Here is a 57,671-nt window from a genome sequence, read left to right on the forward strand (position 1 = left end):
TCTAATTAGCTTCTTTCCAATCTACTATCTTTCCTAAAAAAACTATGTTTTTAACTAACCATATTATTGGTTGATGTAGACGAGTCTCTTTGTTTACCGGGCTTCACAAAAACCATCGCGATCATTCCTATTGTTACCGCAACGGATGCTGCAATAAACATTGCATTATATCCATGTTTTGCTACAAGACTTCCTGTCAGGGTCGGGGCAATAATAGTCGCTAGATTCGCAATAAAATGAGTTACTCCCCCAAAAGTTCCTGCTTTATTTGGTGCTGTATCAAGAACAACTATCCAATAGATGGAATTCGGTAAATAATTAAAGGCATTGCCTATACACATTAATGCAAGTACTGCTGCAGCACTATCGACAGTTGGGATCAACATAAAACAAACAGCTGTACAAAATAAGGATGCTACTGTGAACCAAGATCTGGCAATTCGTAAATTCCCTGTTTTTCTACGTAATATATCTGAGATTTTACCACCTAATAATCCAGTGATAATGGCTCCTATCCAGGGAATCATACCAATATATGAAAGAGAAGCAAGTGAATAATTAAATTCATCTTGCAGATATTTGGGGGTCCATGTAAGTAATAAAATATTTACATATAAAAAGGCAAAATATCCAATGGCATTAAATACTAACGTAGGGTTTTTAAAAAAATGGTACCATGGTACATTTATTTGTTCGTCTAATTTCGTCTCACCTTTAATTAAATTATCTGCACTTCGAATTTCTTCTAGTTCGGTTTTCGAGACTCTTGGATGATCTTCAGGTAAGTTTGTAAAAACTTTGTTCCAAATTGCTACCCAAATAAAGCCTAATATTCCGAGAATAACAAATGTTACTTTCCAGTTAGTGAATGTTAGAAGACCTACTACGATGGGTGCAGTAATTAATGCTCCAATTGGCGTTCCAACTAATCCAAGTGCTACAGCAAACCCTTTTTCTTTAGGGGATACCCAGTTTGCCATCGTTCGATTCATCGTTGATAAGGTAGGTCCTTCAGCTAAACCAAATAAAACACGAAATACCGCAAATCCTGCCAAGGCAGAGCCTCCAAATAATGCTGCACCTATGTGACCTGCGAATATTGTCCCAATTTCAAAAAAAGACCATGTAGTTCCGGCAATGATCCACATGAATTTAGGACCTTTCTTATCTGCTAAAGCACCACCAAATAGTGCACCGAAAATATAACCATATCCAAAATATCCTAGGATCGCTCCCCAACTTACTGGATCTAAATTGAACTCCTTGATTATTTCAGCTTGGGCATATGAAAGTGCACCTCTATCAATATAATTTATGATTGTAATAACAATAATCATAAAAATGATAAAGTAACGATAGTTATTTCTCAACATGTAATCACTCCTTGATGTTTGTTAGAGGGCAGCAATACTGACTGATTTTAAACATAAAAACAATCATCCTAAAACCCTAAATCTAATCTGCATTATGCAGCCAGTATTAAATTGCAGCCATGAACACCCTGATTCTGACTGTTTTGACCCCCATAGAGTAGCTCGGACCAAGACAGACAAAATCAATATGCATGACAATCGGATACTGGCCTATTTCTAGTAAAATATCAAAAAACCCATTAGCAGGCATTCCACCATGGGTAGAAGCATGTATACCAGTGCAACTGAAGTATCAGATACAGCACCTGCTTTGGCAACTTGGCATTCTGTTAGATCATGTTATACGTATCAAAGCCTTTTTACATTCGCCAAAATTCCAGCGGATATAAAGAGGCTCCTGATACATAGATTGAAGTTTATTAATTGGGCGTTTCATGAGAGATACGGTCAACCTAATGATGGGTCGATGGGTATAGTCTCTCTTCTTTTAGTGAATTTTATAGACCAGTCAGGCTTTTAGATTCAGTCTTCACCCTATCATTCACTACTTGCACACCATTTTTCCATACAGACTTAACGTGATTGACCCCAAATAAATATTGCAACTCCTGATAGTTTTCAACATTCCAAAGAACGACATCAGCTTGTTTTCCGACTTCAAGCGATCCGACCTTTTCTTGCCTGTTGATTGCACAAGCAGCATTGTATGTCGCCGCCGTAAGAGCTTCTGCAGGGGTAAGCCGCATCGAAATGCATGCCAGATTCATGACAAGCGGCATGGAAGTCGTCGGTGAAGATCCAGGATTGCAATCGGTCGAAATGGCAACAGCTACGCCTTCATCAACCATTCGTCTTCCAGGGGCCGCTTCTTCTCGTAAATACAAGGCGGTGGCTGGAAGCAAGCAGGCAATGGTACCTGACTTCGCCATAGCAGTAATCCCCTCATCGGAAGCTTTTAACAAATGCTCAGCTGAAATGGCTCCTATCTTCGCAGCTAATTCAGCTCCACCGTATGGCTCAATTTCATCTGCATGAATTTTAGGAATCAAGCCGTATTTTTTTCCGGCCGTTAAAATCCGCTCCGATTGTTCAGGGGTAAATACCCCCTTTTCACAAAATACATCATTGAATTCAGCCAACTTCTCTTCAGACACGATTGGAAGCATATCATTTATCAGATGATCGACAAATTCATCCTCACGGCCTTTATAATCCTTAGGAACTGCATGGGCTCCCATAAATGTAGGAACAAGGTCAATCGGATGCTCCTCCTGTAATTTCTTCATCACCCGTAACTGCTTCAATTCGGTTTCCAAGTTCATTCCGTAACCGCTTTTACCCTCTACTGTGGTCACACCATGAGCGAGAAACGAATCAAGGCGTCGGGTGGTTTGCTCCATCAATTCTTCTTCACTTGCTTCCCGGGTCATGCGGGTGGTAGCATGAATGCCCCCACCTGCGTTCATAATGTCCATATATGTTGCGCCTTCAAGACGCATTTCAAATTCACGTTCCCGGCTCCCGCCATATACAACATGCGTATGTGGATCAACTAGCCCAGGTGTCACCAAATGGCCAGTTGCATCAAAGACTTCAGCTTCATGCATTCTATCTGCATAGAGTTCTTCCAATTCTTTGGTCGTACCGATCGCTTGGATCAAACCAGATTCCATCCATATGCTTCCATCTTCAATCAACCCAAGCTCCGACATTGCCTCTTTGGAACGAGGACCTTTCCTATCAGAGGTAAGGGTAGCAAGTTGAGTGGCATGTTTTATCCAAATTGGTTTTGTCATTGTTTATCAATTCCTTTATCAAGCATCGGGATATTAATTCCTCTTTCACGAGCTGTTTCCTCTGCCAGTTCATAACCTGCATCAACATGACGCACTACCCCCATCCCAGGGTCCGTTGTCAACACTCGCTCAATTCTTGCTCCTGCTTCTTTTGTGCCGTCTGCTACAATTACAACGCCTGCATGCATGGAGTAACCCATTCCTACGCCGCCGCCATGATGTACGGAAACCCAGGTTGCACCGCCCACTGCATTCACCATTGCATTTAGGATCGGCCAGTCAGCCACTACATCCGAACCATCCTTCATGGCTTCGGTTTCACGATTCGGCGAAGCAACAGAGCCTGAATCTAAATGGTCACGCCCAATCACTATCGGAGCCTTCAATTCACCGCTTGCAACCATATCATTGAGGATTTTACCAAAACGGGCGCGCTCCCCATAACCAAGCCAACATATGCGGGAAGGCAGACCTTGGAACTGAATTTTTTCTTGAGCCATCCTGATCCAGTTACATAAATGTTCATTATCAGCGAATTCACGTAAAATCGCTTGGTCTGTTTTATAAATGTCTTCTGGATCACCAGATAAAGCCACCCAGCGGAATGGACCTTTACCTTCACAAAATTGTGGACGGATATAAGCTGGAACGAAGCCCGGGAAATCAAAAGCATTCTCTACCCCTTCATCTTTCGCAACTTGACGGATATTGTTACCATAATCAAACGTCACGGCACCTTTTTCCATCATTTCAAGCATCGCTTTTACATGTTTGGCCATTGAAGCTTTAGAAAGTTTAATATACTCTTCTGGATTTGCATTCCGTAATTCTGCAGCCTCTTCCATTGACAGGCCTGAAGGAGTATATCCATTTAGTGGATCATGGGCGGACGTCTGATCCGTCAAGACATCCGGAATAAAGTTCCTTGCGATCATTTCAGGAAGAAGATCAGAAGCATTCCCAATCAGACCAATGGATAATGCTTTCCCTTCATGTTTGGCTTCTGTTGCTAAACGAATAGCTTCATCCAAAGAATCCGTTTTCACATCGGTATAGCGCGTCTCAATTCTCCTGTCAATTCTTGTCTCATCAACATCGATCCCGATACAGACACCACCGTTCATCGTAACTGCTAGCGGCTGTGCCCCTCCCATTCCGCCTAAACCTGCCGTTAATGTAATGGTGCCTTTTAACGAGTTATTGAAATGTTGTTTGGCAAGCTCGGCAAAGGTCTCGTATGTACCCTGTACGATTCCTTGAGAACCAATATATATCCAGCTACCAGCTGTCATCTGCCCATACATCATCAATCCCTTTTTATCAAGTTCATGGAATGTTTCCCAGTTCGCGTATGCAGGGACGATATTTGAATTTGCAAGCAGGACACGTGGTGCATCCGTATGTGTTTTAAAAATAGCAACCGGTTTCCCTGATTGGACCAATAAAGTTTCATCTTCTTCAAGCTCTTTTAGTGATTTGACGATTGCATCAAAGCATTCCCAGTTACGAGCTGCTTTCCCAATCCCTCCGTATACCACCAAATCTTCTGGACGTTCAGCGACTTCAGGATCCAAATTATTCATTAACATTCTAAGTACAGCTTCTTGTTGCCATCCTTTTGTATGCAATTCTGTTCCTGTATAACGGATAACCTTGTTTGTAATCGTGTTCATTTTTGTTGCCTCCTTGTTTGTTATGTTGTTTTCTTATATTTTTATTGTATAGGAAAAATTCAGTTAATTTATTATAATTTAATGATTATTTTATAAATTATTTCAACATTTTACAGTTAACTTTAGTTTTTTATGAATTATATTATTTTTTTCAATTTAATGAAATATAATAACGATTCAGCATAAACTGAACCGTCAAGTTGAACTGCCCCGTAAATGTTAGACATCAAACTAACATTTACGGGGTGTTTTTTATGGCTAAATTTTACTGCCGAAGAGAAAATATTTATTACTACAACCACAAACGTATGAAGGAAAAATTAAAAGACCTGAGTCCGATAGAATACCGAACTCAGGTCTTAGAAGCTGCTTAAACTATATGTCTAACTTTATTGGGTCAGATCGACTCCATTATTATCGAGTTTGTCTACAGTTTTTTTTTATAATCCAGACCGATAAGCTGATGGAGTACAGGCTTCAAGCAGTTTGAATTTGGCATTAAAATAGGTTTGATGTGAATAACCTGCTAATTGTGCGATTTCTTCCAATGATAAATCCGTTTCTTTTAATAGTCGTTTAGCCTCTCTAATTCGAACTTGATGCAGTGTTTGGCGAAATGACTCGCCGGATTCAGCTGCAAAACGTCGGCTGAGAGTGCTTTTATTAATCCGCAGAATATCAGCGCATGTCGATAAATTCCACTGGGCATCCCAATAGTTGGACTCAATCAGTTCCCTTGCTTTTTCACTAAGAGTGCGTGCTCCTTCTTGTAATTGCTCATGATCCTGAAGAAGCAAATGAGTGGTAAACGAATGCAGCTCTTTAACGATATGATGAATGACTGGTTTATGCACGATTTGCTGAAAGACGTCATAGTATATTGCTTCTAATGAAGCATTTTGCAGGTCGTATGATTTCATATGCCTTCGGATCTGCGCAAGTACGCTTGTAAGACGGATACGAACTATTTCCGGGTCAGGATATGGTTGTTGAAAAGTAAGGAATTCACGTTCGATCCAGTTCCTGATGGCTTTCGCATCACGCCTTTCGAGCATTTCTATCCAAAGTCTTTGTTCAAGAGGTGTGAGGAATGGATCCATCTCTTGATGGGACGTTTGTTGGCTTTCCGCTAAAATGATATCATAACCATCGAAAAAGATTTGCCTCGTAAATTCACGAGTTTGCTGGTATATCCTTTTTAATGACTCACCTGAAGCTCCCACTTTGATAATGATGGCAAGAGGCTCATCCATTTTTTCTTTCCATTGAGCAAGGAACGCTTGGTATTCTTCTTTATATACCTCAACCTCCTTTGTTTCCTGGACGCATAAAATAAAATCCGATAAAGCGAATATTTGGTTTTTCCCAGTAAAAGAATATCGTTGCAGTTCATCATAAACCAAAGGAAGGGTCTTATTATCAGGTGTCAAAAATGCAACCATGGTTATCCGAATATCATGCCCCCGCTCGGTCAAGAAGAAATCGGGATAACCAATATCCAATGTATTCTCCTCACCTATTGTGTTTGTTGAGAGAAACCCCTGACCATTTCTCAATTGAAAACGTAATTGCTGAATATGTTTTACCAAATCCGCTGAAGAAAAAGGACGGAATAGCACATCTTCGGCACGAAAACGCAGGGCCCGATAAGCCGTTTGAAAGATTCGCTCAGATGAAATGCCTAACCATCGGATTCCCCTCCGCTTTAACGAAGCACCCATCGCTTCACTTTCATTCGTCCATATATCCATATCCAAAATGACGAATTCCGGTTGCTGATTACTCATATCCTTTTCAAATTCCTCAATCGTTTTCCACAAGATCAGTCTGACTCCCGTAAGATGGGACTCCACTATCCAACGAATTCCTTGAGCTTCTATCTCATCTTTTGCCACCAAATGAATTTCCACTTCATCACCCCATCTCTTGCTGCATTCCATTTTGAACAAATATTAGTACTGTCTTTCCTCCATTTTATTCGAAAGCGAAAGCTTTGGACAAGTCATGGCGAGAAAATCCAGCGATAGGATTTACTATTTTGGCATGTTCAAACGGTATTTTTTCTAAATACGAAGCCCCTCGTTTAAAAACCATTCCATTTTTACATTATGTACGATATAACTATATGAAAATATAAATAGAAACACCAGAGAAAAATTTATGCTTTCCAATGATGTTTCTATTTATAGTCCTTATATGGCTCCATTTAAATTGATATTATAATTGATTAATATGGGCTTCAACCTCATTGACGATGTTTTCATCTGAAGCACTCGTTAATTTTAATGATAATAGAGTGATGACACCTATCACGAGTAATCCAGATAAAATAAACATACCTTGCGTAAAAGCAACAGTACCTAGTATCATCGGTCCTACAAAACCACCTAAAGCGGCAAATGAATTAACTAGAGCTATGCCAACAGGTGCCGTGGACTCAGTGAAGAAAAATGTCATATAGGCAAAAAAGCATCCAGTAAACCCATATAACCCGAAAGATGTAATCGTTAACATTAGCACCATCATAAAGACACTATTTGAGAAGCCGCATCCGATAAACCCGATCACCGCTATCATGAGGCAAACGAGTAAATGTGATTTGTGTGCATTCGTCCGATCTGAATTCCAGCCAACAAAAATAATCGCAGGTATACCAACTAACGAAGGTATCATCGCTAACCAGCCTATTTCTAAATTGGATGTTGCATTTTCCGATAATGATTTTATGATGGTGGGCATCCAGAAAGACAATCCATAGATTGCTGTGTATCCTGCGAAATAAAATAGAGCCAGCTTCCAAATCTTCGAGTCCTTCAGCATATCAAGCTTGGAAACTTTATTTATTTTCGAGCTTACTTGTCTTTCAGCACTCAATTCAGTTTCCAGCCAATCGCTTTCTTCCTTTGTTAACCACTTTGCATTAGTTGGTCTATTAGTTAAATAAAAAACAACGACAACTCCAATCATAATCGCTGGAATTCCTTCCAAGATGAACATCCATCTCCACCCTGCCATATCGAACCAGGATATATTATCAAGAATCCAAGTCGAAACAGGAGCACCAATTAACCCACCAACCGGTAATGCTAGAAGTAAGACGGCTGTTGCACGTCCTCTTTCACGGGCTCGAAACCAATAAGTTAAATACAAAATAATCCCGGGGAAAAATCCAGCTTCAGCGACCCCTAATAAAAAACGGAGAATATATAAATGCATCGTCGTTTGCGCAAAACCGGTTAATATAACCACGATTCCCCAAGAAATCATGATTCGGGCAATCCATATCCGGGCCCCTACTTTATGCATGATCATGTTGCTTGGAACTTCAAAAAAGAAATAACCTATAAAGAAAATACCAGAAAGCAGCCCAAATACTTCAGCTGATAAGGCTAATTCTGCATTCATTTGTAAAGCTGCATAGCCCAAATTAACCCTGTCCAAGTAAGCGATAATATATAGAATCAAGATAAATGGAAGAATGCGTTTCATCGTTTTACTGATCGTGCTCTTCTCTATTTCACCAATAGATCGATTCATCATTATTTCCTCCCTTTCAAGCAAGCTACTATTTACTACATTAAACAAATACGCTTTCCTTTTCATTTCTTTTTTGCGATTCTTTACAACCTGGATTTCATAAAGTCATTTACTAAGTTTAATGGGACCATAAAAAAAGCTTAGAACCACCTCCCCTCCATTTGCATTTACTGTTCCACCAGCATTTTTATCAGTGTCGAAGATTAGGCAGCAAACGTCACAAACATTTTAAACGGCATCATATCATCAAGGCTTTGAAAAGGGATATACCTTTTCAAACATCCTATTAACCGATTAGATAGGAGCTTTAGAAAACAAACACCACGAACAGGTAAGTTTTTTGATTCATTCAGGCGTTCTTTGTGGAGAGAATAAGGAATTTTGTTTGGAAGCGTTTACAAATCTGCACATAGCGGTGGGGGCTAAGAAGGTGATTGCAGCCAAATCGTTGTCTATAGTGATAATCTAGGTTAGATTAAATAGACCATTACCTTTCTAACTAGACTGTAGTCTGATAGTAAACCATACGTGAATATTCTGTCAATTATTACCTGGAGGTTTTTTGTATGATTGAACCTAGAAAAAAGCAACTTAGGGGAGAAAAAACTCGTGAAAAAATTTTAAAAATGTCTTTAAAGCTTTTTAGTGAAAAAGGTTATGATAAAGTTACAGTAGATGAAATCGTAAAAAAAAGCGGTACATCAAAGGGATCATTTTACCAACACTTTTCTGCGAAATCAGACATCTTCTTAATGAGGTTCAAAGAAGTTGATGATTATTATCAAAAAGTCTATCAATCGTTTCCAATTGATATGGCCGCTCTTGATAAATTATCTATTTTCATTCGTAAATTGATGTGTTTTCTAGAAGAAGAAATGGGCAAAGATTTAATGAAAGTCATATACAGTTCCGCATTGGATTCAAAAGAACATACATACTTTATAAATTCAAATCGCTCACTATTTAAAATTATTCGTTTCTTAATTGAAGAAGCAAAAGAACAAAACGGGATTAGCACAGACCAATCCATTGATGAAATTTCAACACTTATCATACAAAGTCTGATGGGGATCATTTATCATTGGGGATTAAACAACTCCGAACGTACACTGGAATCATTATCCATGCCACTAACCGAAACAATCATTAATGGCTTGAAAATGAAGACCTAATACACTCCTACTTAAATGGAAAGTTCATTGAATGTTCGTCGAATCCCACTGAGCAGTGAGGGTGACTCCACTATTGTTTTTATTATTGAACTTGAGTGTCAGACAAATTAATAGAGGAGCCGAAAGCTATTTATCATGAAACGATTTTTCATTGTCATCCTATATGCTCTATTATTCGGTTTATCACTACAGGCTTTTCATTTCAAACTTGACCACCCTATTGCAGAAGATATCAGCCGGCTGATGCCGGTTAAAATGAAAGCAATACAAGCAGAAGATAATGAGGAAGCAATCAAAAGAATCATTTTAGAAGCAAACGAAAACGATGATCCAATCTCCATCGGCGGAATGCAGCACAGCCAAGGTGGACAGACATTATATCCAAATGGAATCCTGCTCGATATGAAGCGTTACGATAAAGTCCTTGATTTAGATGTAAAAGGTAAACGCATCACCGTTCAAAGCGGGGCAACCTGGGCTGATTTGCAAGAATATATCAACCCCTATGGACTTGCATTGAAAGTGAGCCAATCTCAAAATATTTTTACAATAGGCGGTTCTTTGAGCGTGAATGTCCATGGCCGCGATATCCGGCACCATGCCTTGATAGAAACCGTGGAATCATTTAGATTGCTTAACGCGAAAGGGCAAGTCCTTACAGTTAGCCGCAAAGAAAATTCGGAGCTCTTCTCTTCGGTCATCGGCGGATATGGTTTATTTGGCGTAATACTTGATGTGACTCTCCAGCTTACCGATGACGAACTTTATAAAATCAAAACTAAATCACTCCATTATGATGAATATACGTCGTATTTTAAAAAAGAGGTTTTGCAAAACGATGATGTTAAGATGCATCTAGCAAGAATATCCGTTGCTCCTGGCTCCTATTTAGACGAAATGTATGTAACGGATTATTATAGGGCAAATGACCAAGCACAATTATCAAACTATGATACTCTCAAACGTGAAACGATCATAGCCGTGCCTAAATTTTTTCTTGGTCTATCGCGTTATAATGACTGGGGTAAAGAGAGGTTTTGGGAAACTCAAGAGACCTACACCGCCAATATAAATGGCAATTTGATATCCAGGAATAATGCGATGCGGTCGGACTCTGCCTTTATGGATTACAGCAATCCCTCTAAAACGGATGTCCTTCAAGAATACTTCGTTCCGATCGATCAATTTGCTGATTATATCGATGATCTAAGAAAAACTTTATCTGACGAAAAGGATTTTAATTTATTAAACATTACCATTCGTTATGTGGAGCAAAATGATGAATCCATGATGTCTTATGCCAAGGAAGATATGTTCGCTCTTGTTATGCTCATCAATCAAGGAACTGATAATGAGAGTAAGGAAAATTCGGGCAGGGTCATCCGGAACATGATTGATGTGACGCTTAACCATAACGGCAGCTACTATTTGCCCTATTATGGTTATCCCACTAAGCGGCAATTATATGAAGCCTATCCGCGTACTGAGGACTTCTTTCAATTAAAAAAGAAATATGATCCCGATAATCGCTTCATGAATCTTTTCTTTGAGGAGTATCATCCATGAATTATAAACGTTTCATTGTTTACCAAGGCACTGTAGGAATGGCTGCCAGCATGATTTTCCCATTTTATATTTTGCTAATTAAAAATGTAGGTACCAGCTATTCGCAATTTGGCTGGGCATATGGAATATTCTCACTTACAGCAGCACTAAGTTATCCTTTAATCGGTAAATTAACGGACAGAGCAGGCGACAAAGTTTTTCTCCTTATTTATTCATGGGGAATGGCTCTAATCCTTCTTGCTTTTCCTCTCGCATATGAAACCTGGCATGTCTATCTCTTGCAGATTGTAATGGGGATTCTTGGCGCTATGCAAAAAAACACTGAAAAAACAGTTCTTGCAAGATATGTTATGAAAACGACGGCGGGAAAGGAAATTGGAAATTACCATGTTTGGACATCCATTGGTGCCGCAGCTGCCGTTATAGCAACCGGATATTTAGTGGACTTTTTAACGATTGGAAGCATTTTTTATCTTGCATCCTTCATGTTTGCCTGGAGTGGTTTTATTATGATGAAGATGGGGAAAACCACAACGCTTTCCCTCGAAGAATAAATTAGACACCTTTTTCTTTTTTGCAAAGAAGCATCTGCTTTCACCCAAAGCTGATGCTTCTTTTAATATAACAATCTTGTAGTCAAGATACACTAGAAAGAAAAAACAGCAAACTAGTTGCCAGCTTCTTTTAAAAGTCCTTCAAATCCAGCCATACCATGTAATGCATCATCCTTTTCCATATCATCAAGGGCATTATCTATCTCCTATATTCTCTACAGGCAAGGTAATGACTTCCGCCGTTTTCTTTCGTTTCATTGGAAAGTAATATAAGGCAGCCGGTAAGAAAAGTCCTACAGCCCAAGCTAAATCTGGTCTCCCTTTGTTAGTTCTGCTTGTGTTGTTATTCTAAATCGTTTTGTTCTTAGTCATGCACGTGACCCCAAAGTATCTAAAATCGTTCTTTTGCGTCGCTTCCCTCATGTCTCTTTCACTTTATTTACTTCAATTTTCAACATGATACTTCTATAGAAGTAGGGTTCACCGTCATCATTTCGGAATCTAAAGATTCAAAATCCGTTTGTAAATCGTTGGAGCTACATGAGATTCATTTGCATCCTTCGCTTATACCAGCAACCTTCTCATGTTTTCCTTTGCTAAAAACCATAGTTTTTTGTATATATATTCTAGCGTGGTGTATTCCTGGATATATATTATTTTGTTTGTCACTATAATACTTTCCCTTCTTCCGCAATACTTTCGCTGCATTCCAGTACAAGAAGTCAGTCATCTAAAATTCCATTTTCCAATCGGTACAATTCCCATAGATTCACCTCAAATTAATTCCTTTTTAGTGAGCGTTTTTAGCAGTTTGCAGCAGTCAATTTTTGAGTAACATGCAAACCAAAGGAAATATACGGCCTCTCGATGTAGTTTACGTCAATGTGGGTATCACAGCATTTTCCCTGGGACATTTCTGATGGAAATCTTCATCCCTTTTTTTAAAAAGGCTTTGTTAAGTAGTATTGTTGTTTTTCAGGTATAAAATATGGGAACGTCCGATTTGGACGTTCCCGTTCTTATTCCATTAAAGCCCCCTATAATGGAATAACTGTATAGCTAATGAAGCTTTTTTAAAAGCTGTGTTTCCCTGCCCAAGCTCCTTGCATTTTACTTAGGAATACAATTTGCCCAATATGATATGCGTCGTGCAATGCTAAACTCTTCAGTTCAAGCACTAATGATCTTTCTCCAGGGATCTGTCTATACAAATCTTCATGTTCTGATTTTGCTAGTATTTTTTCAAGTTCACGATGAACATAAAAGTATTCTTGTTTTGTTTCCTTCCAATTTTGAAACGTCTCAGTTGGTAATCGAAATGTAGATTCATTATCTTCTGCCTGGGGTTCATTCGCTGTTTCACCAAGAAATCGCATCAGAAGTCTCTTTTTATAGAAGAGTAAATGACAAACTAATTCCCAAATGGAATTCATTGCCCCCTCACCTGGTTTCCAAATTGCCTGTTCAAAAGTAATAACCTCTAGCACTTTTTCAAGTGGTGGAAACCAGTCTTCTTCATCTAAGCAGCTTGCCCATTGTTGTAACAAAAGTGTCTTTACATCCATTTTCTATTCCCTCCAATTTAATCCCTTTAATAGATAATCCCTTTGGTCAAAATTCATTTGCGGCGTTTTGTAGATAGCTCACTAATTAAGGTGTCATGCCAATTCCTTGTTCAATTAAACTGGCCCTTTAACGGAACAAGGAACGTTCCGTTATTTGGAAAATTCTGATAACCTTAGTTTATCATAAGTTATGTTAACTGAGAAAGAACAACTGTCTAAAACCATTTTGGTTATCGTAAAGTTATCTTTTATATGTTTGATGGTGTCTAAGAATTGGAACCAGCTCAAATAATGGTCTAGATATTTAGTCGCTACACCATTAAAACGTTCTCTTTTGGTGGTCTCTGGCTACAAGAACGCATACTTGGTCCTTATTTATTCCTCTAAACTCCGAACTACCACCGCGTAACCTTGGTTTTCGACCTTGGATATTCCGTTTTCCCTTCTCGGAATAGAGGAAATAGGTTTCATCCATTTCTACTATGCTTTCGAAAAGTTCAAAATCCATCTGTTTCAATGCAGTTAGAATTTTATGCCTCCAATAAAAAAGCGTCACATAATGAGCACCAATGAGTTTAGCTGATTTCCGAAGGGAATACCCTTCAATCATACATTCGATGAACTGAAGCCATTTACTAGGCATATGAGTTCTGTGAAGAGGTTCGTCATATCTGTGAATGTTTTACCGCACTCTTTGCAGCGGTATCTTTGACGTTCAATGGTATTGATTGTAGTTTTTACCTAATATTTATCGAAGCGAATGACATTAGTGGATTGACAATGGATGCAGGTGTAGCCGTCTTTGTGTTTCTGTTCTGATACATCAGTGAATGCAGACTCTGTTTCTCCCGCACTCCCTAATGAGTTTGTGAAGAACTCCTTCAATCGCTGCTGGTCTCTTTGGCTAAGATTTCTGATTTGGTTAATGATTTCCGCTAACGCCATTAAAACTCACTCGCTCTCAGTAATTTCAGTTCATTACAGAACGTCCGTTCGCGAAAATCAAAAAACAACATTATTCTTTAACAAAGCCTTTTAAAAAAAGTTTGCCACACTGGTGCTCTCGATGCTTCGGCAGCCTTTTTCCAACATGATTTATCTTTTGTTTTAATAATCCGCTGAATTCCCGGATTATCATAAATTGTTGAATTCGCCATTCTTCCTATCTGGTGGCAGGATGTCATCCATTTTTGTTTTTGCATGCCGACGGTATAAAACTGTCCAGGCAATGGTCGCCCCTAGAATCGAATAGAAAACAACTGGTGATACAGCCAAAAAGGATGCTACTGACAAGCGGAGCAACAAGAGCATTTTAACAACTGCTTCCCCGACCAAAGCGATTCCCCACACAGCGGTCATCAACCTGACGACAAAACGAAAATACGCAACATCCCAATTTTGTTCAAATTTACCCTTCTTGTTATTTTCCCCACTCACACTAAAGCGAATGCCGAAGTGATAAATTAACGGTTTGCTGAACATTAAAGAACCGATAAAAATAAGCCCCAAAAATCCGGTAACCATTGATTCTCTCATTAAAATCCACTTTTCACTTCCGTCAAATAAAAAGGCCAAAAGACTAAGGACGAACCCAGTCAGCATAAACAAACCAAACGCATCGGCCTTTCGGTGTATCATAAAATGATAAAGATTATCCGCCAAAGGGATAATCGTTGCGAATAACAAAGAAGTAAAACCGGAGAAATGTGTTAATAAAAGATTATAAACCACCAGCGGCATAATTCCGTTCATAATGATGCTGAATGCAATCGATTTAACCAACTTTACTTTTCCTGATAATTCCACTTTTACCCCTCCCCAATTTCCCCTCACTTATCTCATTCATTATTTATATACTGACAGTGTCTTTGTCGTTCTGTAAATATTATTTTACCATTTTTTTCTTGTTTTCTTGTTCATCAATAATTTAGCAATAGTAATACTCCGTTATTTCTTCCATTAATTTAACATTATAAAAGGTGGAAAGAATGTAGAACTAACCTGCCCCGCTAGTTGACTAAAAAAGCTGCCTTAAGACAGCTCCCATCTTCAGCTATAACCTGTTCCAATTATCTTGTGTATTATTTTCATCACCAGACCACTACAAAATCTTGCTGCCTTTTGATTATCTCAAATTCAGAGTTGAAAAATTCCTTCATACCAAATCCAACTCCGAAGGATTTGAAAGACATAACACCGAAAAATTCTTGCACTTATTAAAATCCGAATTTCTCCATCTTCAAGATTTCCCCAAAAGAAAATATCCGTTACTACAATCATCAACGAATCAAGGTAAAATTAAAAGGCATGAGCCCGGTAGGTTACCGGGTTCATGCCCTCAAGGCTGCCTAAATAAATGAAGTGTCTAACTTTTTGGGTTCACTTCAAGCTTGGCTCTTTTAAGACTTTTTATCATTTCAACTCATTTATACAATTTAATACGATCCTCAAGTGGTTGGAAATCTTTCTCACCAGCTGGGGCTGTTGGATGTCCAAATGGCATTTGGGCAATTAATTTCCAATTAGCTGGAGCATCCCATTCTTTTTTCACCTCATCATCAATTAGAGGGTTATAATGCTGCAAGGTCGCTCCTAATCCTTCTGCTTCGAGCGCAGTCCAAACAACTAATTGGTGCATACCGGATGTTTGTTGGGACCAGATTGGGAAATTATCGGCATATGTGGCAAATTGTTCTTGCAATGATTTCACAACAGATTCATCTTCAAAGAATAATACTGTCCCATATCCAGCTTTAAAGGAATCCATTTTTTGTTGAGTGCCTGTGAAATCTCTCTCACCAACTGCTTTTTTTAAAGCTTGCGTCGTAATGTCCCATAATTTATCATGTGCTGCGCCTGTTAATACAATAAGGCGGGAAGATTGAGAATTAAAAGCCGATGGCGTATGCTTTACGGCAAATTCAACAATTTCCTTAATTTTATCATCGGATACTTGGATCTCTTTATTGATTCCATAATATGAACGTCTCTCTTTAATAGCGGCGTAAAAATCTTTTGTCATCATTCGTTCCTCCTGTATATCTGAATATATATCAAAACATTTATCCCATTTTTTATTTCTACCTGTTTTAGTATGGGCATTAACCTATATATCATTCGCTTATCGTTTTCAGTTATTCTTTAACCAATTCTTTGGTACTTCTTACTGTATCAATGGGACGGACCAATTTTTCAATTTGATCCCTTTTCGGTTCTAAGAAAGGTGGTAAAGATAACTTTTCTCCAAGTGTTTCATACGGCTCATCCCCCATAAATCCAGGACCATCCGTGGCAAACTCGAATAAAATTTGTGGCGCCACTCGTACGTAAAGTGACTCAAAAAAGTGACGATCAACATAGCCAGACGTATGAAATTGGAAGCTTTCCATTCGTTTGATCCATTCTTCTAAAACGGAACGATCTTCTACACGGAATGCTGTATGGTGAACAGTACCAAAACCTTGTCGCGCCTGAGGAAGGACCGAATTATGTTCGACAATCACCTGGGCTCCATTCCCACCCTCACCTACTTCAAATAGATGGAATGATCCTTCGTTGTCTATTTCTTTGAACAATAGAACTTTTTCCATCATTTCTTTAAAATAATCGAAGTTTGCGATACGAATGAAAATGGGGCCTAATCCTGTTATGGCGTACTCCAGAGGAATCGGTCCGTTTTGCCAAGGGATTCCGGCTGCTACCCCTTCATTGTTTTCATCGGATATCAATTGATATTGCTGATCATCAAAATCAACAAAAGAAATGACCTTTTTACCAAATTGTTTCTGAATTCCTGTGTTCCCCACTTCTAAACGGTCAAAACGTTTAACCCAATATTCTAATGCGGCATCATTCGGTACACGGAAAGATGTTTTTGAAATCTCATTTGTTCCATGCACTCCTTTTGGAATGCCAGGAAAGTCGAAGAAAGTCATGTCCGTGCCTGGACCGCCAACATCATCTGCAAAAAACAGGTGATAAGTTTGGATATCATCTTGGTTCACTGTTTTCTTCACTAAACGCATACCTAATATATAAGTGAAGAATTCATAATTTTTTTCTGCACTGCTAGTTATGGCCGTTACATGGTGTATTCCTTTTAATCCATTCATTTATTATTCCTCCTCTAAACGATTCAACTTTTTTGTGTTCAGTTTTTAAAATTAATTCCCTACATTTTCCCTTCAATATGAGTAGCCTATTCATGAGGGTGAACAATAAAGATTTTTTCAGGGAGCAACATTATCTCGAATTAATATATCTTTAATTAAAGATAATTTACCATGGAAAACAATTGCTGTCAATGATTAAGAAATGTTCAAGAACAAATAAAGGAATCCATTTTACCCTTAATTAATATATCTCAATTTAAAAGTAATTTTACACAAATAAAACACCTTTGTCAACATTCCTATTTTGTTTTAGGATTGTTAAAGGTGCATGTTTCCTTATTTTTTTAAAGAGAATCTCGGTATCCATACACCAAGAAATCACCTTTTCCTTGTTACACACGCAGCCAAGAAGTTAATAAATTTCAGTCGCATTTGCCGGTAGGTCCTGGATATGTTTCAGGTAACTATACACACGCCGATCATATTGATAAGGATAATCACAATTCAAATGTTTACCCACATATGCGGCAGTACTGTCAAAATGATCACACATTGCAAATAATGCATTCCATATACCATCAATGCTTCCATCTGCATAGGTGGCAAGTAATTGCTCCCAGCTCTTTTCCGATATAAATTTCTCAAGGTATTTACCTGACTTACCTACACTTACTGAAAAATTCGTATCAATGCCCACCTTCCATTCCAGCATTTGAATGTGCATCGACCGTATATGAGATAGATGCTCCTGTGCGTAAAGAATTTCCTTCCTCCATAACCCCTTTGCTACATACGTGGAAATCCACCAGTATTCATTGCAACAATCATCAAAGAATTCAATTGTAGGCTTTTTCACCCAGTAATCCCTATCAGACGGAGGGGGAATGGAAGGAAGGCACGAATCTTTGTCCATTAAAATGACCGTCAGCTTATCCTCTTTACAATATCTATCCTTTTCACTTAAAGGGACTAATTGTAAATCAATTCGGTTTCCGTCAGTAAACTGCATCAAATAAGAGAAACGTCCTCCTAATTCTTGTGGGAACAATTGACTGTCTTCTGGCGTTTGCATGATGATCCGTTTACCGAAGTCATCTATCCAATCAGGGGTCTGCAGAAAAGATTTCAAATCCGTAACAAGATACACGATATCATAATCTTGAAACACATCCTTTTGGACATTGGAATTCGTCCGTGACCCATTCATCCCAACGGCTCGAATCCGGTCATCATTTTCTGCTATATGTACTATTAATGAAAACATCTCTTCTTCTGTTCGCATTCAACATATACCTCCTGTTAATGGAACCGGCCTTGCGTGATGACTCAATATATGTTTGTACCCTCTTGAAAGGACGTTTCAATGATTTCTTTTATTCTGGCCAAAAATTTACCACATACCAACCCATCAAGGACCCGATGGTCGATGGATAAACAGAGATTTACCATATTCCTTACGGCAATCATATCATCAATGATTACGGGACGTTTGACGATTGACTCAACTTGAAGGATGGCTGCCTGTGGATGATTGATAATCCCCATTGACTGAATGGACCCGAAGGCACCTGTGTTATTAATCGTGAATGTACCATCCTGCATATCTTCAGGCTTTAATTTACCCGTTCTCGCTTTTAGGGCTAGTTCATGGATATACCTTGCTATTCCCTTAATTGATTTTTCATCCACCTGCTTGATCACGGGAACAAATAAAGCATTACTAGAAGCAATGGCAATTGATATATTGATATCTTTCTTTTCTATGATTTTATCATCAGCCCACATCGAGTTCATTTCCGGGAATTCCGTAATTGCTTGAGAAATGGCTTTGATGAAAAAAGCAAAGTAAGTTAAATTATAGCCTTCTTTTTGTTTGAATTCAGCTTTCAATGAATCACGAAGCTTAACAAGCTCCGTTGCATCGACTTCGACCATCATCCAAGCATGAGGGATTTCAGTTTTACTTTTCACCATATTGGCTGCGGTTTTTTTTCTGATGCCCGTAATTGGAATCTCTAGATCGCCAACCGAAGCGATTGATTTTTCAATATGTGAGCTCAGCTTTTCATTAGTCTCGTAAAGAGCAGTAACTGAAGGGACAGAATTCGCTTCATACGTATCTATTCCTTCTTGTAGGTGTTTGACTAAATCTTTCCGGGTGATTCTTCCAGCTCCCCCAGACCCTTTGACACTCGATAAATCAATCCCATTTTCCTGGGAAATTTTCAAAACTGCTGGTGAGTACCTTGGTTTAATGGATTCAGGGTTAGTGACTGTTTCTAACATTTTCTCATTTTCTGATGAATATTGGTCACTGGTCTCATTTTTTTCACTGCCGCCCTCTGCTTCAATTGTACAAATCACTTCATCAACGAGAATTGTTTCATTTTCCCTTGCAACTATTTTTATGATCCGTCCTGTAAAGGATGAGGGAATTTCTGCTGACACCTTATCCGTCATCACTTCTGCAATTGGATCGTATTTATTTACATGGTCCCCAGGCTTAATGAGCCACGTTAAGATCGTTCCTTCCGTTACACTTTCCCCCAGCTGGGGCATTTTCATATTTTCTATTTTCAAGGTTCCTTCCCTCCATGCCGCTCGGGTTAATAGGCAGCTAGGTCACGCAGTGCCTTTTCCACTTTTTCAGGATTCACCATGAAGGATTTTTCCAATGATGGGGAGTATGGCATCGCTGGAACATCTGGGCCTGCCAGTCTCATGATTGGAGCATCCAAATCGAAGAGGCAGTTTTCTGCAATAATTGCCGATACTTCACCAATGATGCTTCCTTCCTTATTATCTTCAGTAATCAATAGCACTTTTCCAGTTTTCGATGCTGCTTCAATGATGGCCTCTTGGTCTAGTGGATAAACCGTTCGTAAATCAAGTATGTGAACAGAAATGCCATCACTGGCCAGCTTTTCCGCTGCTTGAAGTGCAAAATGGACACAAAGTCCGTAAGTAATCACGGTAACATCCTCACCGTTACGCTTAACATCAGCTTTACCAATGGGTAAAACATAATCATCATTCGGCACTTCTTCTTTAATCAGGCGATAGGCACGTTTATGCTCAAAGAAAAGGACTGGGTCCTCATCACGGATGGCTGCTTTCAACAACCCTTTCACATCATAGGGCGTGGAAGGCATGACAATTTTCAGTCCCGGTTGATTGGCAAAAATGGCTTCAACGGACTGTGAATGATATAGCGCCCCATGAACTCCTCCACCGTATGGCGCCCTAATCACGATCGGACATTGCCAATCATTATTGGAGCGATAACGGATCTTTGCAGCTTCTGAAATGATTTGGTTAATTGCAGGCATGATAAAATCAGCAAATTGCATCTCCGCAATCGGCCTCATTCCATACATGGCCGCTCCAATGCCAACCCCGGCAATTGCCGATTCAGCAAGTGGAGTGTCAATGACTCGTTGCTCCCCAAATTGTTCGTACAAACCTGATGTCGCTTTAAAAACCCCGCCCTTTTTCCCTACGTCTTCACCTAATACAAATACACGGGAATCACGTTCCATCTCTTCACGTATTGCCATTATCACGGCATCTATATAAGATATCACTGCCATCTTCTTTCCTCCTTACTTATCTGCATAAACATATTTTGAGAGCGTGTCTTCATTTGGATATGGAGCGTTTTCCGCATAATCCGTCGCTTCATTCACTATGTTCATTATTTCCTCATTCATTTGTTTTTCCAATTGATCATCCATGACCCCAGTTGCTTTTAAATAGGCACCAAATGTAATCATCGAATCGATTTTTTTTGCCTCCGATACTTCCTCAGGGGACCTGTATTGACTATCATCATCATCGCTTGAGTGAGGTGTAAGCCTATATGAAACCGTTTCAATTAAGCTTGGCCCTTCACCACGCCTACCTCTCTCAGCCGCTTCCTTGACCACTCGGTATACTTCAATCGGATCATTTCCATCAACTGTTACCCCTGGCATGCCGTAACCAATGGCCCGGTCCGACACTTTCCCACAAGCCAACTGTTTTTCAATCGGGACGGAAATGGCATACTGATTATTCTCGCACATCAAGATAACTGGAAGTTTATGAACACCTGCAAAATTCGCCCCTTCATGGAAATCACCTTGGTTCGATGATCCCTCTCCAAATGTAACGAATGAAACGATATCTTTTCCTTCCATTTTTGCTGCTAGTGCAATCCCCACAGCATGTGGCACTTGAGTGGTAACTGGCGAAGAACCCGTCACGATACGATTCTTTTTTTGCCCAAAATGCCCAGGCATTTGCCGTCCCCCTGAATTCGGATCTTCTGCTTTTGCAAAGCTGGATAACATTAAATCTCTAGCAGTCATCCCAAACGCAAGCACTACCCCAAGATCCCGATAATAAGGAAGAACGTAATCCCTTTCACGATTTAATGCAAACGCAGCCCCCACTTGAGCAGCTTCCTGACCTTGACAAGAAACGACAAACGGAATTTTCCCTGATCTGTTCAACAACCACATACGTTCATCTATACGTCTTGCCAACAACATCACTTTATACATCTCAAGCACTTTTTCATCACTTATGCCTGCCTGTAGATGACGGTTTTCTACCATACGTCATCATCCTCCTTATGTATTCTCATTTCGATATAAAACCATTAAAAACTTATCATTTAATTATACTATCTGCTGTTATTACCTGGTACTAATTTATCGCAATATTATCCTAACACTTTTTCTATCACTTTTACAACTATTTAACTATGTTAAAAAGAACCTTTTTCTGACTATTCGAAATAAGGACATCACTTGAAAGCTCTTTAATATGTTAGAACCTTACCTTAACAATAAAGAAAAATAACGAGCATATAGAACCTTTTTATCTATTTACTTCCTTACCTGTGTTGGATTTTGCACTTTTTTATGTAAGGACCAAAGGTAAAAAAAATCGAACTGTTGAAATTATTTTTTTTGCTTGACTATGTGGAAAAATAGTTGTAAATTTTAATGATTCAAAAAAATAACTGTTCGTTTTGGAACAGTTCAAAAAAGAAAGAATGTGATGTCCTTTGGAGACTGAAAATCAAAAATTAATGCGTTCCGCAAAACTTTTACGTTCATTTTGGTACGTGCAGAAAAATATAATGCGGATCGTTCAAAAAACAGCAGTAGAATACGGATTATCAGTTCCACAATATTCTATTTTGATGACCATTATCCTTTACAAAGAGATGACGCAAAAAAATGTTGGGGAGAAAACATTTCTTCCAAAAAGCACACTGAGCCAATCGGTCGATGGTCTTGTTCGTGCAGGCCTGCTCCATCGTGAGCCAGTGGAGGGCAACCGTCGTGAGATTCAGCTGACCATCACCGAAAAGGGAAAAAATCTATTGAAAACGATTCATTTGCATGAAGGCAGCATTCACCAATCCTTTCAAGCGGTCATTGAAATGCTTACTGAAGAACAATTTGAAGGATTGATTGAAACACATCTTCAAATTACAAACTATTTAGAAGTAGAAGCAACAGAACAAGGAGAGTGTTCAAAATGATAAAAATACTGAAAAATTTATCCGTTTATAAATGGATTATTTTAGCAGTTTTCGGACTGGTCTTTATCCAATCGATGTCCGACCTCTTTTTACCGACACTAATGGCAGATATTATTGACAAAGGTGTCGTCCCTGGAGACACTCCCTACATCTGGAAAATCGGTGGAATAATGCTGTTAGTTTCAGCACTTGGCGCCTGTGCTTCCATTATCGCAAGTTACTATTCTTCCAAAGCCGCAATGGGCATGGGACGCGATATCCGCTTGAAAGTCTTTAATCATGTTGAAAAATTTTCATTACAAGAATTTGACGAAGTCGGTACCGCTTCTCTCATTACACGAACGACCAATGATATAACACAAGTCCAGCAAGTGGTTATTATGATGCTTCGTATGGTTATCAGTGCACCCATTATGTTAATAGGCGGAGTGATTATGGCCGTTTCGAAGGATGCCAAATTATCACTTGTCATTGTCGTCACAATGCCTGTGTTGATTGGTTCAATCCTGATCATTCTATATAAAGGTGTCCCTCTTTTTCAGTTGGTGCAAAAACGATTGGACCGTTTGAACCTTGTATTACGAGAAAATTTAACTGGGGTTCGCGTAGTTCGTGCCTTTAATCGTGAAACCCAAGAAAAGGAACGCCTTAAGAAAGCGAATAAAGATTTGACAGATGTCTCAATAAAAGTCAATAAAATCATGGCATTTATGATGCCTATAATGATGCTTGTCATGAACTTGACGGTTGTTGGTATCATTTGGTTTGGTGGAGTTCGGATTGATAACGGCGGTATGCAGATTGGGGACTTAATGGCCTTTATCCAATACGTGATGCAAATTATGTTCGCACTCGTCATGGCATCCATGATGTTCGTTATGGTACCCCGTGCGGCCGTGTCGGCAACACGGATCAACGAAGTCCTTGATATGGAACCTTCATTCCAAGATGAAGGAACGGGAAAGGCAGATCGTGACCGCGGTACCCTTGAATTTGAACATGTGACGTTCAGTTACCCAGGAGCAGAGGAACCTGCATTATCGGATATTAGTTTTTCTGCAAGACCTGGTGAAACCACCGCACTCATCGGGGGAACAGGCTCAGGGAAATCAACGCTCGTAAATTTGATCCCCCGCTTTTATGATATTTCAAGTGGATCCATTCGCGTCAATGGTGTTGATATTCGTAATGCCTCACAAGATGAAGTTCGTTCTAAAATTGGCTTTGTGCCACAAAAAGCCATACTCTTTACGGGTACCATTGCTGACAACATTCGCTTTGGAAAACAAACCGCAACCCAGGAGGAAATTGAGCATGCGGCCCGTATTGCGCAGGCAGAAGATTTTATAAGTCAATTGAAGGAAGGCTATGATGCAGAAATCGAACAAGGCGGATCAAACCTTTCAGGTGGCCAAAAACAACGGCTCTCGATTGCACGGGCACTCATTCGAAAACCGGATATTTATATATTCGATGATAGCTTTTCTGCTCTTGATTTCAAGACAGATGCTAAACTTCGTGCAGCTTTGAAAGATGAAACGAAAACTGCGACCGTATTACTCGTCGCACAGCGTGTTAGTACAGTCGTGGACGCTGACCGAATCATCGTTTTAGACGAAGGGCATATTGTAGGCATTGGTACACACAAAGAGTTGCTTAGCACAAACGACGTATATCGTGAAATCGCCTTATCACAGCTCTCAGAGGAGGAAATTGCATGAGTAATCGAAAAAAAACTCAAAGCGGCGGTCAGATGGGGCACGGCCCTGGTGGCGGTAACATGATGATGATGGGTCAAAAAGCAAAGGATTTTAAAGGAACACTAAGACGTCTCTTGGCCTATTTAAAACCGCGGCGCAACAAATTGATTGCCGTGTTCTTCGCTGCCATCATGAGTACGATTTTCATGATTGTCGGACCAAAAATCATGGGAACGGCGATTACGGAATTATTCGAAGGGGCTTACGGTAAATTCCAAGGAATACCGGGAGCTGCTATTAACTTTGATAAAATTGGCCAGATCCTTCTACTGCTTGCTGGCCTGTATGTCTTAAGCAGCCTTTTCAACTATGTACAACAATACATTATGTCCAGTGTTGCCCAAGATACAGTATATGATTTACGGGAAGATGTTAATAAAAAGCTAGAGAAACTTCCCCTTAAATATTTTGAAGGCCGTCCAAACGGAGAAACACTAAGCAGAATGACAAATGATATTGATTCAATCGGGAGCACCCTTCAACAAAGCTTAACCCAGTTCATCACATCCATTGTAACAATATTGGGTATTATCATTATGATGCTTTCAATCAGCCCATTATTGACACTAATATCCATTGTTAGCTTACCTTTGTCAATATTTGCAATCCGGCCCATTTTAAAAAGATCCCAAAAACATTTTGCCGATCAACAGCGTACACTCGGAGAATTGAATGGGCACATTGAAGAGATGTATACTGGTCATCAAGTCGTTAAAGCATTCGGACATGAAAAAAAGGCGAGTGCCCAGTTTACTAAGGTTAATGAAGAATTGTATAAAGCGGGAAGCAAGGCACAATTTATATCTGGTATCATCATGCCCATGATGTTTTTTATCGGAAATTTGAGCTATGTCCTCATCAGTGTTGTCGGCGGTATATTAGTAACGCAACGTTCGATCTCAATTGGTGATATTCAAGCATTCATCACATATTCAAAGCAGTTCACCCAGCCGATCACTCAAACGGCAAACATCGCAAACATTATTCAGTCTACTGTTGCAGCAGCTGAGCGTGTTTTTGAGCTACTTGATGAAGAAGAGGAAATAAAAGAAAAAACCACAGCTAATTTAAATAGAGCAAATGGTGCTGTCACTTTTGAACAAGTAGACTTTGGGTATGCTGACGACTTGTTAATTAAAGATATGAACATCGATGTGTTGCCTGGACAGACGGTCGCAATTGTAGGACCGACCGGTGCTGGAAAAACGACGATGATAAATCTCTTGATGAGATTTTATGAACTCAATGGCGGAAAGATCAAGATTGATGGTCTTGATACGCGGAATATGTCCCGGAGTGATCTTCGTAGGAACTTTGGGATGGTGCTTCAAGATACCTGGCTCTTTAATGGTACGATTAAGGACAATATCGCTTATGGAAAAAATGGAGCAACAGATGAAGAAATTTATACAGCTGCTCGCATGGCACATGCCGACCATTTCATTCGGACACTGCCAGATGGGTATGAGACAGTTTTAAACGAAGAAGCTTCGAACATCTCACAAGGACAAAAGCAGCTTTTGACCATCGCACGCGCTGTGCTTGCAGATCCACCAATCATGATATTGGATGAAGCGACATCAAGTGTTGACACTCGGACAGAAGTCTTTATCCAAAAGGCGATGAACCAGCTGATGGAAGGACGAACCAGTTTTGTTATTGCCCATCGCCTTTCTACCATTAAGGATGCTGATTTGATTCTTGTTATGGATCAAGGGAAAGTTATTGAGCAAGGAACTCATTCACAACTTTTAGAGGCATCTGGTTTCTACGCAGATCTTTACAATAGCCAGTTTTCTGAAAGTGTAGCAGGATAATAAGAAAGAGGCTCCATTTCATACTGAAATCGAGCCTCTTTTTATATATTTATTTCCACAACCAGCATAAGCATTTTAACTAATGCTTCAGTCATCCATGAAGCGGATAAGTTATAAACAGTATCAATCCCCTCTTTTATTTCCCTTTTTCACAAATTCCCAATCTACCTCAATATTTTTTCTGACTCTTTGAAGAAGGTGAAAAACCATTTCGTCCCTAGAAAATTCGGATAATGTAACTTTATACACTTCTTCTTATTCAAAAAGGATAATCCTTTCACCTTTATCAGCAGGATATAACCTATTAATTTTTTTGTTTTCATCATCATTTTTTTTGAATTTCAAGTTTTTAAATTGACTAGCAATTTTTATTACACCAACATTGGGCAGCATTAAGAATAAGCACGAACAAAAAAGCGAAGCCGTTTATAACACGAAATATTATAAAACGGCTTCGCTTTTTATTTTTACTACACAACAGGTGCTTTATCATGAACAAGCGGGTGAAGGGCTTGAGTCTCGTCAATGTAAACAAAAGCATCATATCTATCTGACATTACAGAAGGTACATAGTTTCCATGTTGTTCATATTCAGGTCTGTATACAACCCCAATCGCCCGATGTCCAACCCTTTCTCTGAATAGTTGACGATTTTCATCGGTGAAAATGAGCATTTTATCATATGCTCCTGAAAGGTGCATAGCCTCCTCCCAACTTCCATTCATTGCCGGGGGTACTGTTTTTATTTCAAAATTCATGCCCCATTCATCTGCCGAAATAACAGTTCCCCTATAGGTTCCAAATCCTATGATACATACATGTTCAGGTGGGTTTTGCTCACGAATTACCTGGCCGACGTTAATCATCCCGGCATCTCTCATATCAGTAGCGCTGGCATCGCCGACATGTGTATTATGTTCCCATACAATCGCCTTTCCTTCTGAACCGTAAAAATCCATGATTGCATTAAGTGCATCCACCATATGCATATCTCGAATATTCCATGATCTATCGTCATGAACCACCATGGTCCTGTAATAATTTTCTGCATTATACGCAACCAATGCATTCACTTGAAGGTTCAAATTCAATTCTTCGTGATGGGGATATTTTTCTTTTTTTTGCTGAATCGTTGTCAGTAATTCGGCAACTTCCTTTATACAATCTTCCGAAAAAATGCCTGCGGAAACTGCATACTCCTCATTATTCCGATTGAATGGCTCAAAACATGTGAACGCCTGTCTGGCAGCTTCAAGGTCAGGTGAATCAATTTCTTTTAAGTAATGGATAACTTCATCCATGGATTCCCAAAGACTATAGATATCTATCCCATAAAATCCAACCTTTGTTTGATTTTGACCAGACTCATTGTATTCTTTCATCCATTCAATCAGGTCGATCATTTCCTCGTTTGCCCACATCCAGGTCGGCCAACGGTTAAAACTTTTGAGAACATCCTGTGCGGATTTAGTTACTAGGTCATACCCTTTAACATATCTATTAATAGCCTGGCATGCGGGCCAGTCGCCTTCAACGGCAACAAAGGTGAACCCTTTTTCTTTAATCAGTTTTTTTGTCATTTCAACTCGTGCCGTGTAAAACTCGGATGTTCCATGTGATGCCTCTCCCAACAGTACAAATTTTGAATTTTCAACTTGCTGAACGAGCTTATCCCAATCAGCTTCACTTGTAAGAGGTACTGAATGCTCGATTATTGACTGAACCAGATTATGCTGCACTGTTTTTCCTCCTATTCTTCTTACGACCATCATCGTTTGTACTCAGCATTATAAGAATTTGAACCTACGTGTACTGAAAGTAGTGTATTAGCGTATCCCACCAGTCGATTTACAAGTTCATCACAGATGGAGTAAAGCAGCTGGAAATTTTCTTCCTTAAATAGAGCTTGATCATCCATAATGACCGTTGTGTTAATAAACATATCTTTGTTTCCATATAGATTGTAGTGAGCAATAGCCTTTCCAGCAGCGCCTTCAGTAATTGGATCCTTAAAGCCTGGAATAAAAACAAAAGTAGCAGACCTGAAGTTTTTTGTGAAAGACATTCCCTTGTTTACAGTCTGTATCTTTTCTACATCTTCCGGAGTTATATCCTTGATCTTATTCAATTCCACAGCCACCCTTAACACCATTGTTAATAATCTTCATTTATAGATTTTCCTTAAGCGACCAATCCTATAAATATTAATATGAAAAAGGACTTTCCCCGGAAAAAGTAAACCTGATCCGCGATTCGCCTGGATTGGCCTCAGGTGGACCAACATTAATTTGTTCCCGTAGGTTCTCATTTTACGATCGATTGTTAATCAAAAAGTGGAGACCAGTATTCAACTTATACGTTATGAGACATAAAGCATAATTACACAAGTTGAACTTTTAATAAGCGCTAATACGCCTGGAATACTTTTCATCTAAAAAGTATAGTTTGGGTATCAAAAGAGAGAAGATAATTACCAGATTAGGTGGACTGGTCTGGAGTGAGGAGTGCCCATGGAAAAGATGAATCGGGGAATTTTCAATGTGCTGTCGGCCCAACGGCATTACGCAGTGGCTGATAATCAACTCATAATAAGCTGACCGGAAAGTGGGACTTGAAGAAGGCTTTCACTACAGGTGGCATGCCAACAAGCCGATCATACTTCACGTCTCCAAATAAAGAATGTAGATAATGGGGTTTTTATTGAATTACTTGACTTGTGTTTTTAATCAGTTCAAGTTCCTCCATCATCCATCTATAAATACTTTAGAACCGAAAAGACCTAAGCCTCCATATAGGAGGCCTAGGTCACTTTATGCGTCGGAAAAGCAAAATCAATTGTTCTTTCTCGACATTTTCATAGCAAAAGAATACATGTCAGATCGGAATAAACCTTTATAGTACTCTACCAAATTTCCCTCGGAATCAAAAATCATACGTTCCGTAATCAGTAAGCACATCGTTTCGTTCACGCCTAAATGCTCTGCATCTTCTTTTGTTGGAAATCCACAGGTAATGATCTGTTCCGCTTCACAAAAGTTAATGTTTAAATCTCCTTCGAGTGCATCATACAATACTGTGGTACTTAAATCGAATTGGGTCAATTTTTTTCCTAGTTCCAAAGAATAATAATGCAATTCAATGGCTATGGGGACATCCCCCTGTAAGCGCAACCTTTTGATATGGTACGATTCATCCTCAAACCCATTTGCATCAGCTATATTTTCAGGTGTCAATACACGTCCATGATCAAGTAATTTAATTCCCATGCTTTTTGTAGTTTCAGTGAAACTTATCATCTTAAGCCATTCCTGTACAGGTTTAAGGGATACGAACGTTCCCTTGCCATGCCTTTTTTCCAATATTCCCTCACGAACCAGGATGGAAACGGCTTCCCGTACAGTGCTCCTGCTGACAGAATACATATCCATGAGTTCCCTTTCACTCGGGATTTTGTCCTTATAATACCCTTCTAAAATCTGATTTTCCAATATAGTTTTTAATTGAGCATGTAAAGGGAGTGGATTATTAAAGTCTAACTCCATAAAATTTCCTCCAAACAGATAAAGACATTGTAATGTTCGTATCAGTTCTTTTATTGTAAACCAAATAGTTATAATATTCAAACATACCAACATTCACATTCCCATACCATCTTTTCAAATACAACTCGTGTTCAGGTGTGAATACCGTTTTATTTGTATGTAGTCAAAAGCCCTGAATAGTATCGCCTATTCAGGGAAGGATCTTTATCCGGTATCAAGTGGGACAATAATGGAAAGCTTCCATACATAAATTAAACGATAAAGTACGATATGATGGAAAGAAGCAAAGAAGTTATGGTCATGGCTATAAGGGGACGCATGGCTTTTGTGCGAAGTGCCTGCAGGCTTACATTCAGTCCTAGACCGATCATGGCCATTGTCAAAACAAATGTAGTCGTTTTAGAAATACCATCCATTACGGCTGGTGACACTGTTATATAGGTTCCAAACACATAGCTTCCGATTAAACTCATGATAATAAAACCAACGAGGAACCATGGAAAATCAATTTTTGCATCAAGGCCTGTTTTTTCCTTTGTGCGCTTTTTCATCCAATACATAAAAATGAAACATAAAGGGATAAGTAAAAAAACACGGCCCAATTTTGCAAGGAGTGCAATCGCTAGCGCATCTTCACCTGCCGGAGCCCCTGCCAATGCAACATGGGCGATTTCATGAAGACTGATCCCTGACCATATACCATAATCCAAATTCGATAGCGGAATAATCGGACGTATTAGGGTGTATATAATGGAAAAAAGTGTTCCCATTAAAGCGATTATCCCGACGCCTATGGCTGTATCTTCTTCCTTAGCTTTCACGATTGGAGAAATTGCGGCGATGGCTGCTGCTCCGCATACCCCTGTTCCTACCGCAAGTAGAAGGGAAATGGATGTATCTGCCTTTAACCACTTTGCAATCAAGACCATTACGATTATGGCAAATGTTACTGTCCCTATGTCACGGACCAACAATGGCAAACCCTGATTGAAAATCACATCGATATTTAATTTCAACCCGTATAAAATAATGGCAAAACGCAATAGTTTTTTAGCGGAAAATTCAATTCCAGTCCGGAATTTTTCTGGATATCCCGCAATTTGACGATAAATAACGGCAATGATAATCGAGCACGCAAGAGGACCAATTCGATTGAATCCTGAAATTTCAGATAGCCCCAAACCTAAAAGGGCAATAAAAAAAGTGAAGGCGATACCACTCAACCACAAAAGCTTGCTATTTTGAAGCGGTGATTTCGATTTTTTCCGCTCCTCTATGGCTTCTTCCAGTGGCTCATATTTTTCTAATTCCATACATTCCTTCCCCCTTTCCATATACTAAAGACTTTTAACAGCTAATAAATGGTTCATCCCATCCTTTCAATCGTTTGAAAAAGATCAGTTTCTTCTATATTAGTAGGAGAATATCCTTTGATGAAATATTCGAATTTCTTTAAAAAAGGCAAGCTCGGATTTTGGTTCCCCCACAATTCCGGAACGGCTAAAGTCTGGGAACGATGGGACCTTAAGGCACAGATCTTTTTCTGTAAAGTTCCTGTTATATTCACTCTTGTGATACTACTCTGCCCGTTTTCATTTAGCCATTCCTCATAATAAGCATGCCAAAGGACAAAGTACAGACTATGAATCTTATAAGCGGGAAAAACGGGATCTGGATAAAAATCGGGATCACCGGATTTTAGAAAAGCAAATTCGGCAGCACGGCCAATCGCACAATGGTCGGGGTGTCCCCCATATTTCTCATGGAACGTTACGAGTGCATCCGGTTGAACTTCACGAATCACCTTTATGATTCTCTCCGTCAATAAATCGATGGATTCAAATTCAATCGTTCTATCCCTTACATGTAAAAATCGCAGGTCTTTGATCCCTAATTCTTCACAAGCGCTTTTTAACTCCCTTACCCTAAGTCCAGGTAATGCCTCCCTTGTTGTAAAAATAGGATTTCCCATGCGCCTGCCCATTTCGCCTTTTGTCGCACATAGTAAAGTTACTTGAACACCCCGCTCTGACATTTTGGCAATGGTTCCGCCACACAGAAAAGATTCATCATCAGGATGTGCAAGTACCACCAATAACCTGCGTTGTGTTTGCATAGTTCCTCCTACTTCGTATTGTCCAGTTATCCCACACGGTTAGACCCAACATAAAAAATGGACATGGATGTCAATACAGTCAGACATATCATGCCCATCATCCTTAATCGGTTATGATATGACTCTAAAGGCCAATCACCTTTTATCGGTTAGCATAATTCATATAAAACGGATTTTACTGTTTCAATGACAAAATCTAAATCTTCATTTGTTGAAGATAAAGGCGGTGCAATGATCAATACATTCCCATATCCAGGAACTGTATCACCGTTACGGCCGATGATAAGCCCTTTAGCCTTACATGACCCTATTACTTTTCCCATGAACTCATCGGAAACGGGCGTTTTTGATTTTTTATCTTCCACTAATTCAATTCCATATAAGAATCCAACCCCGCGTACCTCCCCGACTTTATCAAGGGCCGTCAATTCAAAGAGCTCACTTAGTTTAGTTTCACTTAGTTCAGCTACTCTTTGAACAATTTTTTCTTTTTCGATGATTTCAATATTCTTAAGAGCTACTGCACATGATGCAGGATGGCCTCCATATGTTGACACATGCCTAAAGTGATTTAATTTACCATCACCTTTGAATTTCTCATAAATCCTTGAGTTCACCGCTGTTGCCCCAAGTGGAAGATATCCACTGGTCAAACCCTTTGCCATCGTTACAATATCCGGCTGAACCCCATCTGAATGCATAAACCCAAACATTTTTCCAGTTCTTCCAAAACCTGAAACCACTTCATCCACAATTAAAAGAACATCATGCTTCTTACAGATTTCAGCAACTTTTGTTAAGTATTCTTTTGAAGGAATAAGGACCCCTCCACCAGAGATGAATGGTTCAAGAATAACACCAGCTACCGTTTCGGATCCTTCAAAGTTAATAACCTGATCGATATAATCAGCTGCAAGAAGATCAGAGTTTTCAACGTTTTCCCCAAACGAGCTACGATAACTGTAAGGCGGCGGCACATGGAGGAATCCTGGAACCCCTGGGTCATATTTCACTCTCCGATTCGCTTGTGCCGTTGCGCTTAATGAGCCAAACGTATTACCATGATAAGCTCGATACCTAGAGATGAATTTATATTTCCCAGGGTTTCCATTTTGAGAATGATATTGCCGAGCGATCTTGAATGCGGTCTCATTCGCCTCGGATCCGCTGTTCGTAAAAAAAGTTGTATAGGAACCCTTTAAGTGTTCACTTATTTTTGCCGATAATTCGATGGCCGGCTTATGGCTTAACGTTAAAGGGAAATAAGATAAGTTAATCATTTGTTCATAGGCTGCCTGGGCGATTTCTTTCCGTCCGTGGCCCAGGTTCAAGCACCATAATCCGGAAACTCCATCTAAATATTTATCTCCTTTAGTATCCGTGAACCATGAGCCGGTTCCTTCCGTAGCCATCATGGGAGCATCCTTTTCATTATAGCGATGCATCGCATGCCATAAATGATCTTTATCCATTTGAACAAGGTCTTTCGTTTCAGTTTCCAACTTCACAATTGAAACCCCCTTATTATTCATTGAACGCAATTTAGTTACGTTCCCATGCAGTAACAGACTCTTAATAAATTAGAACCAGGTGGTGAATGGTGCGATGACTAACATCATCATAAAGTCATCGCGCCACCGTTACACTCTTTTCACACCATCATTTATCCCAGTTTTTATGATCTAAATGAGAATATTTTTCTAATAATCTAGTAGGCATTTTTAATGCATCTTTTCTAAATGGAGGAGCTAACTGTGTTCCATCCACTTGTATATCAATGACAGTCGGTTTGTTAGATTTTATTGCTTTTTCTATGACAGACCCTAATTCCTCCGGTTTTTCCACTCTAATACCAACTGCACCCATGGATCGTGCAACTTCTGCAAAATCAGGATTTTGGATATCCGCCCCTACAAAACGGTTATTATAGAAATCGACTTGGTTCTTTTTCTCTGCGCACCAGGCATTATTATTGAAGACGCACGCGATGACAGGAATGTTTTCTTCAACGGCCGTACTCACTTCATGTAAGCTCATCCCCCATGCCCCATCTCCAACAATGGCTAAAACAGGCGTATTCGGCTCAGCTAACTTGGCACCTAGTGCGGATGGGTAAGCAAATCCTGTGTTCCCGAATGTAAGCGCAGCGATATGTCTTCTGCTCTGATTGAATTTCAAGTAAGCGTTTGCAGTTGACGAAACATTACCGATATCTGTAGTGACGATGGCATTTTCAGGCAACACCTTAGTCAATTCCAAAAGGGCCCGACGCGGATTGATCGGTGTTCCATCGATCATCGCGAGTTTCACCAATTCTTCTTCCCATTTTTGTTTTTCATTCGTTACTTCGACTATCCGATTTTTTTCTTGTTTTACGTTAGGTTTATTAGCCTTCAACCGTTTCAAAATTTCACGACTCGCTTCACGGGCATCTCCGATGATTCCAACTTCCACAGGATGTGTCCTGGCAATTTGCCTTGGGTTAATATCTATTTGGATGATTTGCGCATCTTTAGGGAAATAATCAATGTCATAGCATGGTAACGTTCCAAATACTGATAATCTTGTACCGACCGCCAATATGACGTCCGCTTTCTTAAGTGTATTCATGGCCGCCTTTGAACCCATGTAACCGATTGGGCCGACTGATAATGGATGATCAGCAGGAAAAGCATCATTATGCATATAGGAGACAGCTACCGGAGCTGTTAAATATTCTGCAATATTCTTAATTTCCTCAATGCCATCTGAATCAACCGTACCCCTGCCGGAAATAATCACAGGATACTCAGCCTCAGCCAAAATTTCTGCCGCTCTATCCAAGGATGCAGAAGATCCGCAACCTCTTTCATCTACTCGATATTGATGTGGTTGAAGTATTTGATCTTCCACTTCACCATAGAAGTAATCACGGGGGATATCGAATAAAACTGGTCCCCTCTCGGCATAGGCAATCCGAAATGCTGTCCTAAGGCAATCAGCGACCCGGCCTGGGTGTGTCACTCTAACCGTTTCTTTCGTGATGGCCTTGAAGATGGAAACTTGATCACATTCCTGAAAACCATCCCATCCAACCGTTGGTGTACCAGCTGAAGGAGAGATGACCACCATAGGAGTATGAGCTTGATTGGCCGCTGCAACAGAGGTGACCATATTGGTCATTCCAGGTCCGTTTTGCCCGATGACAACCCCGGCAACACCTGAGACACGACAATAGGCATCTTCCATATGTGCTGCACTTTGTTCATGGCGGACACCGATAAAACGGATGTCTGCAGTTGGCAATAAATCAAGCATATCCATGAAGGCAGATCCCAGAATTCCCGAGATATGTTTAACTCCCTCTGCCACTAACGTCTCAACGATGGCTTCACTTGGTGTCATTTTAACTTTCGTTCCTCTTACCGTTTTTGTTTCGACCATAGCACATTCTCCTTAATTATGTTTATTTCTGATAATGACGTTGCGACGTCCGTACCAGTTATAAGATGTATAATACTACCATTAGATCAAACAGTCAATGAATAAAATGAATATTTTGAATTTTTTTATCACTTAATGGAGACAGGCATCATTATTACATGAACAAACGTCTAATTAACTAATAAAGGTATCCTTTTTTTCGGTCAATCTGTAGTTGATCCTATCAATGATCTCCAATAAATCGCCTATTTCATCAATCACGAAATCGGCACCTGCATTCAGAAAACGGTTTTCGGCAGTTTTCATGCGGCATTGCAGTTCAAATGGGTCCATTTCGTTGATTTCTGCTTCTGAAAGGCCTATTTCACTGCCGCCTTTCAATACGGCAACCGTCCACATTCCCGCAGAAATGCCTTCTTTGATGTCACTGATCGTATCGCCGACTTTAACGATTTTACTGAGTGGATACACTTGGAGATTCATCGCCGTCTTAAAGCACATCCAAGGTGCAGGCCTTCCTGTAGGCACTTCGGTAGACGCAACGATGGTATCTGGTTGATAACCCCATATTTCCGCCTCGTCTTTAACAATATTAATCATTTCACGAGTATACCCTGTTGTCGAACCGATTTTTATTCCTTGCTGCCTTAAACGCCTGACTAATTCAATTACGCCAGGTATAGGTTTGGCGTTCTCCTTGAGAAGCTTAAAAAGCAAAGCCTCAAAGTCTTTATATAATGATTCTAGATCTCTTTCGTCCGGTTCTTTCCCGAATTTAGCAATCCATAAATTCCGGATTCGAGTCATTTTCAGGAGTTCCCTTATATGATCCAATTTCAATAAACCCATGGGCTCCCTTGCTTCCTTAATGGAAATATCTATCCCCCTTATCCTGAATATCTCGACAAATGCTTGGACCGGCGCAAAACAACCATAATCCACCGTCGTTCCTGCCCAATCAAATATGACTGCCTGTACCTCGTTCCATTCTTTTGCACTTTCCAAGTCAATCTCCTCTCCCCTCTCCATCTCTTTCCCCCCTCAAAAAAACGGTTAAAAACCGGAAAAAAGTCTCATTTTGTGATGAATCCGAATATAACGTACATTCATTTCACTTCTTTCAAAAATAACTGTAAATCTTCTTTCGTTGCTTTAGTGAGTTCCAGGATTTTTTCTGTGTCTTTTTCAGGATTTCCTGACTCCCCGATTAATGGGTATAGATTTTTTTCAATTCGTTCATACCAATCGGGATAATCATCTTCCACTTGCTTCTCTATCGAATCCCAGTTAGAACTGACCTTTTCGCCCAGTTCTTGAATTTTCTCTGGATCAGCCTCGGCACTTACTTCTGTTACCAAAGCATTTATTGATTGAATCACTTCGTCGACACCTGTTTTAATAACTTTTGCATCTTGGGTCTCTGCTGCATTGTTATCGGACTTTTCATTTGTGACCGGATTTTTTTCTTGGTTGTGTTCGTCCGATTTTATTGTATTGTTACAGCCTGACAGCAATATGGTGCCAAAGATGAGCCCATTCGTGAATAAACGGAAAACATTCAAGATCATCCCTCCATCATGAATTAAAAAGACAATGCCACCTCGTGCTTGGTACATTTACACTCTTTTTTCTATGGGAATCATATTCTAGTTGAAAAGTGCTTGAAGAATTTTATCTGAGGAATATCTTAGAAGTATACGAAACAATCTATTTTTTAATTAATTGAGTCGAAAAACATAGAATTTTTATTATGGTTTAGTGCTAATGCTAAAAGCTATAACTTTTCGGAATTAGGGGAACCAGGAACAATATTTAATTCACTCTTCATATATTTCGCTTTTCTTCGTCGAATGAAAAAGAAAGAACAGATAACGATCAAGCTAAATAGCATGGTAAAGATAAACTGAGGACGCTGGGAATCGATAAATGCCATTAATATGATCACGGAAATCATGGAAAGAATGGTTGCATACGTTAAATACGGAAATAACCACATCTTGATCTTGAAAACTCCGGGATTTTCTTTCTCCATCCTCTTCCTTAATCTGAGATGGGAAACCGCAATCGATAGATAGACAAGTATTCCGACCCCTCCCGAGGAATTCACTAAAAAGAAAAAGATTTTATCTGGTGATACGTAACTGAAAATGGTGCTGATAAAGGCAAATAAAGTAGAACCGATTACAGCAAGGATAGGGACCCCGTTCTTGCTCACCCTTGAGAATATTTTTGGTGCATCACCCTTTTGTGCAAGGGAGAATAACATACGGGAGCTTGTATATAATCCGGAATTCAAACAGGAAAGCAATGCAATGAGAATCACTATATTCATGATCAGGGCAGCAGAAGGAATTCCCAGCATTTCAAGAACGGCAACAAACGGGCTCTTCAGCAAGGAAGCAGAATTCCATGGTAAAAGGGTCACTAGTACCGCGATGGATCCAATATAGAAAATCAGGATTCGCCAAACCACACTGTTCAATGCACTTCTTACTGATTTAACCGGATCACTCGTTTCACCAGCCGCAATTGCAGGAATCTCCACTCCTACAAAAGCATGGAAAACAATGGCGACGCCGACAAGTACTGAACTTATCCCGTTTGGAATAAAACCACCAAAGTTCAAAAGGTTAGAGGTGCCAGGTGGTTTTATCGATGGGATAAAACCTAAGATCACTGCAACGCCCAGACACAAAAATAGGATGATACTGATTATTTTAATGATCGAAAACCAGTATTCAAACTCACCAAACGATTTAACGGAAAATATATTCGTCAGCTTCAAAAGAATAATCAGCGAGAGACTTATGACCCAGACCGGAACGGAAGGAACCCAGCCATGTATGATTGCAGCTCCTGCCGTTGCTTCCAAAGCAATTACGATAACCCAAAAGAACCAATATAACCAACCTGTGGTGAAACCGGCCCATTCACCGATTCCTTCTCTTGCATAAACCGCAAATGATCCAGTATTGGGATTTACTGTAGCCATTTCCCCAAGCATTCTCATGACTAAAACAACGATCAAGCCTGCCAAAACATATGATAAAATCGCTCCGGGGCCCGTTTGACCAATAATGATACCGCTTCCAACGAATAAACCAGCACCGATGACACCACTCAATGATATCATCGTTAAATGTCTTTGTTTCAGACCTGGTTTCAGTTCTTCTTGTTGATGTTTCATACCCTCCACCAACTTTCAATATTTTAGGGAATCAACTAAAGATAATCACTACATCGATGTAAAAGTAAAAATTTTGCTTTCTTTCCCTTACATTTTCACAAGGAAAGTGGAACTTGGAACCTTGGCCTATTCAAACAACTCAGGAGATGACACTATGGCTTTAATTTTGAATCACTATTCCCCCTTCCTATCATTCATTTTTGCAAGAGGAAATAACATCATTACGTCATGACGTTAGTACCACTTTCTATGTGTATAATACACTCTGATTTTTTTAAAGTCAATCAAAAACAGAATATTTAGATAACAAAACAAAATCAAAAAAAAAATGTATGGTGGGCCTAAATACAAGATCATTCAAATGTTTCATATTTCTTTCACTCTGGAAGTTTCATCGACTGTACGATCCAATTCTGCCTTTAAGGAATTTTGCTTTCTATCCAGCATTTTCTTTAAAAAGTATGAAAAGATCAAGGTAAACGCAACACCCTTAATGATCGATGAATAACCGTAAACAAGGAGCCCTAGGACCAGTACGATTAGATTAATAATCCTTATTGTCACTGCAATATCTATTTTTTCATTTTTATGATGTAAAATTAGTGCGATCACATCAAAACCAACAGTGGAGGCATTTGCTGTTATACATAAATAGTATCCTAACGCTATCAAAATCGAAGATATTAGAACCACTAAAACGATATTTAAATCAAAACGTATATTCAGTGAATAAAAAGAATTAAAAAACAACATATAACTTAGCGAACTTACTATCGACTTAACAAAGTACTCTTTACCTAAAAAAACTAAACAAATGATTAACAAAAATCCAGTAACTAAATTAGCCAGCATGGCAATGTTATAACCCGATAAAGCATTCAATAACAACGCAGAGCTAGTTACGCCCCCATTAATAATTTCATTGGGCACGATTAAGTAAGCATAAGCAAAGGTCATGGAAATGTTTCCTGCAATAATTTTCATTAAATCTTTCATGAGTACTCACCTTTCCTTTCATGCATTTTGACCCTAGATATCTATTTATACTGTAATGATAATATCAACATTCATTACTCCATCGACTTATTTCGAATCATTCAGGATTTTAAGTATCTAGTGTTAAATTGCAGGTTTTTTGATCTAGTGCTGTTCTAAATTTCAGGTGATTACAATTATTCGCTATAAAGAATCCTCTCTCCTTCAAAAAAAAATAAATAAACATGCCCCGTGTAATCTTGAGCATGTTTATGCCTCTTATCCGACAATGTATGAAAACCCATTACAGATGTCTTTGAAATGTTGCTTTTTTCTTGTTAATTTATTCTAAAGAAAACGAACACTGTCCTTATCATTTCACAAAGTATTATTTTGCCATAAAAAAAGTTGAGGGGATTATCCTCCTCAACTTTTTTGTGTACATTTAAATATTTCCTAAGAAATGTTTTTTTCCAAAAGGTTGGTAAATACATTTCATGTTACAGGTAAAGCTGACTCCTCTTTCATAAGCCTTTTTCTATAAACCATATTGGACAGCTGGACACTCACCTCATAAAGCACAAGTAAAGGGATAATGACCAAAATGTCCGAAATGATATCAGGTGGCGTAATCACGATCGAGATGATAACAAGGGCGAAGTAAGAAATCTTACGAGACTTTTTCAACACCTTCGGATTGATGATTCCTAATCTAGTCAGGAACATGACCACAAGCGGCATTTCAAATAAAATCCCAAAAGGCAAGATCAAATTAATCATGAACCGAAAATACTTTTCCGCTGTGAACATCATCTCGAACTGCCCGGCAGATAGGGATGTGAGGAATCCCAGCACTATGGGAAACAACACAAAATATCCAAAAGAGATACCTATGATAAATAAGATGAACAACCCAGGAATGAATCGAAAAGTAACCTTTCTCTCTTCCGGTTTCAACGCAGGAGCCACAAAGCGCCATAACTGATAGGCTGCAAGCGGAATCGTCGCAGCTATCGCGCAAACCGCAGCGATTATCATATATACCCACAGGATGTCACTGGGTCCGAGCACGGCAAGTTTCCCTTCTAAATCTTTAATGAGCAGCTCATAAATATCCTGTACGAATATGAAACTCACTATGAAAGAAGCAAGAAATCCTATCAGTGTTTTAATGATTCTGCTTCGGAGTTCCTCCATATGCTCCATAACGTGTACATCCTTGCTCTCCACTTTCACTCCTCCTTTTTTATCCATTTACAAACCATATAACATAAATCAGAATGGCTTCGTCATTTAGTAATGGCTAAAATAATGCAATCTCTAACTCTCATGAAAAGAAGCAGGCTTAGTCTTTCCGCCCGCCCTTCCTCATAAAATTTATCCTTCTTTTTTAACAGCCCTTATCGCAGCTTTATTCTCGTTTTCATCCTCTTTTTCTGAATCATTCACCAATCCTTTGGTTGCACTTTTGAATTCGGATAATGTTCGACCAAATGCACGTCCGATTTCCGGCAGCTTCGACGGTCCAAAAATAATCAATGCAATCACGAGAACGATAACTAGCCCTGGTATCCCAATATTAGAAAGCATTCTAATTCACTCCTTTCAATTTCAAGAACTTTTCGTATTCACGATTCCTTGTCTTTCTATCAATTAGTGACTTTCCCCTGCTTGTGCATTCTTTGCTTTTCATGTGCGCGACTATGGGCACGTGTCCGATCTTCCTCGACTTCGTTCGTTTTTTGTACACCTTCCGTTACCGTTCTTGATGCAACCTTTCGCAGACCTGTTTGATCCTTATCAAAAACAAAGGAGGCTCTTGTCGATATATCCGCTCCAGGTTCTGTCACGAATGGAACAACGCGATAGTCCGCCTTCCATTGTTCTGGTGTTACTTTGCAGCGTACATAACCCCGGTAATCATTAAAGAACTTTAAATGTGAATTCTGACTTAGTATTTTATCCGTATCCGCACGCTTGTCTGCTCCATTTCCACCAGATGTGATGGATGTGCCGACAAACTCCACTCCGAAAATCTTTGAATTTGGATCGTTGAAGTCCGTTTTTAAATTGGAGGCCCAACTTGCATGAACATCACCGGTCAATACGACCACATTTTCCATGTTTTTTCTTTTTATGACATCAATCAAACGATCACGAGCAGCCGGGTAACCATCCCAAGAATCCATGCTGTATTTGGGCGCAGTTGGTGTTCCATAATTCCGCGGTGCAAAGAAAATCTGCTGTGGCAGCACATTCCACTTCGTTTTTGAAATCGATAGATTATCAGTTAGCCACTTTTCCTGCTCTGGACCGAGTAATGTACGCTTCGGATCAAGTGACTCAGGCGTTTGCGGTGAACTTCCATCGCCGTTCGCCTGATCATCCCGGTATTGACGTGAATCAAGTACAAAGAAAGAGGCTAAGTCACCATATGAGAAGTTTCGGTATAACCGCATATCCGCTCCCTTTGGCAACGACGATTTACGAAGAGGCATATGCTCATAATAAGCCTGGTAAGCGGCTGCCCTTCTCTTGATGAATGCTTCCACCGATTGCCCTTTTTCCGGAATGACATTAGCATAATTGTTTTCAACTTCATGATCATCCCAAGTCACGACCCATGGGAAAGCTGCATGTGCCGCTTTTAAATGAGTATCAGAGCGGTATTGTGCATATCTATTGCGATAATCCTCAAGCGAAATGATTTCCGGGCCACTATGTACACGGACATTCCCTGAGGAAGAAACATATTCATTTGGTCCGTACTCATATATGTAATCGCCAAGGTGAAAGACAAGATCCAAATCTTCTTTTGCCAAATGTTTATAGGCCGTATAATAGCCATGCTCAAATTGCTGGCATGAAACAAATGCGAAGGAAAGGCTCGAAACACTTGAACCAATTGGCGGAAGTGTCTTTGTTTTCCCAGTCTGACTTACTTCACCGCCAGATTTAAAACGGTAATAATAGACTTTATCCGGTTTTAACCCGCTTACTTCCACATGAACAGAATGGCCAAGTTCCGGCCTGGCTATTTCTTTGCCTTGCTGAACAATCTTTCTGAAATTTTCATCCTTAGCCACTTCCCACTTAACTGAAATGGCTTCATGTGGCATACCTCCTCCATTCAACGGATCAGGTGCCAGTCTTGTCCATAAAACAACACTATCCGAGAGTGGATCACCGGAAGCAACACCAAGCGTAAATGGATAATCACTGAATTTCGGGGCAGCATTCACTTCAATCCCGCCCATTGATTGTGTAAGGGCAAGACCTAATGAAAGTCCGGCAAGTTTACTTGCTCCCTGGATAAAGTTTCGGCGGTCCATATTCTTACCTAAGCTTACATCGCTCCAATCTTTGATTAACTCATCCATCGCTTTTTCATTATTCATTGATCTTTCCCTCCTAATATTTGAATCTGTCTCAAGTATAGAAGGACTTTTTTAAAGGTGTATGAAGACGTGTAAATCAATTACTTCCCATTTAGGAATTTTCGTACAGGACTTTTGGAGCTCACAAACCCAAAAAAATGAGTTGATTCACTCTAATATTTACATATACCTACAGATTTTTACATATAACGACAGTCTTTTATCCTATTTTTCTTAATGAATCATTTATTTAACCGTTACAAATAACTGGTATAGATTACCTCAACTTGGGTATTATGAAGTTCTGGGAGGCACTTTAAGGTCCAAGATTTGCTTTGTGGTGAGCTTGAGTAGGTTCCCGACACGTAGGCTAGTCTCGCAGCCTGCGACAAACTGGATGTAATCGCGTTCCGAACAATGGCGCTTTAGCGCCCATTTCATATCTTCTACCTGCTGCTGATCCCGGATCGGCTGCACATCTTTTGGTTGTGTCCTCTTCATCGACCTTTCTTCTCTATTCATAAGTACGGTTCCATACCCCTTATGTACCAACGATTTGAATGTACGATTTTTTCTGATTTCAGTATTAAGAGAAAAAATACCCTTCTTAAACTTGTAGTTTATCTAAAGAAAATTGTATTACTTTTCATCAATTAGGAAAATATATAAATAATAACAATAAGGAGGGAACAGTGATGGAAGTAAATATGAGTGTTGAAGAAGTCGTGAATCAAATTTCTGAATTAGTAGAAAAAGAAGGGAAGCCACCTCGGAAGAAAGAGGTAAAGAAGTCAGATCCGGAGTTAATGAAAAATGCATTGTATTATTTTCCTAGTTGGGATACTGCAGTAGAACATAGCATTGGATCTTAACCATAAACGATACATAAACATTTATTTTTCAAATTAGTATATTTAAGGCAAGAAAAGTTATGAAGGCCACCAAATTGGTGGCCTTTTGAATGTACGATTCTTACTATTATTGTACATTAGAAACCGAGTGGAAAAATACACTTTTTGAACTATCGGGGCAGGTTAGCTCCATAAGGGGTACCACCAGCAAAACGCTAATTTACAACGCTAAGGAAATCCGAGAAAAAAATAACCGGTTTTCACCACGGTAAGGTGTAACCGGTATTTATAACTATTATTGGTTGTTCAGCGGTCTTAATGAATCTAAAGTAGTAAACCCTTTTGGATCAAAACGGTACTCCCCTAACAATTTGATATGCTCCCAGCCTAATGGAGAAATATGTTTTAATAAATCTTCTGTTAAAACTCCTTTATTTGTGTAATGAAATTGGTTTACTTTAAGTCCGTGTCTCCTTCACTTCCCATTGTTTCATCGACTTTACGAGATCAGTTTATATGGATGGGTGGGGTTACCTAACAATGTCCTTTGAACATCCTGATAGCGTTCGATCCATAAAATTCGGTATCGCCACTGGTAAATGCTTCTTTTATTTTCATTAAAGAATTCTATGCTTTTTCCAGGCAAACTAACTTCCTATGGTTTAGAAACAGTGATCTATTTTTTTTATTTTATTGCAACCCATATTTCGTTAGTTGAATTCGGACTATAGAGATCCGAATCTATATATGCTTCAATTGCAGCAGTATCGGCAGGTTCATAGCTGTTAGATGGAAACCATTCTGAATAAATTTGCTTCCATGTATTTATCATTGCGGTTGGGGCAGGTCCTTGAACATCAAATACGACCCATTTGGACGCAGGTATTTCAAAACTCGAAAGTCCATCTGGCACATCTCCACTATGTTCTGAAGCAATCCAGTAGTCGATTGTGTTTTTCTCCTCATTATAATTATCAGTAATACCTAATAGACCTTTTATTTGTCCATTATTTAATTGAATTAATTGATTGACTGTGTCATTTTGATGTACTTCACCCCAAAATTCTCCAATACTCGGAAGTCCAGCATTCTCTGTATTACATGCTGGATCACATGAACATTCTCGTTTAACTCCTACCACTTGAAAAGTATCTTTTTCAATAATTTTATATTTCATTGGTTCTGCTCCTTTCAGTTTTACCTGTATAGTCAGTCGATTATAGGATTGCAACTTTCCGACTCCTTTTCGTGCTTCACTCGGCGTAACACCATGTTGTTTACGAAAAGCTTTTGAGAAAGCTCAGGAGTATCGTATCCATATTTAAAGCTAATGTCGATGATAGCGCCAAACAATTCTTGAACTGCTAATGTCAAACGGCGCCGGCGAAGATATTCTCCAATAGAAATATCTGTCAAGATCGTAAATGTGCGCTAAAAATGAAATGGAGATACATTTGCTTGTTTGGCAATGTCTTCTATCGTTATATGATCTAATAAATGTTCTTCCATCTAGTCTATCGCCTTTTGTAAAGATTCAACCAACGCCGTTTCTCACAACTCCTTAAAAGATTCTAACAATGCTATATACTTCAGCCCTGTCATTTTTTTGCTCACTTTAGACAGTATTATATTTCATAAAATTAAGTATACACACGAATAAGCATCTAATTGCTAGCTCGCAGATATAATCACGATGAAAGAATTGAGTGAGAAAGTCCTTTTGACCGGTCAAGCAGCTGCATTTAGAGTTGCCAAATTAGAAGATAATGGAGTGATTGAGGGATATGCCATTAATGTTAAATTAGGGTGTCTTATACATGCTTTTATTACTATCATTACACAAAGCACTAATCACCAACCTTATCTGTCGTTCATAAAAACTCAAGAACAAAATACATAACTATAAAATCAGTAGAGATGGTTGTTACCTTCTGGCATGCAGATTTCCATCTAATAAAATGATAGAACAATTTTTGGAAGACTTAAACAAGCATGTAAACTATAAATTATCGATTTTTATAAATAAGCTGTAGTGAATGGCTTTATGTAAACTGAAGCATTGAATATGAAAAAGACTATAGGATTTTCCTTTTCAAAAATGGCCATGAACGATCCATTTCACTATATTGGCCCATCATCATTGAGAAAAATTTTACCTAAAAAGGTTCACTACTTGTACAAATTAGTAAGTGGCTTCTACTCTTCCCCAAGTTCATGACTTGTGAATGCTGTAACAACTTTTTATAAGTAAATACTCACTTCTTATTTAAAAACATCCTAATTTATGTAATAATAGATTTATAATAAAAATGAAAGTACTTGAGGGATCTTGCATTGGAGAGTATGGAAGCATTACATGAAAAAATTGAGATATTGAGGAAAGAATTAATAACTACAGCATTCATATATGGATTTACTGCCCCAAAAACATTACATAAAAGTCAGGAACTAGATAAACTATTGAATTTACTAGGACACGGAAAAGAACCAATTGGTTTCTAACTGGTCTAAAAACAGAAATGAAACTCGATTGTTCACCCTACTGTAGATCTTCATGGGCTCAAGTTAACTTCAGGTAATATCACTCGGAATTCATGGGAAGGCTCTTTACTATTCACTGGGTAGTCCATGCAGCTGCTACTCCCTCACTAAATCACCTCCAACTCTTGTATTCTATTCTTGATAAAAAAGAGTACCACATCTTCTACAATTTGATAACTGAAAGTACCACTCCTTCATACATCTTACTACCCTCCCCTTCAAGTTTAAAATTCGTACTAGGAAAAGAACAAAAAATGAGGCTATAATAAATAGATCGAAAAACCTTACAGCAAGGGGGGATTAAAATGGATGGAAATGACAAATCTGAAGATACATTAATGAAGGAGTTACAAGAGCTTAAACTTTCACTTGAACATGAATTAAGACGTGTCACCACGATAATAGATCATTTAACACCAGAGAAAAAAGAAGCTGAACAACCGATTGAAGATGTCCAATTACATACGGAATCATCGGATGATCATGATGATTTATTCTAGTTAGTTAAAGTACAATTGCAGAAAAAGATCTCAAAGCCGTTTACAAGAACGTCTTGGACTCCAAGGACATGGGAAAAAGCTCTCAAACCAACTGCGGAAATTTGACTAAGCTCTTCTTTTAGTTGTAAAAACAACAAAGGTTACAGCAAAAGTATACTTTCAATTATCCCCTCTTGCTATGTTTTCTCTCCGATATTTATAATATAAGAATCATTTCTTTTTTTGAACTAAGCATTCAATTTATTCTCTCAAATCAACATGTTAATGTTAATTAAAAGCATGAGCTCGGTAGATAACCGGGTTCATGCCCTCATGGCTGCCCAATAAAAAATGTCTAACTTCTTCGGTTCACTGTGCCTTTGTAAGAGTTCTTTTTCCTCCTATATCTTACAGTCATATCTACTATGGTTAATAATAAAACAAACCATAAAATAGGATTTTTTAAGGAGATTCCTACAGTGGATTTCCTCCCCAATAACGTTAATACTCCTATTAGCACTAACATATAAAAAATAAATGCTGCTTCTCCAATTAATGAATTTGTTTCACAATTTTTTTCAGTCTTTTGATTAATGACAATATAGACAATCGCTAATGAGATCATTCCAATTGTCAGTGCCGTTTTAGGACTGTCATTGAAAATGATATGAGGGAAATAATCAAAAATCATAAGAAAAGAAAATAATAAAAAGATACCTATTCTCAATAATATTTTCAAATTCATCTTATTCCCCATTTCCTCGATTTATTATTTCCCAAACCAGTAATTTGTTTATAGAGCATTAGTTACTACTTAATTGTAACATTCGTATAAAAATGTATCTATATTCATAGTGATTTCCAAAAAAAGATAGATTCCCGGGCTCAAAGAACTATAAATCAAAAATCGATTCTTAACTTATGATTTTATGAGTTAATCCAAACTGGGAATAGGTCTCGGTCAAGGAAATTTTAAGAAAGAAGTCGTTTTTTTTGAAAGACGATTCTTTGACTGTTTCACTTAGACGTCATCAAAAACCCTACTTATTATGAGACTTCCGATAATTTCCAAATGTCTCATTTCCTCCTACATTTAAATGCTTTCATACTATTTGTTAAGCAATATCCTAGTTTTATTATTTAAAAAAAGACCAAGCAATGCTTGATCTTTTTGCTAACATTTCAATCCCGGCTAGAGTTAGTGTGAAAAGATCACATAGTTCTAACCATCCTTTTTAAGTTTAGGCAACTCTACTCTATCTAAATTAGTCATTTTTTCGTCTTTTAAATACATTCTGCAAGAAGCGCAAATATTTTTGTCACTCATTCGAAAACATATAATCCCTTTTTTTCAATGAAACATTCAATACCAAGCCAAGTCCCATCATAGTAGCCATCACCGAGCTCCCTCCATAGCTCATTAATGGCAGCGGAATTCCTGTGATAGGAATTAGACCGATAACCATTCCGATATTTTGAAATATGTGAAAAGTCAAGAAGGAGATGACTCCCACACAAATAAAAGATTCAAAAAATGTAGAATTCAGTGCAGTTGCAACGATTTTATAAATAATGAAGAAATAGAGGGAGATTAGCAAACTCGCTCCAATGAACCCAAATTCTTCAGCAACGATCGTAAATATAAAATCGGTATGTGCTTCAGGAATATATACATTGCTTTGATTGAAGCCTTTCCCTTCCGTCATACCTGAACCGATCGCTAATATGGATTGCTTCAATTGATAACCGATTCCTTGGCCATGACTAAATGGATCCAGCCAAGAATTAATCCTATCCAGTTGATAGCCATCCAGTAAGTTCAATAATAGATCAGGATCATACAAGTAGGTGACTACCAAGGAACATACGATACTGACCACTAAAGCAACTACAGATGCTATCATCTTCCAATTAATCCCCGATACTAAAACGATTCCCATCGTGATGACGGCCATCACCAGGGAAGTACCAAAGTCATTTTGCAGTAGCGTTAAACCAATTGGTAAAGCTGCTATCACCCCCATTTTAAATAATAGTTTACAATCGGTGCCTATGTCCCCTACTGGAAACTTGTCTATATGTTTTGTCAGTATATAGGACAACATCAATATTAAAAATATTTTCATGAACTCGGATGGTTGTATGGAGCCTAATCCTGGAATTTCAATCCAAGATTTTGCCCCCTTCCGGACTGGGGCAATACTCTTTGGTCCTAATAAAACGAATAAAAGCAGGAAAATACCAAATGAGTATATATATGGAGTCAGTTTCATGATCGTCTCAAAATCAAAATAAAAAATGGCCAGCACAATCAGACCACTAATAACAAACCAGACAATTTGCTGCTTGAAATAATCTATATCAAGCTGTGCGTATTTTTGCGCACTGTATAAACTAACGCTGCTGAAAACCATCAGAATGATGATTAACATGGCTAGATTAGAATCAAAATAACTTTTTCGTTTAATCACAAAATCACCGAATCTTTCAATTTTTTTTCGTACGAAGCCAATCCTTCTTCTAACCTTTTACCTTACTTTCTCATTCAATCTTTTTCACTACAGGGATGATTTTTATGTTTCTCTTCATCACACCTCCATTCCATGACAAACCTCCTTTAAATGTTACCATTTTTTAGTGTGTTTGTTTTATTTTTTCTATTTTTTATATAAATATCAGTGTTGAAATTATCTCTAATAATCGGCCTCCAATTTAGTGTCAGTCAAAAAACAAACGTGGTTGTTGGCTGGATTTAATGAAAAAATGATTAAATATAAGTCTTTATTGGCAAAAATGGGAACTCATTAATTCACTAGTATTTGTTCAGAAGTTACCAGTCGAAACTCACCAACATCCAGGTTTCGGCAGGTTACAATTCACCTTAGAAAGGTATTGTTTGAATATTGTCGAAAGGGTTAAGGTAAAGGAATGAGTAAATGGAAAAGAACCGAGCAAAGAAAATGTATGATTATCATGTTTGGGCTAATACTCAAGTGTTCCAACACGTAAAAAAATTACCGGATGGAGTTTATGGTGATACGTTGAAAAGTGTCTTTACATCCATTAAGGACGTCTTGGTTCATCTTTACGCTACGGATATAACATGGCTGGAGATCATGAAAGGAAGCACCATTCAAGATACGTTTAGGAAAGTAGAGCAGCGGCGGGAAGAAGTGCGTGGAATCTCAATAAAAGGACTTGAATCCTGCTATGATGAACTTTATAAGGAATATGACAATTTTTTTGCTTTGGAGCCTGATCTCGAAAGGACCGTAGTAGCCGAACACCCCAAAATGGGGGTTTGTGAGTTTGTACTTGCCGACCTCATCCATCATGTGGTCAATCACGGTACCTATCATCGGGGTAATGTGTCAGCGATGCTCCATCAACAAGGCGAGCGTGGTGTACCTACAGATTATGTATTTTTCTGTTTAAAATAAGCTCGGTATAGCACCCGAAAAATTCAGGAAGAGTGCCGATGGTCCCTATGAATCATCGGCTTTTATTTGTATAGAATGGTAAATCAATAGGTGTATTCATTCACTAGTATTGCTTTATTCATGATTGAATTTTTTATTGGCAATCCAATAATTCGTTACAAAGAGCATCAAAACAATCCAGAATAGCGTTACAAGTAGGTTAGCAATTGCATTGGAACTTATTGTACCTGTGATGAGTACAGTCATGGCATGCTTGCTCATGCTTGCTGAATTTACAAAATCGATAACCGGACTTAAACCAACAATGATTCTGCAGCCTATGAGAAAAATAATCGAAATTAACGCAATAACACCTTGGCTGTTAAAAATAGTACTGATCATCGTTGTGAAAGTGACGATAAAAAGAATCCAAACAAGATATAATAAAAGTGCAGATATCATATGTGAAAATGGAACATTAGTAAAAAGGTAATTTGCATATAGATAAGAAGCAAAGTATCCAATTGCCACACTTAAAGCCGCTATCGAATAATGTGATACGATTTTTCCAGCTATATAGGAAATAACGGTAACAGGCCTAGTTAGAATAAACGCCAACATGCCATTTGCTTTGTCTGTTTGTATAATACCCATCATTGAGATTACAAGAATCATAAGTCCAAGCTGATCAAATTGAGACCCTAACGTACTGGCTAGTACTTCCCCCCCTCTTTGGGAAGTCATACTCGGATCAATGGTAATTCCCTGACCACCGCCTAATGCTTTCAAAATGGATGGCAGGTAATGAGTTACTATCGGTTGTGTGATCCCTAAAAAGATGAAAACGACAGGCAGCCAAATAACCTTAATATCCCGTACCATATGTATATATTCTTTTTTTAGCAGTACAATAAACTTTTTCATTTCACGACCACCATTTTCAAGAAAATATCTTCCAGAGTATCGTTATTCATATCGAATTTTACAATGTCCACTTTATTTTCAAGTGCATGTTCCAGTAACATATTTTTGTTTTTTTTGATGTTTTCAACCTTTATGTTGACTTTATGCCCAATGACCTCGACTTCCTTCACATAAGGTAATTTTTTTACAATCTCAACCCATTTTTGATCTTTCGCTGTAATTTCAACGCATAGCTTATTTTTGCCATTGCGGTTTAAGAGGTTGGAGATCGTCGTATCTTCAATTTTTATTCCATCTTTTATAATGACAAATCGTTCGCATATCTCTTCAGCATCGCTCAATATATGGGTGGATAATAAAATCGTCGTTTCTTTTTTTATTTCTCCAATCAAGTTAAGCACTTCTCTTCGGCCAACTGGATCCAATGCGGAAACAGGTTCATCCATGACAATAAGCGAAGGCTTATGCAGCAATGCTTGGGCAATGCCGAGTCTCTGTTTCATCCCGCCGGAATAAGTGCCAACTTTAGAATTTTCTTCGCCACGAAGACCAACTTTAGCTAAAATCTCGGGTATTGTTTTTATTAATTCTTCCTTTTTTAAACCAGATAGTTGCCCCATGAAAGTAAGCGTTTCTTTCGCTGTCATCCAATGAAAAAAATTAGGATACTGTGGCAGGTAGCCAATTTCACTTTTCATTTTCGATATTTCTTGGCCATTTAGCAAAACTTCACCTGCGTTTGGATCGGTTATATTTGAAATCACTTTTAGTAACGTGGATTTCCCCGCTCCATTCGGTCCGATTAAACCGACACATTCTCCCGATTCCAGTTCCATCGAGAAATTATCGACAGCGACTTTTCCTTTAAATGCTTTCGTCACATTCAGGATTTCCAACTTCATGATCTTTCTCGATCCTTTCGCCCTATAACTAGGTACAGAATTGGACCGATTGTATTGACAAAAAGGATAACCAGTGTCCAGATGAGGACGTTTTCCCTTGTGTTTCTATGTCTGTACAAATCAATTAATGCAATGGATACCAATAGTAGACCTACTGCTAAAAACGGCAATATTATCGGGATAAAGGCCATTAAATCAATATCTTTTAGATCATCAAACCCATAGTGCAGTTTCATTTATTCACTCCCCTTTATTTCATTATCAGTATTGATAATGATAATAATAACTTCAAAGAGAGAGCATTGCAATACCCATTCTCATTATTTATAATAAGAATAAAAATACGACATACAAGGAGAACTTTATGATCAATAAAGTTGAAGTTTTAATGCACCCGGTAAGAATGAAAATTTCTCAAGTACTTATGAGGAACAATGAAAACGGTTTAACCCCCTTGGAAATGGTAAAAATCATTGAAGACGTACCACAAGCAACACTATATAGACATATACAAGTCATGTTGGATGCAGGCATCATTCGCGTTATTAAAGAAAAAAAGGTGAAATCCGTTTCCGAAAAATATTACGCTTTAAATGAAATGGAAGCTAAAATTAGTATAGAAGAATGGAAAAAAGCTTCTACTGAGAAGAAGCTTGATTATGTTTCCTATTATCAATTATCCCTTATGACACAATACCAAAGTTATCTTAAGAAATTGGAAGAACAAAACGACAAGGAAGACGGTGCAACTTTTTCCTTAGTGGAATTAAAGCTGGATGGAGATCACTTTATCCAATTTCAACATGAATTGAACGAATTAATGACTAAATACTATCATGCCTCGGCCAAAGGAAAAAATGCTCCCGTTCGGACGATCGCTGTTACGATCATTCCAGATACTTAATTTAGACCCTATTTTCGCTCTTGTTTAGGTGACAAGTGTCAATGATTCATTCTTCTAAGAATGCAAGTAGATAAAGGCATTGATACCAGTACCAATGCCTTCATAAAATATTTACATGATTTTTAGAGCTTTACCTTTTGTAGGCGAAGCGCATTCAATACGACTGAAACAGAACTGAAAGCCATGGCAGCACCTGCTAACCACGGGGCAAGGAGCCCGATTGCCGCAATCGGTATTCCGATTACGTTATAGGAAAAGGCCCAGAACAGGTTTTGCTTGATATTGCGCATCGTATTCCTGCTCATGAGGATTGCATCTGCAATGCTGTTTAAATCACCGCGGATCAAAGTGATATCCGCAGCTTCCATGGCTACGTCCGTCCCGGTTCCAATAGCCATTCCAATATCAGCCAGCGCAAGCGCGGGTGCATCATTTATACCATCCCCGACCATTGCCACTTTTTTGCCGGAAGCCTGAAGTTTTTTCACTTCGTCCGCTTTCCCTTCAGGAAGGACTTCTGCAATCACTTGGTCGATGCCCACTTGATTTCCGATGGCATTTGCTGTCCTTTGATTATCCCCCGTTATCATGATGACCCGGATATTCATCGCTTTTAACCTCTTAATCGCTGTAAGTGAGGTATCTTTAATCGTATCTGCAACAGCAATGATGCCGGTATATTCACCATCAAAGCTAGCAAGCATTGCTGTTTTCCCCTGCTCTTCAAGCTCTTCCATTGCGATTAGCGCCTTTGTAATATCCACGTGATTTTGCTTCATCAATTTACGTGTTCCAATTAATAACACTTTTTCATCCACTATAGCCCTCACCCCATAACCGGGAATCGCTTCAAACTCCCCAACCGCGGCAAGTCTTATTTGCCTTGATTGAATTCCTTTTACGATCGATTGGGCAAGGGGATGCTCCGATTGTTTTTCAGCTGCACCGATAAGAGATAGAAACTGGACTTCTTCCATTCCGTTCTCGATAAGGACATCTGTCAAAACAGGGGTACCATTCGTAACCGTTCCCGTTTTATCCAAAATGACCGTATCAATATGGTGAGTGGTCTCCAAGTGTTCTCCGCCTTTAAATAAAATACCGAATTCAGCAGCTCGCCCCGATCCCGCCATGATGGATGTGGGAGTGGCCAAACCTAGGGCACATGGACAAGCTATGACAAGAACGGCAATCATCGCTTCCAAAGCGGGTGTGAATTGTCCAGGGTTAACCCATATCATCCAAACGAGAAAAGTTAAAAGGGCGATACCGACAACGATGGGAACGAAAACTCCGGAAATTTGGTCTGCAAGCCGTTGAATCGGAGCTTTAGACCCTTGAGCATCTTCGACGACCTTGATGATTTGAGAAAGAGCTGTATTCCTTCCGATTTTTGTTGCTTTCATTTTGAGAAAACCATTTTTATTTAATGTTGACCCAATCACAGTATCACCGATTGCTTTATCAACCGGAATGCTCTCACCCGTTAACATGGATTCATCAACGGCGGAGTTCCCTTCGACCACTTCTCCATCGACAGGGATTTTTTCACCCGGCTTCACCAAAACCACATCACCTACGATGACCTCTTCAAGGAGTATTTCACGTTCTTCCCCATTCCTTAACACTAATGCCGTTTTAGCTTGAAGGCTCATCAATTTTTTGATGGCCTCGGAGGAACGTCCTTTTGCTTTTGCTTCAAAAAGCTTCCCTAATAGGATGAGGGTGATAAGAATGGAACTTGTTTCAAAATAAAGTTGTGCCGTATGGTGGTGCAATCCGATCGAGATGAATGCCTGATAGACACTGTAAAAATAAGCAGCAGATGTTCCCATTGCGACTAATACATCCATATTGGCACTTTTATTTTTCAAGGCTTTATAAGCACCTACATAAAACTGCTTTCCGATGATGAATTGTACAGGAGTGGCAAGGGCCATTTGCACCCATGGATTCATGAGGAAATCAGGCATATAGATAAACGAAGTAAAGCTAAAATGGCTTACCATCGCCCATAGCAATGGAAAAGATAAAATGGCGGAAAAGATGAATTTATTCTTTTGTCTTTGAATTTCCTTTTGACGGAAATCCACTGATTCCATATTATCTTCCTTGATGATTGCCCCATACCCCAGCTTCTCGACTCTTTGAATAATGTCAACTGGTGAGGCTTCGCTGGGATCATATTCGACGGTCGCATTTTCGAGAGCTAGATTCACATTAGCCATGTTCACTCCATCCAACTTATTTAACCCTTTTTCAATTCGCGTTGCACAGGCAGCGCAGGTCATACCCGTAATGGTAAATTCCTTTTTCTCTTTTACCACATCGTAGCCAAGATCTTGAATCTTCTTTTCAAAGTCCTGGTTGCTTAATTTTTCTGCATCATATTTGATGACTGATTTCTCAAGGGCCAAATTAACGGTCGCTTCTTCAACGCCTTCCATTTTGTTTAACCCTTTTTCAATCCTTGATGCACATGCAGCACAAGTCATACCTGAAATTTGCATACTTGTTTCTTTAATATGGTTGCTCACATCATCCCCGCCTTCTATACCTATATGGGGTATAATTTTTTGTAAAAAAGAAGTGCTTTAGGCAGCACCCTCATCAATCACTCGACATCGTATCCTTGATCATCGATTGTTTCTTTTATTTTTTCAAGTGATACTTTTTCTTTATCAAACGCTACATCTACTTTTCCTGCATCCAAATGAACTTTTACACTTTCCACACCTGACAGCTTTCCTACATTTCCTTCAACGGCATTCACACAATGACCACAAGACATTCCACTTACATTCAATGTTACATTTTCCATAACACACTACTCCTTTATTTTTTCATTAATTTTTGAATCGTTATAAGCACTTCATCTATGACCGCTGTATCCCCATCATTCAGCCGTTCAACCACACAATTCTTTAGATGGCCCTCTAATAAAATCTTGGCCACACTATTCATTGCGCTTTGTGTAGCAGCTATCTGGGTAATCACATCATCACAATACGTATCTTTTTCAATAAGACCCTTTATACCGCGAATTTGACCTTCGATACGATTTAACCGGGTCGTTAAATTCTTTTTTACTGCTTCTGAGTGATGACTCGTTCGGCCGTGGGAAGAGGTCGAACAGCATTCTTCTTCATTCATCGAATCTTGACCCTTTATCATTTCATCCATTGCCCATCCCCTCCTCACAAATTAATATACCATACCCTCCTACCCTATGCAAAGAATGTGGTTTATGTTCAGTATTTACTACAATTTTATTTCTTTATTCATTTCGTTGGGATTTGGTCTTACTATATGGCCAAGCACCTAAGCTCACTTTCACATTATAAGGGACAGGTGAGTAGCAGTTCATCCATACATTTTTATTAAAACATTAACCATAACCAAGTTGGGCTTCACTATCAATTAATTGTAATTGATACTGCCTAATCAATTCTATTAATAACTCACTATATATTTTCTCGCCCGCTTCATTTTCTATTGTACTATACCCTGCTTCTTGTAATGCTGTCGCCTGCTCCGTATAAGTTTTAGAAGAAAATAAACCATTCTTTTCATATCGAGGATTTTCAGTTAAAAAAGCTGCATGATCTTGGAGAGAATCGGAAATCGTATCATACACTCTAAAATCAGCTTGAATATTCTCTTCATGAAATTCTCTCGTACTTATATTTGCCGACTTGCCATCCCAGTTATAACTTTTTATCCCAAATATATTGTTATACTTCACAGACAACTCTGATTTTCCCCAACCGGATTCCAATATAGCTTGTGCTATTGTAATAGAAGGAAGAATACCATTTTCTTTATAATTATCAATGGCCCCCTCTTTTATGCTGGAAATGAAACTCACTTGCACGCTATCATTATTTTCTATATTTGAGCTAGTCTCACCATTTAAATATTTCAAATATGCATTGACTTCTTTTTTTTGTTTTTCACTATAAGCTAACGCTTCAATCACTTCATCAACCCCTTTCAATCGATATTGATTTTTCTTCTTCTCAATAAACAAATTTGCCGTCTTTTCTATTTCTTGCTTTGTCATTGTGTCTAGTGCATATTCCACACTCGCTATCGCAGCAACGTCTTTCCAGTTCACTTGTATTTTCCCAATACTTGTCTTATCAACAACATTTTGAATTTCTTTCATTTTTTCTGTAGAAATTGAGTTTATATCAAATAATTTTATAAAATTCAGAGCTACTATCAATATCAATGTAAAAAAAATGATTTTTCCTAATCTTGCTCGTTTCACTTTTCTTCCCCTTTTCATCCCTTATTTGGAACATCGAAAGTCCATCTCTAATTTATATAGTACCTTTCATATGTCACAACAGTATGACAAAAAAGCATCACCAATGTGGTGATGCCCCAGACTGTAGACAAACTCGATGAAAATCGAGTTTGCCTACAATATTTTTTTTGCTTTTACAATTTGGACGTTGATTTCCACTCCAGGCACTCGCTTTCCGCGGGCGGTCCGGGAGCCTCCTCGGCTTTCGCCTGCGGGGTCTCCCTTAGACGCGCTTTTCCCGCAGGAGTCTCGTTCCTT

At 38.8% G+C, this 57,671-nt stretch carries 48 protein-coding genes and 5 pseudogenes; 14 read left to right on the plus strand and 39 right to left on the minus strand.

What is annotated here, in order from left to right:
* Nucleotides 1–50: 50 nt before the first annotated feature.
* From LQ203_RS05780 to hutU, 3 genes are all read right to left on the minus strand, one after another.
* Nucleotides 51–1,373 (minus strand): MFS transporter, encoded by a 1,323-nt coding sequence (locus LQ203_RS05780; protein ID WP_230156495.1) that lies wholly within the window; start codon nucleotides 1,371–1,373, stop codon nucleotides 51–53.
* Nucleotides 1,374–1,870: 497 nt separating this feature from the next.
* The gene (hutI, locus tag LQ203_RS05785) at nucleotides 1,871–3,169 is read right to left on the minus strand and encodes an imidazolonepropionase (protein WP_230156496.1); all 1,299 of its coding nucleotides are present in this window, start codon (nucleotides 3,167–3,169) and stop codon (nucleotides 1,871–1,873) included.
* The gene (gene hutU, locus LQ203_RS05790) at nucleotides 3,166–4,842 is read right to left on the minus strand and encodes a urocanate hydratase (protein WP_230156497.1); all 1,677 of its coding nucleotides are present in this window, start codon (nucleotides 4,840–4,842) and stop codon (nucleotides 3,166–3,168) included. The genes hutI and hutU overlap by 4 nt, the downstream gene beginning before the upstream one ends.
* 284 nt (nucleotides 4,843–5,126) lie before the next feature.
* Between hutU and LQ203_RS05795 the strand changes: the two are divergent.
* Nucleotides 5,127–5,216, plus strand: a pseudogene (locus tag LQ203_RS05795) (IS3 family transposase); the annotation flags it as partial.
* A gap of 66 nt (nucleotides 5,217–5,282) precedes the next feature.
* Here the strand turns inward: LQ203_RS05795 and LQ203_RS05800 are convergent.
* Complete coding sequence (locus LQ203_RS05800) at nucleotides 5,283–6,752, minus strand: response regulator transcription factor (RefSeq protein ID WP_230156498.1); 1,470 nt, start codon at nucleotides 6,750–6,752, stop codon at nucleotides 5,283–5,285.
* Between the two features lie 307 nt (nucleotides 6,753–7,059).
* Entirely contained in the window at nucleotides 7,060–8,379 is a 1,320-nt protein-coding gene (locus LQ203_RS05805) for an MFS transporter (protein WP_230156500.1), read from the minus strand.
* 566 nt (nucleotides 8,380–8,945) lie between these two features.
* Here LQ203_RS05805 and LQ203_RS05810 point away from each other — a divergent pair.
* The 3 genes from LQ203_RS05810 to LQ203_RS05820 all read left to right on the plus strand — a co-directional run bounded on the left by LQ203_RS05810 (nucleotide 8,946) and on the right by LQ203_RS05820 (nucleotide 11,671).
* Nucleotides 8,946–9,551: a TetR/AcrR family transcriptional regulator gene (locus LQ203_RS05810; RefSeq protein WP_230156502.1), complete on the plus strand. Its 606-nt coding sequence runs from the start codon at nucleotides 8,946–8,948 to the stop codon at nucleotides 9,549–9,551.
* 135 nt (nucleotides 9,552–9,686) lie between these two features.
* Nucleotides 9,687–11,117, plus strand: coding sequence for an FAD-binding oxidoreductase (locus tag LQ203_RS05815; protein WP_230156504.1), 1,431 nt, complete (start codon nucleotides 9,687–9,689; stop codon nucleotides 11,115–11,117).
* A complete protein-coding gene (locus LQ203_RS05820; RefSeq protein WP_230156506.1) occupies nucleotides 11,114–11,671 on the plus strand; it encodes an MFS transporter in 558 nt (185 codons plus the stop codon). Before LQ203_RS05815 ends, LQ203_RS05820 begins: the two co-directional genes overlap by 4 nt.
* Nucleotides 11,672–12,744: 1,073 nt before the next feature.
* On the opposite strand, the gene LQ203_RS05825 is transcribed toward LQ203_RS05820, so the two are convergent.
* The 3 genes and pseudogenes from LQ203_RS05825 to LQ203_RS05835 all read right to left on the minus strand — a co-directional run bounded on the left by LQ203_RS05825 (nucleotide 12,745) and on the right by LQ203_RS05835 (nucleotide 15,042).
* The gene (locus tag LQ203_RS05825) at nucleotides 12,745–13,236 is read right to left on the minus strand and encodes a DinB family protein (RefSeq protein ID WP_230156507.1); all 492 of its coding nucleotides are present in this window, start codon (nucleotides 13,234–13,236) and stop codon (nucleotides 12,745–12,747) included.
* 150 nt (nucleotides 13,237–13,386) lie between these two features.
* Nucleotides 13,387–14,181, minus strand: a pseudogene (locus LQ203_RS05830) (IS1595 family transposase).
* A gap of 189 nt (nucleotides 14,182–14,370) precedes the next feature.
* On the minus strand, nucleotides 14,371–15,042 hold the full coding sequence (locus LQ203_RS05835; RefSeq protein WP_230156508.1) for a VC0807 family protein: 672 nt from the start codon (nucleotides 15,040–15,042) through the stop codon (nucleotides 14,371–14,373).
* A gap of 450 nt (nucleotides 15,043–15,492) precedes the next feature.
* Between LQ203_RS05835 and LQ203_RS05840 the strand changes: the two are divergent.
* Nucleotides 15,493–15,588: pseudogene (locus LQ203_RS05840) on the plus strand (IS3 family transposase); the annotation flags it as partial.
* Nucleotides 15,589–15,658: 70 nt separating this feature from the next.
* On the opposite strand, the gene LQ203_RS05845 reads toward LQ203_RS05840, so the two are convergent.
* The 6 genes from LQ203_RS05845 to LQ203_RS05870 form a co-directional block, all read right to left on the minus strand.
* Nucleotides 15,659–16,258 carry a nitroreductase family protein gene (locus LQ203_RS05845; protein WP_230156509.1) on the minus strand — a complete coding sequence of 200 codons (600 nt, stop codon included), beginning with the start codon at nucleotides 16,256–16,258 and terminating at the stop codon, nucleotides 15,659–15,661.
* A 112-nt stretch (nucleotides 16,259–16,370) separates the two neighbouring features.
* The gene (locus LQ203_RS05850; RefSeq protein WP_230156510.1) at nucleotides 16,371–17,348 is read right to left on the minus strand and encodes a ring-cleaving dioxygenase; all 978 of its coding nucleotides are present in this window, start codon (nucleotides 17,346–17,348) and stop codon (nucleotides 16,371–16,373) included.
* A gap of 412 nt (nucleotides 17,349–17,760) precedes the next feature.
* Nucleotides 17,761–18,630, minus strand: a complete 870-nt coding sequence (locus tag LQ203_RS05855) for an aminoglycoside 6-adenylyltransferase (protein WP_230156511.1) — start codon at nucleotides 18,628–18,630, stop codon at nucleotides 17,761–17,763.
* Between the two features lie 44 nt (nucleotides 18,631–18,674).
* The gene (locus LQ203_RS05860) at nucleotides 18,675–19,928 is read right to left on the minus strand and encodes a dihydrolipoamide acetyltransferase family protein (RefSeq protein ID WP_230156512.1); all 1,254 of its coding nucleotides are present in this window, start codon (nucleotides 19,926–19,928) and stop codon (nucleotides 18,675–18,677) included.
* A gap of 26 nt (nucleotides 19,929–19,954) precedes the next feature.
* Complete coding sequence (locus LQ203_RS05865; RefSeq protein ID WP_230156514.1) at nucleotides 19,955–20,938, minus strand: alpha-ketoacid dehydrogenase subunit beta; 984 nt, start codon at nucleotides 20,936–20,938, stop codon at nucleotides 19,955–19,957.
* Nucleotides 20,939–20,950: 12 nt separating this feature from the next.
* On the minus strand, nucleotides 20,951–21,946 hold the full coding sequence (locus LQ203_RS05870; RefSeq protein ID WP_230156515.1) for a thiamine pyrophosphate-dependent dehydrogenase E1 component subunit alpha: 996 nt from the start codon (nucleotides 21,944–21,946) through the stop codon (nucleotides 20,951–20,953).
* 455 nt (nucleotides 21,947–22,401) lie between these two features.
* On the opposite strand from LQ203_RS05870, the gene LQ203_RS05875 reads away from it, so the two are divergent.
* The 3 genes from LQ203_RS05875 to LQ203_RS05885 are packed head-to-tail and all read left to right on the plus strand — an operon-like array spanning nucleotide 22,402 to nucleotide 26,461.
* Nucleotides 22,402–22,884, plus strand: coding sequence for a MarR family transcriptional regulator (locus LQ203_RS05875; RefSeq protein ID WP_230156517.1), 483 nt, complete (start codon nucleotides 22,402–22,404; stop codon nucleotides 22,882–22,884).
* Complete coding sequence (locus LQ203_RS05880; RefSeq protein WP_230156519.1) at nucleotides 22,881–24,605, plus strand: ABC transporter ATP-binding protein; 1,725 nt, start codon at nucleotides 22,881–22,883, stop codon at nucleotides 24,603–24,605. Before LQ203_RS05875 ends, LQ203_RS05880 begins: the two co-directional genes overlap by 4 nt.
* A complete protein-coding gene (locus LQ203_RS05885) occupies nucleotides 24,602–26,461 on the plus strand; it encodes an ABC transporter ATP-binding protein (RefSeq protein ID WP_230156520.1) in 1,860 nt (619 codons plus the stop codon). Before LQ203_RS05880 ends, LQ203_RS05885 begins: the two co-directional genes overlap by 4 nt.
* A 470-nt stretch (nucleotides 26,462–26,931) precedes the next feature.
* Here LQ203_RS05885 and LQ203_RS05890 read toward each other — a convergent pair whose 3' ends face one another.
* The 15 genes and pseudogenes from LQ203_RS05890 to LQ203_RS05960 all read right to left on the minus strand — a co-directional run.
* The gene (locus LQ203_RS05890; protein WP_230156521.1) at nucleotides 26,932–28,200 is read right to left on the minus strand and encodes an erythromycin esterase family protein; all 1,269 of its coding nucleotides are present in this window, start codon (nucleotides 28,198–28,200) and stop codon (nucleotides 26,932–26,934) included.
* 29 nt (nucleotides 28,201–28,229) lie between these two features.
* A complete protein-coding gene (locus LQ203_RS05895; RefSeq protein ID WP_230156719.1) occupies nucleotides 28,230–28,595 on the minus strand; it encodes a hypothetical protein in 366 nt (121 codons plus the stop codon).
* 697 nt (nucleotides 28,596–29,292) lie between these two features.
* Complete coding sequence (locus tag LQ203_RS05900) at nucleotides 29,293–30,003, minus strand: GntR family transcriptional regulator (RefSeq protein WP_230156522.1); 711 nt, start codon at nucleotides 30,001–30,003, stop codon at nucleotides 29,293–29,295.
* A gap of 251 nt (nucleotides 30,004–30,254) precedes the next feature.
* Nucleotides 30,255–31,316 carry a putative sulfate exporter family transporter gene (locus LQ203_RS05905; protein WP_230156523.1) on the minus strand — a complete coding sequence of 354 codons (1,062 nt, stop codon included), beginning with the start codon at nucleotides 31,314–31,316 and terminating at the stop codon, nucleotides 30,255–30,257.
* A gap of 53 nt (nucleotides 31,317–31,369) precedes the next feature.
* Nucleotides 31,370–32,119: a PIG-L family deacetylase gene (locus LQ203_RS05910; protein ID WP_230156524.1), complete on the minus strand. Its 750-nt coding sequence runs from the start codon at nucleotides 32,117–32,119 to the stop codon at nucleotides 31,370–31,372.
* Between the two features lie 149 nt (nucleotides 32,120–32,268).
* Nucleotides 32,269–33,651, minus strand: coding sequence for an aminotransferase (locus tag LQ203_RS05915; RefSeq protein ID WP_290370537.1), 1,383 nt, complete (start codon nucleotides 33,649–33,651; stop codon nucleotides 32,269–32,271).
* 127 nt (nucleotides 33,652–33,778) lie between these two features.
* On the minus strand, nucleotides 33,779–35,542 hold the full coding sequence (gene xsc, locus LQ203_RS05920) for a sulfoacetaldehyde acetyltransferase (protein WP_230156526.1): 1,764 nt from the start codon (nucleotides 35,540–35,542) through the stop codon (nucleotides 33,779–33,781).
* A gap of 174 nt (nucleotides 35,543–35,716) precedes the next feature.
* On the minus strand, nucleotides 35,717–36,571 hold the full coding sequence (phnX, locus tag LQ203_RS05925; protein ID WP_230156528.1) for a phosphonoacetaldehyde hydrolase: 855 nt from the start codon (nucleotides 36,569–36,571) through the stop codon (nucleotides 35,717–35,719).
* Between the two features lie 77 nt (nucleotides 36,572–36,648).
* On the minus strand, nucleotides 36,649–37,158 hold the full coding sequence (locus LQ203_RS05930; protein ID WP_230156530.1) for a hypothetical protein: 510 nt from the start codon (nucleotides 37,156–37,158) through the stop codon (nucleotides 36,649–36,651).
* 158 nt (nucleotides 37,159–37,316) lie between these two features.
* The gene (locus LQ203_RS05935) at nucleotides 37,317–38,729 is read right to left on the minus strand and encodes an amino acid permease (protein ID WP_230156532.1); all 1,413 of its coding nucleotides are present in this window, start codon (nucleotides 38,727–38,729) and stop codon (nucleotides 37,317–37,319) included.
* A gap of 366 nt (nucleotides 38,730–39,095) precedes the next feature.
* Nucleotides 39,096–39,725 (minus strand): YitT family protein, encoded by a 630-nt coding sequence (locus LQ203_RS05940; protein WP_230156533.1) that lies wholly within the window; start codon nucleotides 39,723–39,725, stop codon nucleotides 39,096–39,098.
* 474 nt (nucleotides 39,726–40,199) lie between these two features.
* Nucleotides 40,200–40,934 carry a twin-arginine translocase subunit TatC gene (gene tatC / locus LQ203_RS05945; RefSeq protein WP_230156534.1) on the minus strand — a complete coding sequence of 245 codons (735 nt, stop codon included), beginning with the start codon at nucleotides 40,932–40,934 and terminating at the stop codon, nucleotides 40,200–40,202.
* 147 nt (nucleotides 40,935–41,081) lie between these two features.
* On the minus strand, nucleotides 41,082–41,294 hold the full coding sequence (locus tag LQ203_RS05950) for a twin-arginine translocase TatA/TatE family subunit (RefSeq protein ID WP_230156535.1): 213 nt from the start codon (nucleotides 41,292–41,294) through the stop codon (nucleotides 41,082–41,084).
* A 59-nt stretch (nucleotides 41,295–41,353) separates the two neighbouring features.
* Nucleotides 41,354–43,102, minus strand: a complete 1,749-nt coding sequence (locus tag LQ203_RS05955) for an alkaline phosphatase (protein ID WP_290370532.1) — start codon at nucleotides 43,100–43,102, stop codon at nucleotides 41,354–41,356.
* Between the two features lie 303 nt (nucleotides 43,103–43,405).
* A pseudogene (locus LQ203_RS05960) lies at nucleotides 43,406–43,582 on the minus strand (site-specific integrase); the annotation flags it as partial.
* 194 nt (nucleotides 43,583–43,776) lie between these two features.
* On the opposite strand from LQ203_RS05960, the gene LQ203_RS05965 reads away from it, so the two are divergent.
* Nucleotides 43,777–43,953 carry a hypothetical protein gene (locus tag LQ203_RS05965; protein ID WP_230156536.1) on the plus strand — a complete coding sequence of 59 codons (177 nt, stop codon included), beginning with the start codon at nucleotides 43,777–43,779 and terminating at the stop codon, nucleotides 43,951–43,953.
* A 664-nt stretch (nucleotides 43,954–44,617) separates the two neighbouring features.
* Here LQ203_RS05965 and LQ203_RS05970 read toward each other — a convergent pair.
* Nucleotides 44,618–45,109, minus strand: coding sequence for a GyrI-like domain-containing protein (locus tag LQ203_RS05970; protein ID WP_230156537.1), 492 nt, complete (start codon nucleotides 45,107–45,109; stop codon nucleotides 44,618–44,620).
* A 516-nt stretch (nucleotides 45,110–45,625) separates the two neighbouring features.
* Here LQ203_RS05970 and LQ203_RS05975 point away from each other — a divergent pair.
* The 3 genes and pseudogenes from LQ203_RS05975 to LQ203_RS05985 all read left to right on the plus strand — a co-directional run bounded on the left by LQ203_RS05975 (nucleotide 45,626) and on the right by LQ203_RS05985 (nucleotide 46,973).
* Nucleotides 45,626–45,965: pseudogene (locus tag LQ203_RS05975) on the plus strand (Lrp/AsnC family transcriptional regulator).
* Nucleotides 45,966–46,275: 310 nt separating this feature from the next.
* A complete protein-coding gene (locus LQ203_RS05980; protein ID WP_230156722.1) occupies nucleotides 46,276–46,434 on the plus strand; it encodes an aspartyl-phosphate phosphatase Spo0E family protein in 159 nt (52 codons plus the stop codon).
* 344 nt (nucleotides 46,435–46,778) lie between these two features.
* Nucleotides 46,779–46,973 (plus strand): hypothetical protein, encoded by a 195-nt coding sequence (locus tag LQ203_RS05985; RefSeq protein WP_230156539.1) that lies wholly within the window; start codon nucleotides 46,779–46,781, stop codon nucleotides 46,971–46,973.
* A gap of 334 nt (nucleotides 46,974–47,307) precedes the next feature.
* On the opposite strand, the gene LQ203_RS05990 is transcribed toward LQ203_RS05985, so the two are convergent.
* A complete protein-coding gene (locus LQ203_RS05990) occupies nucleotides 47,308–47,697 on the minus strand; it encodes a hypothetical protein (RefSeq protein ID WP_230156541.1) in 390 nt (129 codons plus the stop codon).
* Nucleotides 47,698–48,271: 574 nt separating this feature from the next.
* Nucleotides 48,272–49,423, minus strand: coding sequence for an FtsW/RodA/SpoVE family cell cycle protein (locus LQ203_RS05995; RefSeq protein WP_230156542.1), 1,152 nt, complete (start codon nucleotides 49,421–49,423; stop codon nucleotides 48,272–48,274).
* Nucleotides 49,424–49,888: 465 nt separating this feature from the next.
* Here LQ203_RS05995 and LQ203_RS06000 point away from each other — a divergent pair, with 465 nt between their 5' ends.
* A complete protein-coding gene (locus LQ203_RS06000) occupies nucleotides 49,889–50,392 on the plus strand; it encodes a DinB family protein (protein ID WP_230156544.1) in 504 nt (167 codons plus the stop codon).
* Nucleotides 50,393–50,506: 114 nt separating this feature from the next.
* Here the strand turns inward: LQ203_RS06000 and LQ203_RS06005 are convergent, their stop codons facing one another.
* From LQ203_RS06005 to LQ203_RS06015, 3 genes are read right to left on the minus strand one after another with little or no spacing between them, the layout of a single operon-like run.
* Nucleotides 50,507–51,295, minus strand: a complete 789-nt coding sequence (locus tag LQ203_RS06005; protein WP_230156546.1) for an ABC transporter permease — start codon at nucleotides 51,293–51,295, stop codon at nucleotides 50,507–50,509.
* Nucleotides 51,292–52,197, minus strand: coding sequence for an ABC transporter ATP-binding protein (locus tag LQ203_RS06010; protein ID WP_230156548.1), 906 nt, complete (start codon nucleotides 52,195–52,197; stop codon nucleotides 51,292–51,294). Before LQ203_RS06010 ends, LQ203_RS06005 begins: the two co-directional genes overlap by 4 nt.
* Nucleotides 52,194–52,433 (minus strand): PLD nuclease N-terminal domain-containing protein, encoded by a 240-nt coding sequence (locus tag LQ203_RS06015; RefSeq protein WP_230156550.1) that lies wholly within the window; start codon nucleotides 52,431–52,433, stop codon nucleotides 52,194–52,196. Before LQ203_RS06015 ends, LQ203_RS06010 begins: the two co-directional genes overlap by 4 nt.
* A gap of 128 nt (nucleotides 52,434–52,561) precedes the next feature.
* Here LQ203_RS06015 and LQ203_RS06020 point away from each other — a divergent pair, with 128 nt between their 5' ends.
* Nucleotides 52,562–53,101 carry a transcriptional regulator gene (locus tag LQ203_RS06020; RefSeq protein WP_230156552.1) on the plus strand — a complete coding sequence of 180 codons (540 nt, stop codon included), beginning with the start codon at nucleotides 52,562–52,564 and terminating at the stop codon, nucleotides 53,099–53,101.
* Between the two features lie 122 nt (nucleotides 53,102–53,223).
* On the opposite strand, the gene LQ203_RS06025 is transcribed toward LQ203_RS06020, so the two are convergent.
* From LQ203_RS06025 to LQ203_RS06040, 4 genes are all read right to left on the minus strand, one after another.
* The gene (locus tag LQ203_RS06025; RefSeq protein ID WP_290370533.1) at nucleotides 53,224–55,638 is read right to left on the minus strand and encodes a heavy metal translocating P-type ATPase; all 2,415 of its coding nucleotides are present in this window, start codon (nucleotides 55,636–55,638) and stop codon (nucleotides 53,224–53,226) included.
* Between the two features lie 77 nt (nucleotides 55,639–55,715).
* Entirely contained in the window at nucleotides 55,716–55,922 is a 207-nt protein-coding gene (gene copZ / locus LQ203_RS06030) for a copper chaperone CopZ (RefSeq protein WP_230156554.1), read from the minus strand.
* A gap of 14 nt (nucleotides 55,923–55,936) precedes the next feature.
* Nucleotides 55,937–56,284 (minus strand): metal-sensitive transcriptional regulator, encoded by a 348-nt coding sequence (locus LQ203_RS06035; RefSeq protein WP_290370534.1) that lies wholly within the window; start codon nucleotides 56,282–56,284, stop codon nucleotides 55,937–55,939.
* A 205-nt stretch (nucleotides 56,285–56,489) separates the two neighbouring features.
* Nucleotides 56,490–57,374, minus strand: coding sequence for a glucosaminidase domain-containing protein (locus LQ203_RS06040; RefSeq protein WP_230156556.1), 885 nt, complete (start codon nucleotides 57,372–57,374; stop codon nucleotides 56,490–56,492).
* Nucleotides 57,375–57,671: the final 297 nt, after the last annotated feature.

This window comes from Peribacillus sp. Bi96, from assembly GCF_918698115.1.
Classification (GTDB): Bacteria; Bacillota; Bacilli; order Bacillales; family DSM-1321; genus Peribacillus.

What these genes read in the sequence shown, in the direction of transcription:
- LQ203_RS05780 (WP_230156495.1), bottom strand. Translation starts at nt 1,373, where the DNA reads ATGTTGAGAAATAACTATCGTTACTTTATCATTTTTATGATTATTGTT.
- hutI (WP_230156496.1), bottom strand. Translation starts at nt 3,169, where the DNA reads ATGACAAAACCAATTTGGATAAAACATGCCACTCAACTTGCTACCCTT.
- hutU (WP_230156497.1), bottom strand. Translation starts at nt 4,842, where the DNA reads ATGAACACGATTACAAACAAGGTTATCCGTTATACAGGAACAGAATTG.
- LQ203_RS05805 (WP_230156500.1), bottom strand. Translation starts at nt 8,379, where the DNA reads ATGAATCGATCTATTGGTGAAATAGAGAAGAGCACGATCAGTAAAACG.
- LQ203_RS05810 (WP_230156502.1), top strand. Translation starts at nt 8,946, where the DNA reads ATGATTGAACCTAGAAAAAAGCAACTTAGGGGAGAAAAAACTCGTGAA.
- LQ203_RS05815 (WP_230156504.1), top strand. Translation starts at nt 9,687, where the DNA reads ATGAAACGATTTTTCATTGTCATCCTATATGCTCTATTATTCGGTTTA.
- LQ203_RS05820 (WP_230156506.1), top strand. Translation starts at nt 11,114, where the DNA reads ATGAATTATAAACGTTTCATTGTTTACCAAGGCACTGTAGGAATGGCT.
- LQ203_RS05825 (WP_230156507.1), bottom strand. Translation starts at nt 13,236, where the DNA reads ATGGATGTAAAGACACTTTTGTTACAACAATGGGCAAGCTGCTTAGAT.
- LQ203_RS05845 (WP_230156509.1), bottom strand. Translation starts at nt 16,258, where the DNA reads ATGACAAAAGATTTTTACGCCGCTATTAAAGAGAGACGTTCATATTAT.
- LQ203_RS05850 (WP_230156510.1), bottom strand. Translation starts at nt 17,348, where the DNA reads ATGAATGGATTAAAAGGAATACACCATGTAACGGCCATAACTAGCAGT.
- LQ203_RS05855 (WP_230156511.1), bottom strand. Translation starts at nt 18,630, where the DNA reads ATGCGAACAGAAGAAGAGATGTTTTCATTAATAGTACATATAGCAGAA.
- LQ203_RS05865 (WP_230156514.1), bottom strand. Translation starts at nt 20,938, where the DNA reads ATGGCAGTGATATCTTATATAGATGCCGTGATAATGGCAATACGTGAA.
- LQ203_RS05870 (WP_230156515.1), bottom strand. Translation starts at nt 21,946, where the DNA reads ATGGTAGAAAACCGTCATCTACAGGCAGGCATAAGTGATGAAAAAGTG.
- LQ203_RS05880 (WP_230156519.1), top strand. Translation starts at nt 22,881, where the DNA reads ATGATAAAAATACTGAAAAATTTATCCGTTTATAAATGGATTATTTTA.
- LQ203_RS05885 (WP_230156520.1), top strand. Translation starts at nt 24,602, where the DNA reads ATGAGTAATCGAAAAAAAACTCAAAGCGGCGGTCAGATGGGGCACGGC.
- LQ203_RS05900 (WP_230156522.1), bottom strand. Translation starts at nt 30,003, where the DNA reads ATGGAGTTAGACTTTAATAATCCACTCCCTTTACATGCTCAATTAAAA.
- LQ203_RS05905 (WP_230156523.1), bottom strand. Translation starts at nt 31,316, where the DNA reads ATGGAATTAGAAAAATATGAGCCACTGGAAGAAGCCATAGAGGAGCGG.
- LQ203_RS05910 (WP_230156524.1), bottom strand. Translation starts at nt 32,119, where the DNA reads ATGCAAACACAACGCAGGTTATTGGTGGTACTTGCACATCCTGATGAT.
- LQ203_RS05915 (WP_290370537.1), bottom strand. Translation starts at nt 33,651, where the DNA reads ATGAATAATAAGGGGGTTTCAATTGTGAAGTTGGAAACTGAAACGAAA.
- xsc (WP_230156526.1), bottom strand. Translation starts at nt 35,542, where the DNA reads ATGGTCGAAACAAAAACGGTAAGAGGAACGAAAGTTAAAATGACACCA.
- phnX (WP_230156528.1), bottom strand. Translation starts at nt 36,571, where the DNA reads ATGGAGAGGGGAGAGGAGATTGACTTGGAAAGTGCAAAAGAATGGAAC.
- LQ203_RS05930 (WP_230156530.1), bottom strand. Translation starts at nt 37,158, where the DNA reads ATGTACCAAGCACGAGGTGGCATTGTCTTTTTAATTCATGATGGAGGG.
- LQ203_RS05935 (WP_230156532.1), bottom strand. Translation starts at nt 38,729, where the DNA reads ATGAAACATCAACAAGAAGAACTGAAACCAGGTCTGAAACAAAGACAT.
- LQ203_RS05940 (WP_230156533.1), bottom strand. Translation starts at nt 39,725, where the DNA reads ATGAAAGATTTAATGAAAATTATTGCAGGAAACATTTCCATGACCTTT.
- LQ203_RS05950 (WP_230156535.1), bottom strand. Translation starts at nt 41,294, where the DNA reads ATGCTTTCTAATATTGGGATACCAGGGCTAGTTATCGTTCTCGTGATT.
- LQ203_RS05955 (WP_290370532.1), bottom strand. Translation starts at nt 43,102, where the DNA reads ATGAATAATGAAAAAGCGATGGATGAGTTAATCAAAGATTGGAGCGAT.
- LQ203_RS05965 (WP_230156536.1), top strand. Translation starts at nt 43,777, where the DNA reads ATGGAAGTAAATATGAGTGTTGAAGAAGTCGTGAATCAAATTTCTGAA.
- LQ203_RS05970 (WP_230156537.1), bottom strand. Translation starts at nt 45,109, where the DNA reads ATGAAATATAAAATTATTGAAAAAGATACTTTTCAAGTGGTAGGAGTT.
- LQ203_RS05980 (WP_230156722.1), top strand. Translation starts at nt 46,276, where the DNA reads ATGGAAGCATTACATGAAAAAATTGAGATATTGAGGAAAGAATTAATA.
- LQ203_RS05985 (WP_230156539.1), top strand. Translation starts at nt 46,779, where the DNA reads ATGGATGGAAATGACAAATCTGAAGATACATTAATGAAGGAGTTACAA.
- LQ203_RS05990 (WP_230156541.1), bottom strand. Translation starts at nt 47,697, where the DNA reads ATGAATTTGAAAATATTATTGAGAATAGGTATCTTTTTATTATTTTCT.
- LQ203_RS06000 (WP_230156544.1), top strand. Translation starts at nt 49,889, where the DNA reads ATGGAAAAGAACCGAGCAAAGAAAATGTATGATTATCATGTTTGGGCT.
- LQ203_RS06005 (WP_230156546.1), bottom strand. Translation starts at nt 51,295, where the DNA reads ATGAAAAAGTTTATTGTACTGCTAAAAAAAGAATATATACATATGGTA.
- LQ203_RS06010 (WP_230156548.1), bottom strand. Translation starts at nt 52,197, where the DNA reads ATGAAGTTGGAAATCCTGAATGTGACGAAAGCATTTAAAGGAAAAGTC.
- LQ203_RS06015 (WP_230156550.1), bottom strand. Translation starts at nt 52,433, where the DNA reads ATGAAACTGCACTATGGGTTTGATGATCTAAAAGATATTGATTTAATG.
- LQ203_RS06020 (WP_230156552.1), top strand. Translation starts at nt 52,562, where the DNA reads ATGATCAATAAAGTTGAAGTTTTAATGCACCCGGTAAGAATGAAAATT.
- copZ (WP_230156554.1), bottom strand. Translation starts at nt 55,922, where the DNA reads ATGGAAAATGTAACATTGAATGTAAGTGGAATGTCTTGTGGTCATTGT.
- LQ203_RS06035 (WP_290370534.1), bottom strand. Translation starts at nt 56,284, where the DNA reads ATGGATGAAATGATAAAGGGTCAAGATTCGATGAATGAAGAAGAATGC.